The organism is Polaromonas sp. P1_H6, assembly GCF_056405195.1.
The window spans coordinates 1-57,671 of the sequence record NZ_JBFUCN010000013.1 but is presented as its reverse complement, the minus strand read 5'-3'; the positions used below and the strand labels follow the sequence as shown (position 1 = coordinate 57,671).

Here is a 57,671-nt window from a genome sequence, read left to right as displayed (position 1 = left end):
GGTATCCGGGCGGACCAATTTAGCGACTCCATCGACGGCCTCAAGTCGGGGAGAGTGGTAGTTGGGCCATATGAGAGGCAGCGGATGGCAAAGTTGCTGGAGGATGTCGGGCTGTCCATCGCACCGGGCTCTCCTGCGTGGGAAGTAGCGGCATACAAGGCCACAGAGGGCCTGTACCAAGCCCTGAAGGACATCAGCCGGCGCATTGGAGACGACTTCGTTCCAACGCCTCCACGCCCTGTTGCCCCTGTGCGCCTTACCTCTAGCATCGCAGCTGAGCCGCGTGCGGAAGCAAAAGCCGTAACCCTGGGAGAGGTCATTGAACACTACCTCAAAGGGCTAGCTGCCAATGACTTTCAGCGCAAGGTGCGAAGGTGCCTCCAACTCTTTGGAGAGGTGCTCGGGCGCGACTTAAAGGTCAGTGAGTTACGTCAAAAATCTGTTACCGAGTTCATGCGCGACATCTGTCGTTTACCTGCTGCGTGGGCGCGGAGGTTCGACGGTGGCGAGTCCATTGCTGCAATGCTCGCTGAAGAAACCGAGAAGGGGATGAGCCCCACGACATACGAGAGTAACTACAGGGGGCCGCTGGGCACTTTCCTCAGGGATGCCGCCCGGAACTTTGGCGATGACGGGTTTCGGCCACTCACAGTTGATGGCATCAGGTATATGGGTAAGAGGCTTCCCGAAGAAGACCAGCAGCGAGCATTGACAGATGTTGAGCTGAAGGTTCTGTTTGAGGGCGAAGCGTTCGTTCAGGTGGCGCAGGATCCAAAGCAGGAGCCGCTCTACTGGTTACTGGTAGCGATGCTCTTTACTGGGGCACGTCCCCGCGAGCTGTGCCAATTGAATCCGCAGTTTGACTTTGGCAAGGTGGGCGGGCATTGGTATATCGACTTAGACGAGAAGAGCGCAGCGGGCGTTGGCGTCAAGAAATCCATCAAGACAGGAGAGGCGCGGCGGGTACCGTTACATGCAGAGCTTGTCCGCCTGGGGTTCCCCTCCTATCTCCAGCGCGTAAAGGCGGCGGGCTGTGACCGCATGTTTCCGACATGGCGAGTAAAGGGCGGAAACCCCTTCACGGCACACTATGGGCTCATCGCGGGGCTCTTGAGAACCGTGGGACTTTATACCCGCACCGCCCCGCCTGGGGAGCAAGTCACTGGTGCCTATACGTTACGCAAGACTTTCGTCACCCAATGCCGTAACCAGGGGGTAGTGTCCAAGGAAATCACCGGACATAGCGACGGTACAACAACTGCGATTCAAGACCGCCACTACGTCTTCGGCCCCGAGCCCTTTACCAAGAAAATGGTGGAACTCCAGAAACTAGCAATGCCCGTTAATGTCCCCATGCCGCGTCACCTCACGTAGCAATTAGCCATGGCTCACCAGCAATCGTCAAGTGACGGCAGGATCAAACCCAACCCTGCGCCCGCACTTGTAGCGCCTGACGCAACACGGTCACGGACTATGCGCTCCGTCCGTGCAACTGGTAATGCCAGTACCGAGTTGAAGATGGTCGCATTGCTACGGAAGGCTGGTTTGAGCGGCTGGCGTCGCCATCTGGCCCTTCCAGGTAAACCCGACTTTGCATGGCCCGCATCCCGTGTGGCGCTTTTTGTTGACGGATGCTTTTGGCACGGTTGCCCGCATTGCGCCAAGACGATGCCAAAAGCGAACGCTGAGTATTGGGTCAGAAAGGTTGCCCGTAACGCGGCCCGTGACCGCCGTGTGACTCGCCAACTTCGCAAGGAAGGCTGGTCAGTGTTGCGGGTTTGGGAGCACTCCTTCCGCGAGCCGCAGCGGATTGTAAAAAGACTAGCTCTTACCCTTAGACGCCGCGAGGACGGCTGTTGAGACCTGTACAAACAACCAGTCGGAGCCCTACAATCCCTTCCATGCAAAACAAGCGCACCTTTTACGAGTTTTTTGCCGGTGGCGGAATGGCTCGTGCCGGCCTCGGGGAAGGCTGGGATTGCCTTCTAGCGAATGACATCAGCCCCATGAAAGCTGCGGCGTATGCCGAAAATTATGGTGCGGACCATCTTCGCGTTGGCGATATTTATGATTTAAATGCGGCGGGGCTTCCCGGTCAACCGGACCTGGCATGGGGCTCCTTCCCCTGCCAAGACCTCTCACTTGCCGGCGCTGGTGCGGGGCTTGTGGGGGACCGCTCGGGCTGTTTCTGGGGGTTCTGGAAACTGATCCAAGGGTTGAACAAGAGCGGACGCAAGCCGCCGCTTGTCGTTCTGGAGAATGTGTACGGAGCGCTGACGAGTCATGATGGAGCAGACTTCGAGGCCATCATCAAGGCTATCGTCGGCGAGGGCTATATGGCCGGCGTAGTAGTGGTTGACGCAGTCCATTTCGTGCCTCAATCGCGGCCTCGAGTGTTCATTTTGGGTGTGGACAAAAGCTACCGCTTGCCGGAAAGCATGGTTGGTGCGGGTCCTACGCCTGCTTGGCATCCCGAGGCGCTCATTAGGGCGCACAACAGGCTCGCCCCTAAGTTTAAAAAGGACTGGGTATGGCTTAACCCGCCGGCACCACAGCTGCGGCTAAAGACGTTAGACGACATCATCGAGAGAGAGCCGAAAGGGGTCACCTGGCACACGTCAGCCGAGACCAAGCGCTTACTTGAGATGATGGCTCCATTACACCGCGAGAAGGTACTCAAGGCTCAGGCGTTAGGTGGCCTGACGGTAGGCACAATCTATCGCCGAACACGCCTGGGTGTGCAACGTGCCGAGGTGAGATTTGACGGTATCGCAGGATGCTTGCGGACGCCCTCCGGAGGCTCTAGTCGCCAGACAATCATTGTGGTCGAAGGCCCTCGTATCCGTACACGCCTGCTGTCGCCGCGCGAGGCTGCGAGATTGATGGGACTGGACGACTCTTACAAGTTGCCGCCGCGATACAACGACGCTTATCACGTAGCGGGCGACGGCGTGGTCGTGCCTGTAGTTGCGCACATCGGTCGCACAGTGCTTGAACCTATCCTTGCTGCAAACTCTGTAGTGAACCGCCGGAAAGCGGCATGAGCGCGAAACCTCCCAAGGGAACCAAGGGAGGAGCGCTCGTGTCGAAGGACAATACCGTTGCCCTGCCATTTGAGGTTGCAGAGCAAATACAAGCCCTCACCGAGTTTCTTCGCCAGCCCTACACAGTCGGCGACTCAGACATGCCGCTTGGCAACGTTCAATGGGGCGTGTACGCTTTTTTTGACTATGACGAAGAGCCGATCTACGTAGGGCAGACTCGCGAGAGCCTGAGTAGTCGCATCGGACGGCACCTGACAGGACGGCGGAGCGATGCCGTCGCTAAAAACATCCTTGACCCCTTTGAAGTGTGCACAGTGCGGGTCTATCCGATGCCAAGTCTTCAGGGCCGCGGCGCTAAAGACGTCGAGGCTAAGGAAACTATAGACGCCCTTGAGCACAACGTGTTTCAGGAGCTGCTGACAAAGTCCAGGTTTGGGGCGGTGCTAAACGAGAAGCCACCTCCGGCACCAAAACGAGCGGTTGATATCCCGCCGTATCTTGAGCGCAGGATTGCTACCGACAAGATTATTGAGTTACGCGACCACCCAGACATCCGCATCGCCCGCAGGGCACAGACCCTCGCCGCCTTAGCGACGGGCATCAGTGAGCGGCGTGTCAGTAGCGGTATTCGGAACACTCTGCTCACCCAAGCAAAGCGGTTGCAGTGGCTAGCCGAGCGTCGTGCGCAGGTTGCACCCGATGGGCCCGACGAGGTCGAAGATGAAGACCCCAAGGACTGATACTCGGGGGTCGCGCGAATCAATGTTGTGGCTTGGAAGACCCGGCAAAATTTGCCGAAAAAATGTCAGAGGTCTTTCCAGAAACCCGCAATGACAACTTCCCCCTTAGGGGGCTTCGAGTTGCCCCCTGGAATCACGGGAGTCGAACTAGTAAGAGCGTTGCCGTTTGTTCAAGCCGTACGGGTGCCGTTCTTCTTATTGTCCCAACTCTCTAATATGAACAGCGCGGCCGTGTGAGCTGCGTGGACCGCGAGGCGGGAATGTCGGGGCTGTAGGCGGTATGACTTTGGACCGCTACCGTGGGCGCTACTGGCATGTGTCCTGAAGGCACCGAGACCGTCAACGATTTGAATTAGACCTACCAGAACAACCTTAAGGTCATCGTCTGCGACTTGGCCTGGGTCAAATCCGAGGTCCTTGCGCACTACATTCCACAGTTCCTTTAGGACCTGCTTAGATGGCAGGTCCAACCCTTCCGCCTCAATGTAGTGTTTGCACAGCGATTCCAAAATGTTCGCTGCCGCCGAGACTGCCTCACGTGGTTCGCTCTCGGCCTTTTGAGCCGCCCGCTCGAACTCTTGGGTAATAGCTGCTTCGTCCCTGTCCTTGATAAACCCCGCAAGGGTTTGAGTGGGCGCAGCAAGCCCGCCAGAAACCAAGCCGCCAGCGCGGTAGCGCAGCCCTGCCGTTGCTAGTGTTGCGTTCATCTTCTTGCGGAAAGCGGACACCGTATCGAAGTTGTAATTCCAAGGCTGGACCTCGGTGTCCATGTACGCCTCAATAACCTTCCCGAATACTGCAAGTGGGTCCTTGATTGCGGGGGATGTGTTGGTGGCTCGTAGCCACGCCAAGGCCTTCACAAGTTTGCTGCCTTCGGGTATCTCCTCTGGGCACCCCGCGTATAGGAACAGGCTTTCAAGGGACGCATGAGTCTCCTTGCTGTTCACGTAGTCAGCAGCCACCGCGAGAGCTGCTTGCGGGATTAGTTTTCTCATATCGCATGGTAACGGGTGACCGAAAACGACCGGTTCCGGACCCCCTTTGGATTGATGTACGAAACTAAGGCTTGACTTATTTCGTACACATGAGATGATTCGTACCTCCATTTCGTACACCAAGGTCCTCTCATGTCCCGCACCTTCGCATACCTTCGCGTCAGCACTTCTGACCAGACCACTGACAACCAACTCGGTGAGATAACCGCCAGTGGCTTCACCGTAGACCCCCGGCGGGTCATCAAGGAGACCATCTCGGGTTCCGTACCGGCCAAGGAGCGACCCGCCTTCGGGGCGCTGGTGGGCAAGCTGGAGGATGGCGACATCCTCGTGGTCACCAAGTTGGATCGCTTGGGCCGCAACGCGATGGACGTGCGGGCGACGGTGGAGGGACTCGCCGGGATGGGCGTTCGCGTCCATTGCCTTGCCCTGGGCGGTATGGACTTGGGGAGCCCTGCGGGGAAGATGACGATGGGGGTCATCGCAGCGGTCGCCGAGTTCGAACGGGACCTACTTATCGAGCGCACCCAAGCTGGCCTCGTGCGAGCGAAGGCCGAGGGGAAAGTTGTCGGTCGCCCCGCCACCTTCTCACCGAGAGAGCTTAGCGAGGTCCGAGCAAGGCTTGCCCAAGGTGAAGCAGTGGCGGCGCTTGCACGGGAGTACAAGACCACCCGGCAGACCATCATGCGGGCCCGCTCGCTGGAGCCCACCACCGCTTGAAAAGTTGATATACTCACATTTCGAGTAACAAATCCGAAAAATGAGTATGAATAATTTTCTACGCGAGCGCCGTCTCTTGCTCGGGGTATTGCAATCAGAGTTGGCGGAGCAAATGGGGGTCTCGCAACAGACTATCGCACGCTGGGAGACTACTGGTCAAATCCCTGCCAAATACCTAAAAGACCTCGCGGTCAGTATGGGAGCGCAGGTGGAGTATTTCCTGCCTCAAGACGGCACATCAGAGATGACTCAGCGCCTTGGCAAGGGAACCTCAATGGAGGAAAACGAGTCGCTTCCCTTCGGCGATGTCTGCATCCATTTTGTTGGGGCACCCGAAAGCGATGCCCGCTATTACCCTGTGACGCACGGCACCATGCAACGCATTGAGCAGGAGTTGGGGGATGCAGGGTGCGGCTTCGTCAAATCTGCCCCGTGGTTCCAATTCGAGGCCCTGAACAACAAGTGGGTGGCGATCAACTCTGCCCAAGTTGAGCGCGTGACCTTCATTGATGACAACGTGGAAGCCATGACCAGCTACGAACACGAGGAGGTCTACAAAGCGGCACGACAGTTGTGGGACCGCATGCCGTCTGCCAAGGAGGTCAGTGCGGAGGACTACCCTTATTCCAAGAAACTCGTTGAGAAGGTTGCCAAGTTGATGAAGCCCGGAGAGCACGAGTCGCTGCTGGAACTTGAGGGGGTTACGTGCGAGTTCACCTCCGGCGCGTGTGTACGCCACATCCTGAGCAAGGACGCAGCTGGATCACTGGTGTTCTTGTTCGACGCGGTGGAGCCGCACGACATATTGCCCGGCACCTATCTGAGCTTGAGCTTCCCCGATCAGGGCAGGTTCGAGAACCTTCGGCTTGGAAGTCTTCGGATGATCGAGGCCCCCCTGCAAGCCCTCAATGAGGCCACCCAGGCGGCAATATGACTCGCCCAAGTAGATATGCCGGTGAGTCCTTGCGCCATTCCCTGCCGCACCGTGCGAACGTGCATACGCTGTCCGTGGTTCAGCCTGGGGCGTGGCCAAGCATATTCTTCTGGGAGTAGGCGATCAGCCGTCTTGAACGCGTTAAATCGCTAATGAAATCAAAGACTTTGGCCGGTTTTTACGGTCTAAATGTGATCTAAACCCTCCCCCTAGCCCCCAGCCCCCGGCAGGGGAAGTAAGGTACCTATAGGTAACCTTGTAGTCACCTAATAGGTAGCTAGTAGGCGGTCTTATGACGCTAAAGTTTCCACTGAGGTATCGCCTGCGTAGTACTCAGTGAGAAAGACACTCTCGACTTAACTATACGACTCCCAGACATGGAGTGGTTATGTCTTGGAGCATCTGTTCATTTTCTGAATAAAACGTTTATTCCGCCTAGTATGCGAAGTCAAAACCGCAACCAGAGGACGACCGATAGCTACGAGACCATTCAGCTAGCCCAACAGCTCACAGCGCCGGTGGGCTCGGGTGGCCTCCAAAGCACTACGGGTGGCCGAGAGGGCAAAAGGGCTATCGAGCAACTATCATGCGAAATCCACTGTACTTAACTCACTCGGTAACTGACTATGGGAATTCTGAAAGGTTTTTATAACCTACTGATGTCAGGCAATGAGCAGGCTTGGACAGGTACTTCTTGGGTCATGGAATACGCGCGTATGTTCGAGTACACGCATGCGCACATCAAAAAGCAATTCGAGGCGCTAGATGATCAAGCGCTGCAGGCACTGTTGGGTTTGCCGACACTCTTTGCTTATGAGAGGTATGTGGATGCACCGGCCTATGTGGGCCGAATCACCGCCATCGACCGGCGACAAAGTGCGTTCGCTTTCACCTTCGCTTTTGATGCAAGTGTCGCGCCCATCCCGCATGCGACTTTCATGAAACTATTGCCGGAGCTTGATATCGATCAGAAGTGGGAGGTAAATCGCAGCCACTGGGCCGTGAAGAACGTTGACCTTGCGCACGTATTGCACAGTGCGGGATTGATGGCTACCGGCGCACTGGAAGCGTTGCAGCGTCCTCCTCGCGTGTTCATTTCTTATTCTTGGGATTCCCCGGAGCACAGGGCATGGGTGACTCAGCTAGCCGTTGCGCTCAGGCAAGGCGGTATCGAAGTGACTCTCGACCAGTGGCATGTGCGACTTGGCGAGGACTTGGCCAATTTTATGGCGAGGAGTGTCCGAGAAAGTGACCGTGTTTTGATGGTTTGTACCGAAACATATGTAGCGAAGGCGCAGCAGCGACAAGGCGGCGTGGGCTACGAGCAGATGTTGGTGACCGCGCAGATGATGAGGGAAGTTGGCACCGCGAAATTCATTCCCATCATTCGACAGATGAATTACCCACGCCAGCTACCAGATGAACTCGCGGCGCGAATGTATATTGATCTATCGGATGGGCCAGAGCACGGTGAAAATCTTAAGCGCCTCGTGCGGGAGCTACATGACGTCAATATCCCTCTGCCACCCCTGGGACAGCGGCCATTTTGAGGGCTGAAGGACCGATCAGGCCGAGCCATGTGTGAGCATGTCGGGAACTGCCATCTCGGGTATACGTTCTTGATGCGTCGGGCCTTCATGGTATCTGGAGAACCCAATTCAGGGATTGCCTGGTGACCATACCCGGATAAAGACCGAGCATCACCCCATGAGCAATTCGTAAAAGGTCGGATGGGCAGCAGAGATAGGGTGGTGGTCGTGAGGGGCCTCATTTTTTCTTGGAGGACTTTGCTAAGCCGTCTCCCGATTGCACCGTAAGCAGAGCGTGGCCTAAACATCATCTACGTCATATGGAGTCCGTCTTGATCCCCGCGTTATCTCACAGCGGAACCACGACCCACTTGTATGCTTCCCCGTGAATTGCTTGGTACTGGTGCCGAAAAACCCTCTCTGCTCCAAAGTCGGCAAGTCGCAGCATCGCTTGTGCGCCCCCTACGGCGGCAAAGTCGAAGGGCGAGCCGTCCAGTTGCCGAAGATCAGCGGTAACTCCAGCAACCGCGTACTGGCGGCGATGGTGATTTCGACGGATTTCCCAAACAGGCTCCGCAATGTCGTGGGCGAATGCGTTTCTCACTTGGTACACCAGCGCCACCCATTCATCGACCTCCGTTTGGATGGGATCGGGCAAGGGTAGTCCAGCCTCAATTCGGCACCGATCAAGGGTGATGGCCGCCGCTCCGAAGGTGATACGAACATTACATTCGACAAAACCTTGCAGGTCTCCATTGGGGTCAAATGCGCTTGCAGGGCGTAGGTAGTCCAAAGCCACATCATCGAGGGTGCCCTGTTCGACACGATTTAAAAGCTCTAGGGCAAACTCAAGTTGTCTTATGGCTATTGGCAGGTATTTCACAGGAACTCCCGATTCTGCGACTGTTCCACAAACTGTTCCACATCGCTGTGCCACAATCCTAATCGCAATCTTCTCGAAGCCTTATTTCATGCGGGTTTGCGCTGTGTGCCTGAATACGGGGTAGTTCCCCGCCAGCCGCACCATATCTGCTTGGCCTAGCGCAGCCAGTCTGCAAATCGGCTGTTGCCGGCCGTTCATCATCCAACCGCTGCGTTCATCCAGAACTTAAGCTGCGGATTCTTCACCCGCCCCTTCGCGTCGTAGTACTTGCCCAGCCAAAGCTCTGGCTTGCTCTGTAGTTCCAGCGCGTCCTTCTGGCCGCCCAGGCGCTTAAACCAGTAGCGCGCAGAGAAATGATCGTAAACATCCAATACGTGCGTAGCGTAGGCCATCGCCAGCTTCCTGTTGCCGCGGACAATGAGCAAGTTCTCGTCGTTGTCGAATGACGCTTTGTGCCCCAAGTTGTGGCTACCTGTGGCAACCACGCAGTCATCCTCGAAAGGATCGATCACGACGATCTTGTCGTGGATGATGGCAAAGCCGGCCTTGAGAATCTCCTTCTTCCAGCCATCGGGCACCTTGGAGTCGAAGGCCTCGGCTCCGAATACGCGCGGATCCTGCAGGGGCGGCGGATTCTTCTGGCCTTTCACCTTCGCGGGCGGCGTAATGCCCTTGAGTTCGTAGTAGAAGCCCTCGGAGGCTGACTTGTTGGTGACGCAGCCGCGTACAAACAAATTCTTGTTAGCGCGCGCAGCTTGGGCAGTCCAGTTGGCAAGGCTCGGGCTGCCGGGATAGAACGCCAGGAACAGCACCGAGTGGCTCGCCTGACTGATGAGCGTCGCCAGTTCCTCCATGTCCGCCGGTCGCTTTTCCGAAGCTTTGGCGCTCGTGCTGCGCGCCTTGGGCGTGTTCGGAGAGAACCAGCTCGACAGCGCAACGCCATCGTCCAGTGGGATATCCACGCCCTCAGCGTTCCAAGTGCGAAGCGTGATGCCCTGCAGGCTCTTGGGCTCGCCCTGGGCCTGGTCCGTGTCTTTCGCCAACTGCTTCCAATACGCCAGGTAGCGCTTTGCCACGTCCTCGTTATCGATGACGATGGTGTTGTTGGTTTGGGTGCAGAGCCCGGTGCTGGTCCAGTTCGTTGAACCCGTCAGGACCGCCTTCGGCTTACCTTTGGAATCTACGTACACCAGGAACTTGTTGTGGGCGATGCGGCCACTGGGCATGATTCGATCGTGGATTTCTTTTGCCGAATTGGTGAGGGTCTCGCGCGCATACTCATTGCCGTCCACCTTGACGGTTTTGGCTTTGGTCTTGCCAGTCTTGGCGTTTGTCACCATGACGCGCTTGCCCTTACTGTCTAGAACTTCTTCATCCTCCTTGGAGTCGCCCAAGATGATGTGCAGACGCAGGCCCAGCCCAGAAAGCCACTCGATGAGCTGCGGGTCCTTAAGTTCATAGAGCGCAGCGTAGATCTTTCCACTCTTGTCGGCGCGCGCAAGAAATTCCTCGATCGCCTCTACCATGTCGCCAGACAGGCTCTCCCGTAGTTTGCTCTCGGGATTGGACACCTGCTCGATCAGCGAATCCTTCATATTCTTCGCGCCGAGCGCGCGTGCGACACGCTGGGTGGAAATTAGTCCGCGGTTGAAGTAAACGCGCAGCCCATCTTCCAGAACCGGCGTGATCTCCACCTCGTTGGTAGTGAGCACCGCCAGATGAGGCATGGGCGCCAGCTTACCCGGCTTGCCTTCCATCGGCACGATCCTGTAGCGGAAGGTGCGCTGGCCAGTGCGTTCAGCCTCCAGGCGAGCGTACGGATCCTTCCAGTAGAACTTCTGGACCGGCAACTCTTCTGTCGTCCATTTCTTGGGCGTCACCCCTTTGAACCTGGCCTGTCCGGGCAGTGGAGTTACCTTACCGTCATTACCGATGCGGTAGACCGCAAAACCCATACAACCTTCGGGCGCCCGCCCATAGCTCCATGCGACCATGATGATGTCGTTGTTGGCGAAAGCGACTGCGTTCTGCATATGATTTCTCCTCGGGCGGTCGATCAAACATCGGGGGCGAGGCATTGCTTCCTTCGCCAAAAGCTCGGGCCAAAGCCCGTAGAAGCGCTGCGCGTGAACCGCAACCATGGAACTTCATAGCCCACGCTGCGCGACATGCTGGTTGTTGTCGGCTGCATGGAGGACACGCGACGTCAATTCTTGCCACTAGCCTCGATGCGGATGTCCTCTGGCAGAAGCCTACCTATTCAGCGTGTTTGACGCCATCCCCCATTTAGGGGAGAGCAGCATCAGCGACTCGAAGTGGTAGCCGGATGCGGATGGTTTTTTGGTCCAACGGCACAGTTATGCTTCCAAAAGCGGCACGGTTATGCTTCTAGGGATAGTTTGAGTTGTCCCATAACTGGAGCTGACTCCACCAGTCCTTGCGGACATGGGGCACTGGGTCAGACGGCATCCTGTCAGCCCGGGATCTGGAGCTGCGGCACTTTGGAGACAGTGACAGAAAGCTTGTATTCGCAAAGCTCGACATCCCTAATGCTGGCGCAAGCCAAGCGTAGGTCGTCAGAGATAGCGCGGCAGACAATGATGCCGCGTACGCGCTGGCCAGGTTCAGTCAGCTCCTTGCGGACCCAGTTCATGTATCGCAGCAGCTGGCCGACGACGCGGTCATAGCCGCGCGAAACCTTTAGCTCCAGGACAACGAAAGCGCCGGACTTGTCCAGCGCCAGGATGTCGATGCGCCGACCACCGCCGGCCTCGAATTCAATGCCGCTGATGTCTTCATCCTCATAGAGCCGCAGCCCGGGCTCGATGCACTCTAGGTTTTCAGCAAGATAGCGCTGCAGGTCCTTCTCAAGCAGAAACTCCGAAGAGCCAGGCGCAGCCTCTTCACCCTCTTCCTCGTCGGCCAGGACAGACGCTTCCTGGCGCGCTACGTCGCCCTCAACCATTTCGTGTATGGGCGCTGGATCCTTCCCGGGCTCGTAGAGGCGGAATTGGCCCGAGTCCACCTTGAACAAAATGTCATCGGTCTCGTTCGTGGCCGGGTGGTGAAGCCGGCTGCGATCATTTGTCGCGGCCTGGACCAAGTGCGCACGGATACTGCCCGCCTTCAGTTTGGGGTAATTTTTTGCAAACCACTCGATGGCGCGCGCCGTCGTGAATACCTGGCCTGGTTTAAGTCCCCAGTCCTTAAGCATGTCTTTGAGCAGCACCCGGGTGGGTTTGTCATAGATGGTTCGCGCCATGTCGGCTCCAAAAAGAATTTCCCGGCCGCATGGCAGAAAAATTAAAGGGTACCTCATCAATTCCGGCAACGCTGGTGCAAAAGTTAATCACTAGCCGTGGGTACATAGCAACAGTAAGAAAATATTCTCCATGAGCCCAGATGGATAGCTACGACCTAGCGTGACTTCAGATGAGCCGACGTGATGTGTCCGGGCTATTAAGCACAAATCGCCTGGGCCAAAAATCCCTGTCGTGACGCAATGATTCGTCTTGGCGCGCTGTTGCTGTTGAATTCCATCGAAATCTGACCCACTTAGCGCAGTAATTTCCATCCAAAACTGACCCACGTAGGCACTACCCTGCTTGTTTTAAAAGCAGGGGGAAATTAGGAGTGATAGACGTGGCGACATTGAATGTCATCAGACGTTGGGCATTGCGAGATCAGATGTCCATCCGCGAGATTTCAAGGCGTACAGGCCTGGCTCGCAACACAGTGAAGAAGCACCTGCGATCGGAAGAGAGCGAGCCCAGCTACCAAAGGCGGGCAACCCCTAGCAAGCTCGATCCCTACGCCGAGAAGCTGGCCACCTGGCTAGTGATCGAGGCAACAAAATCGCGGAAACAGCGGCGCACTTTGAGGCAGATCCACACAGTCATATCCTTGAGACTGGAAACGACAGCTATCGATTCAAAAACAGCTCTGCAAAGACTCAGCCCAAAAAGGAGAAAACCAAGAACTTATCCACATCGTGAGCACCTTCTGCTCACAAAGAGTGTGGGTCAAAATTCGATGGAAAACTCGGGTCAGACTTCAGTGGAATTCAACAGGCAATCTTCGATCTTATTGGCGGAGAGAGGAAACATGCTTCAGATTTACACCTACTCTGTCGCTATGTGGATTCTTGGACAGAGTTGCTGTCGGCCCTCGATCCGATTATCTGCACCCGTAATGAAACACTGCCTCTGGTGTGATCATGCCTCGCGGAGGAAAATGATCGCCTCCTCTAATTGGAGGAGATTCATCATGAATGTCGGGCAGAGCGTAACGGTAGCTCGGAGAGTTAATACTCCTCCATAAAACTAGTGCCTTCCGCGACCAAGTCGAAGGTCTCTTTCGGGAGCAGCATTCGCTCACGAAGGGTGGGCCAAGATCCGATGAAAGAAAAGCAGGCTTCGCCGCAATTCAGCACCAGATGCTTCGGGTGCAGGCTAATACCATTGCTAGCTGACGCATTTTTTGCCACGTTGCCTTGCTAGGCGCGCCGTTCTCGACCTGGCGATAGCCCCCTTATTTGCCGTGCAGCAAATAAGGGTTGCCATCGGCGACGGCTTTGGCAGAGTCTTAGGCGAGCAGGGGCGATTACGCGGTTCGGCCACTAGCGGCACGGTTATGCTTCCAAAAGCGGCACGATTGTGGTTCCAGGGACAGCCCCAGCGCCTCACGCAGCAATTCAACCCTCGGGTTCGCCACCGCACCGCGATAAATCAGCTCCACAGGCGACGGCGGGATCGCCGGCGACACCTTCAGTGATTTGACCTGCCCCAGGCTTTGCGCCTGGCGTGAGCTTGTGGTCGGTGCGATGCTCAGGCCGGCCTGCATAAAGCTTCTTCAATCACGCGACATGCCATCGAGGTTTTGGCGGGCATCACTCAGGGCTCGCGCGCGAGCTGCTGCCAGTCGACTTTGCGCGCGCACGTGAGAGGGTGCCCATGCGGCGCGATGACGCTGAACTCCACCTCGAACAATCTTTCAAAAAAGCGCAGGGCCGCTGGCGGGCACCGGCAGTTTTGGGCGGGCACATCACCATGACTCAGGGTATTTTTCTTGCCGACTATGAATGCCATCCTGAGGCGCTGATGGCGAGATTCGGTGACATCGCCGACCGCTAGGCGGAGACCGTGTCGGCGGCCGGTTTCGACCAACTGAGGCACGAGGTGGCCAAGGCTAAAGCTGTGCAGGTCTAGGGCCGGAGCGCTCCGCCAAAAGCCTGGGACGGCGAGCCGGTTGTCCGGAGTTGGGGCGTTCCGCGACATGGCCTTCAAGCCCTTGCGGCAGATGGCTGGATGGCGGAGGGCATCCAGATGAATACTTTAAAAGTATCAAATAACGCGAATCAAGATATTTTACATGCTGCAAATGCGTTCCTAGAATCGCGAAAAACGGCGCCGGGATTAGCAGGTTGTTACAAACCGCCTCTCCCGTAGCCAAACAGAAGGTCGCGAAGGAACGCTGGACTTGTAATCCATTTGTGTTGCATCTACCCGGAAACCGGGCATTCGTACACGACGCGTCAAGCCTTTCTGATTCGAATTTCGACAAGATGGGATCAGCTATGACGTGCATCAGTAATAGATGGTTACAAGTAATCGTGGCAATAGGCCTGGCGCTTTTTTGTGCGCGTCTTTTTGCCGCAGCGGAAAAAGCCGCCGGCGAGCAGCCCCGGGAGCAGGTGATTGATCTGGAAACGGCGGGCGCCGCGTATCCCTTCGCCGTCTACGCCAACATCGACATGCACCGGCCGGACGCCGGCATCCGCCGCGCGGTCATTTTTGTGCATGGTGTGCAGCGCGATGCCGACCGCTACTTTGGCGTGGGCCAGGGCCTGCTCAAGGCCGCGCAACTCGACGCATCCAGCACCTTACTGCTGGTGCCCCATTTCCTGACGGCGTCGGACCCGTCGCCGGACGGCAAGATCCCGCTCTGGCGCGGCGGCAACTGGATGCAGTGCCAGGACTCCCGCGGCAAGGAAGCCATCAATTCCTGCGGCGTGCTGGACGACATCGCCCGCTACCTGAGCACGGGCAAGCGTTTCCCCCTGCTCAAGGAAATCGTCTTCATAGGCCACTCGGCCGGCGGGCAGCTGATGCAGCGTTATGCCGTGCTGAACAACAGCGAGGAGGCGCTGCGCAAGGCGGGCATCCGCGTGCGCTATGTGGTCTCCAGCCCGTCTTCCTACCTGTACCTGGACCCCAGCCGTCCCGAGGGCGGGGATTTCAAGCCGGTGACCAGCGTCCTGTGCCCCGGCTACAACAACTTCCGCTATGGCCTGGCCAACATGGTTCCCTACGGCCAGGGCCTGGACGGCGAACAGCTGTTCAAGCGTTATGCGGCGCGCAACGTCCTCTACCTGGTGGGCGCGGAGGACAACGACCCCGCCTACGAGTCGCTCGACAAATCCTGCGGCGCCGCCATGCAGGGCACGGACCGGCTGGACCGGCACAGGAATTACCTGCGCTACGAACAGTTTCTGGCCCGGAAGTGGCAGACACCCGTGACGCGCGAGGTCATGGTCGTGCCGAAAGCGGGCCACGAGGCTGCCGACATTTTTGAATCGCGCGACGTCGCCGGAAAAATTTTCCCGGCCGCCGGCAATTAGGCGCAAACAGAACAACAAGACAGAAGACGAACACCATGATGGAATTCTCACGCCTTGCCGCGCCCCGGCGAAAAATCCTCGCATCGCAAATTTGCGCGATGCTGGCCGCCGCGCCTTTCACCGCCCATGCGCAAACGCCGCCCAGCGCCGGCACGCTGTTTGACGCCAACCGCCAGCAGCTCTCGCCCACGGAAAGCACCGGCGCGCCGGCGGCGGTGCAGCGCCCCGCGCGCATCGAGAAAGAGACGGAGGGCAGCGATGAAGGCCAGGGCTTGCCCGCCGGCGGGCCGGGCATCCAGGTCACGGGCTTTGTGCTCAGCGGCAACCGCTCCCTGCCGGCCTCCATGCTGCAGGAGCAACTGCAGGAGTTTGTCGGCCGTGAGCTGGACTTCGCCGGGCTGGGCAAAGCCGCCGCCAAAATCACGGCCTACTACCGCGCCCAGGGCTACCTGGTGGCGCGCGCCTACCTGCCCGCGCAGGAAATACAGGGCGGCGTGGTCGCCCTCGGCATCCGTGAAGGCGTCATCGGCCGGGTGACGGCCGAACCCGACGCCAGCGTGCGCCTGAACCGGGACCTGGTGGATCGCCACCTCGCGGGGCTGCGGCCGGGCGAGGTGATCCAGGAGCTCGACCTGGAAAACACGCTGCTGCGGCTGTCCGACATCACCGGCGTGTCGGTCAAGGCGGTGCTGCGCCCATCGGCGCAGCCGGGCGCCACCGACATCATCGTGAAGCTCAGCGAGATGGGCGCGATCACCTCGCGCGTGAGCATAGACAACGGCGGCAGCTATTACACCGGCGCGAACCGGCTGTCCGTCAGCCTGAACCTCAACGACACGCTGGGCATGGGCGAAAGCTTCAGCCTGAACACGCAGCAGACCTTTGAAGGCCTGCGCATCGCCGGCGTCGGCTACCAGCAGCCCCTGGGCACGACCGGCTTGACGGTCGGCGCGAACTTCGCGGGTCTGCAATACAACATCGGCAAAAACCTCAAGGAAGTGCAGGCCAGCGGCGAAGCCCGCATCAGCACCCTGTTCCTGAGCGCCGCACTGCTGCGCAGCCGGCGCGCCAACGTCAACCTGTCGGTGGCGGCGGAATACCGGCATTTCCAGGACACCACCAGCGGCACCACCGTCGACAAGTCCGCCCAGGTGCTGAGTGCCGGCCTGTCCGGCGACTGGCGCGACGAATGGACGGGCGCGGCGGCCGGCAACAGCTGGAGTGCGCGCCTGGGCATGGGCCACCTGAAAAAGGAAACCCCCAACGATGCCGCGCTGGACCGTTTCACGGCGAACGCGGCCGGCGACTACAAAAAACTCAACCTGTCCTTCAGCCGCCAACAGCCGCTGGGCGGCGGTTTCTCCCTGCTGGGCTCGGTCAGCGCGCAGTACGCCGACAAGAACCTGGACGCGTCGGAAAAAATGAGCCTGGGCGGCTCCAATGGCGTGCGCGCCTACCCGGCCGGCGAAGCCGCGGGCGACCAGGGCATGCTGGCGCGCCTGGAGCTGCGCAAGACCCTGGGCGTTGTCGGCAACTCCATCGTGGAAGGCGCGCTGTTCGCCGATGCGGGACATGTCACGATCAACAAGAAGCCTTGGGACAACAGCGAAAACCGCGCGAGCCGCTACGGCTACGGCATCGGCCTGAATGTCTACAACAAGGACCTGGTGTTCAACGCGAGCCTCGCGTTCTCGCCCGGCGTCAACCCCACGAGCGAACCGAAAAGCGCGCGCCGCCTGTGGCTGTCGGTCTCGGGTTCGCCGCAGGCCTTCACCGGCCTGGCCTCCAGCAGCGGCAGCCGGGGCGAGGATTTCGAGGAAGCCGAAGACGGCATGCTGCTGTACGGCTCGCTGGGCATCATCCCCGAATACGTGAGCCGCTCGGGCGCGACGCCCGCGGCGCCCGCCGACCAGAGCAAACTCGCCACGCCCAACGGGCGCAACATGTCGGGCTTCTGGCGCGCGCGCGACAACGTGTCGTATATAGGCGCACGCGGCGGCATCCCCATTTACGAGCAGTGGAAAGCGCTGTGGCAGCTGGAGCTGGGCCTGTCGCTGAGCGCGGGCGCCGCCGGCGTCGACGCCACGCCGGACTGGACACATCGGCAGGAACTGCGCAACACCGGCGTGGCCCTCGCCCATCCCGACGCCGGCACCGCGATGTACGGCAACTGGGACATGCCGCTCAAGGAAAGCACCACGTCCTTCGATCCTTTCGGCGGCACCACCAGCGCGGCCCACTACAACATCATCGGCTCGCCGGGTTTTGCCACCAGCATTGCCCGAAACTCGGGGCCGGTGGGCACGGCGGCGGTGAACAACAACGACGACACCGCCTTCAACCGCCGCCAGGCCGGCATGTACGGCTACTGGACGCCGAAGATGGGCGGCTTCCAGCTCAAGCTGGCGTATTCGAACAACGGCATGAAGGCCGCGCCCGACGTCGACACCGGCTACCTCTACGGCGGCAGCCTGTCCTATGAGAACGGCGGCTTCTCCGCCGTGGTCGCGGCCGAGCAGCACGTGAACTATTTCGGCATCGCCAGCCTGGGCCGCAACGCACGCGGCGTCGGCACCAACACCCACGTAACCCAGGGCACGTCGTCCAACGATTACAGCGTGCGCGTCGGCGTGGCCTACGATTTCGGCGCCACCAAGGTGTCGCTGATTGCCGACGAGCTGAACTACGCCGAGTCCGGCGTGGTCAACACCAGCGTCACCTCGAGCGACATGTCCAGCTACCGCCGCCGCGCCTACATGCTCGGTATCTCGCACAAGATAGGCGCCTGGCAGCTGCGCGCCAGCCATGCAAAGGCCTTCGCGGGCGACTGCAGCATGATTTCCGGCAACGGCGTGAACTGCTCGACCGAGGGCATGGGCGCAACCTCCCAGGCCGTTGGTTTTTCTTATGCCTGGAGCAAGCAGGTCAGGATCTTCGGGCAGTTCGTGTTGCTGCGCAACCAGCCCCTGGCCAACTACAACTACGCCGTCGCCGGCGTCTTCGGCACCGCAGGCGTCGGCACCACGATCCGCGCGATCGGTGTCGGCATCAACTACACATTCTGAGGAGCTCGCATGGCACACCAATCTTCACCGGTCTCTTCCTTGCCCTTCACCCGGAAAAACCGCCCGGCGCTGACGCCGCTGTGCGCCGCCATCCTGTCGGCGCTGTGCAGCGTTTATCCGCTGCGCGCGCATGCGCTGGACGCCGGTGCTTTGCCGACCAACGGCCAGGTCACGGCCGGCAGCGGCAGCATCAGCCAGAGCGGCAACGTCATGAATGTGGCGCAGGGCAGCGACCGCATGGCCGCCACCTGGAACACCTTCAACATCGGCAGCGCGGCGAAAGTGAATTTCGTGCAGCCCTCGGCCTCGTCGGTGGCGCTCAACCGCGTCACCTCCAGCGACGCCTCGCAGATCATGGGCCAGCTCAATGCCAACGGCCAGGTCTTCCTGATCAACCCCTCGGGCATCCTGTTCGGCCAGGGCTCGGCCGTCAACGTCGGCGGCCTGGTGGCCAGCTCGCTGAATATCTCCGACGCCAACTTCATGGCCGGCAGCAATCGCTTTGACGCCGGCGGCGCGGGCGGCGCCGTGATCAACCAGGGCAGCATCGTCGCGGCCGACGGCGGCTACGTGGCCTTGCTGGGCGCGCAGGTGCGCAACGAAGGCAGCATCACGGCCCGCCTGGGCAGCGTGATGCTGGGCGCCGGCGAGAAAATCACGCTGGACTTCAACGGCGACGGCCTGATCAACATGCAGGTCAGCGACCCTTCGCTGGGCGCCAGCGTGGTGAACCAGGGCTTGCTCAGGGCCAACGGCGGCGTGGTCCTCATGTCGGCGCGGTCCGGCGATGCGCTGCTGTCCAACGTGGTCAACAACGAAGGCGTGATCGAGGCGACCAGCCTGCAGCGCCGCAACGGCGCGGTGTTGCTCGACGGCGGCGATGCCGGCATCGTCGCGGTGAGCGGCCGTATCGATGTCTCCGGCCGAAACGCCGGCGAAACCGGCGGCAGCGTCAAGGTCCTGGGCCAGTACGTCGGCGTGTTCGACGCTGCTCGCATCGATGCTTCGGGCGACGCCGGCGGCGGCAGCGTGCTGGTCGGCGGCAACTACCAGGGCAGCGGCAGCGAGCGCCAGGCCGTCGGGACATACATGGGTGAAGACGCCCGTATCAACGCCGACGCGCTCAGCAGCGGCGACGGCGGCAAGGTCATTCTCTGGTCCACCGACAGCACGCGTTTTCACGGCGGCATCACGGTGCTGGGCGGCGGGCAGACCGGCAGCGGCGGCCTGGTCGAGACCTCGGGCCACAGCCTGGATGCGACGGGTTCGGTGGATATCAGCGCGGCCTCCGGCAAGGGCGGCACCTGGCTGATCGATCCCTTCAACATCAACATCACGAGCACGGCAAGCGTAGGTGCGACCGGGAGTTCCCCCTTCACCTCCAGCGGCGCGGCCAGTTCCAACCTGAGTTCGGCGGTGCTCAATGCCTCGCTGTCCACAGGCGCCAACGTGATCGTCCAGACCACCAACAGCTTCGGCGGCACCTCGGGTGACATCAACGTGCTGGACAACGTCAAGGGCGTGGGCAACGCCTCCCTGACCCTGCAGGCGCATCGCAACATCATCATCGGCAGCGGCCGCACCATTTCCAACGGCACCGGCAAAACCCTCAACGTCTCGCTGTTCTCCAACTACAACAACAGCGGCAACGGCTCGGTTTCCCTGACGGGCAGCAGCATCACCACCAACGGCGGCTCCATCACCATAGGCGGCGTCGACCCCTTGGTGGGCTCGGCCAGCACCATCCTGAACAGCACCGCCGGCGTGAACATCAGCGGCTCCACGCTGAGCACGGGCGGCGGCAACATCACGATACGCGGCGCGGTCGCCGCCAGCGCAGGGAACTCCAACAGCAGCGCGGTGCAGATCGCCGGCGCCTCCACGCTCAATGCGGGTGGCGGCAACATCTCCATCACGGCCAATGTCGCCAGCACTACCGCGACCGGCGACGCCTTTGTGCTCACCGGCGGCAGCAACGTGCTCACCAGCGGCGCCGGCTCCATCACCGTGGACAGCACCAACCTGGGCAGCGGCAACGGCACGCGCATCTTCAGCACCAACAACACCCTGGCCGCCAGCGGCTCCGGCAACCTGACGATCAGGGGCAACGCCAGTTCGGGCTTCGGCGTGCTGATCTGCTCGACAGCCAGCGGCTCCTCGCAAACACTTACCGTGGGCAGCGGCAACCTGACCGTGCAGGCCAATGCCGACGGCTTTGCCGGCGCCGGCCGCGGCGTCTACCTGGCGGCTTCGGGCACCAACGGCGCCGTGGTGCTCAATGCCACGGCGGGCGGCGCCATCACGCTGGGCGGTAGCAGCACCGGCAGCTACGGCACGGTACTCAACTCGACGGGGACCGGCTCATCCATCAGCATCTTCTCCGACGGCAACATCACGGTGGCCGGCAATACCTCAGGAGGCACGACGCCCGCGCTGGGGCTGCTGAGTTCGGGTAGCGGCGCCAGCGCGGCCACCGCCTCGAAAATCAACATCAACACCACGGCGGGTGCGCTCAAGCTGCTGGCCAACAACAGCGTGGTCAATCCCACCACCGGTTCGTTCAAGGCCGTGTCGCTGGACGCCAGCGGCGCCTACGCGAGCATCAACCTGGGCACGCAGTCGGGCGCGCTGACGCTGGACGGCACCAGCTACTCGGGGCGCGGCGTGGACATCGCGCCCTCCGGCGCCAATGCGGCGATCAACATTACGACCGGCAGCGGCGCCATTGCCGTCAACGGCAACAGCACCAGCAGCTTCGGCGGCTACGGCATCTACCTGAACTCCACCGGAAATTCGAGCGGCGTGAACGTCAGCACCGTGACCGGTGACATCACTTTGCGCGGCGACTCCATCGGCACCTCGGACGCCATTTCCCTGGGCGGCAGCGCCACCAGCACCAACTCGGTCAACAACATCGCCTCGCAGGGCGGCAACATCACGCTGGCCGGCAACTTCCACTCGCCGAACATCGCGGAGCTGGACCACGGCATTGCCATCCAGAACGTCGCCAACCGCATCCAGACTACGGGCGCGGGCAACGTCACGCTGACCGGCAACGCCGCCGACCAGGGCAACGGCGTCAGCATCTACGGTGGCGGCAAGGCTTTGCTCAGCGTCGAGAACGGCGCGCTTGCGATCACCGGCAGCAGCGTTTACGGCGACGGCGTGGGCGTGCTGACCGGTAACAACGTGATTCGCGCCACCGGCAGTGGATCGGTGAGCGTCGCCGGCAGTTCCACCTACGGCAGCGGCGTCACCATCTATCCCTCGACGGCGACGAGTTCCGCCGCCATCTCGACGGTGTCGGGCAAGCTCTCGGTCACCGGCAGTAGCGGCGCGGCGTCGGCCGCGCCGGCGGTCCTGCTGCGCAGCGCGGCTTCGGGTGCCGCCAACGGCGTCAGCATCACTTCGGGCAGCGGAGACATCGACATCCAGGCGGCGACCGCCGGCTCCGGCGAGGGCCTTTCCATCGTCGGCAGCAGCACCGGCGCCTTCAACACCATCAGCACGGGCGGCAGCGGCAGCCTGCGCGTTTCGGGTTCCGGCGGCAGCTATGGCGTGCGCATAGACGGCGGCACCAACAAGCTGCAGGTGGAAAACGGCCTCTTGCTCATCAACGCCAGCGCGCCCAACGGGCAGCCCTTCAGTCAGTCCTCGGATGTGACAACGATTGCCGCCACCGGCTCCGGCACCGTATTGCGCAATCTCGGCGGCACGATAAATAACAGCCTGACCAGCGCGGCGTCGGCCGCCGCCACCGCCGCGCTGCAGTCGGACATGGCCGGCGGCGACTGGATGGCGCCTTTGGCCGACAGCGCGTTCTCCCCTCCGGGCACTGGCCCGGACAAGCTCACCATTTCCGTGCTTTCATCCAGTCTGCCCAGCACAGGCGAAGAATGAAGCTTCCCGGACCTCCATCCACCACGGTTGCCGGTTTCTCCAGGCTGTCACGGCATGCCGGGCGGCTGGCGCTGGTCCTGCTGTTGCTGCTGTCGCTGTCCGCCGCCGCCATCGCCGCGGACAAGCAGGCAGGCCAGCCCGAGCACGACAATTTTCATTTCCTCGGCGAGATGAACAAGGCCTCAACTGTCATGGTGGTCGAGACCAAAATCGTCCCGCCCGAGCTTGGCAAAAAAATCGCGCGGGCGGTCGAGCAGGTGATCAAGGACGGCAACCAGCCCGGCGCCAAACGCCCCGGGGACTATCTTCAGTATGAGCCGCTGATCCTGGCGCTGGCCGGCCCCGACGGCTCGCGCATGCATTCAGGCCGCAGCCGCCAGGACATCCTGTCCACCACGCGGCGCCTGATGCAGCGGGAGCGCACGCTGGCGCTGATGGCGGCGATGATCGAATCGAAGGCGCGGCTGCTGGCCGTGGCTGGGAACAACCTGGACACCATCGTGCCGGCCTACACCAACGGCGTGCAGGCCCAGCCCACCACCTACGCGCACTACCTGCTGGCCTTTGCCTCGGTTTTCGGGCGCGACAGCGCGCGCCTGAAGGAGGCCTATGCGCGACTCAATATGAGCCCGCTGGGCGCGGGCGCGCTCGGCACCTCGAGCTTTCCGGTCAATCGCCAGCGCCTGGCGGAACTGCTGGGTTTTGACGGCGTGGTGGAAAACTCCTATGACGCGGCCCAGCTCGGGGCGCTCGACCAGGGCGTGGAACTCGTGGGCCTGTGCAGCAACGCGGCGTTGACGATAGGCCTGCTGGTGCAGGACATGCACACCCAGTACCACCAGGTGTCTCCATGGATCACCATCCAGGAAGGGCGGCTCACCGGCACGAGCAGCATCATGCCGCAAAAGCGCAATCCCTATGCCCTCAATGTGCTGAGGCTGCAGGCCAGCGAAGTGGTGGGCGGGGCCTTCACTTTCCAGCTGGAGGCGCACAACGTCACGCCCGGCATGCCCGACTACAAACGCGACCAGGTCGGAAAAACCCTGGACCTCACGGCCGGTGCCTTCGCGAAGCTGGCCGACCTGATGGACCACCTCGTCATCGACCGCGAGCGCGCGTTGCAGGAAGTCGACGCCGAGTACTCCACCACCACCGAGCTGGCCGACATCCTGCAGCGCGACGCGGACGTCCCTTTCCGGGTCGGCCACCATTTCGCCTCGGACCTGGTCAACTACGGGCGCGCCAACAAGCTCAAACCGGCCGAGATCCCCTTCGACGTCGTCAAGCAGCTGTATGCCGAAGCGGTGAAGGCCTTTGATTTTCCGCGGGCGGAATTTCCGCTGGCGCAGGAGCGCTTCCGCACCTCGCTGACCGCGCAGAACATGCTGGCCTCCAGCAAAGGCCTGGGCGGCCCGCAGCGCGCGGAGACCGTGAGGATGCTGGCGGCCGAGAAGAAGCGGCTGGACCAGGACACGGCCTGGCTCAAGGCGCAGCAGGACAAACTCGCGCGCGCCCAGGACACCCTGGACCGCACTTTTTCCAGGCTGGGCCAGTGAGCGGGAAGGGCGCGGTAGTCGGGATGGGCGGCAGCGGCGATACTGGCGCTGCCGGGCAGCCCGCCGGATTTCCGCGACAGGGGCGCACCATGACCGACGACATCTTTTCGCTCGAGAATTTTGAATACCTGTGCTACTCGCGGCAGCAGGAGCCGGCCGCACGCGAACTGGTCAAGCTGCTGCTGCTCATCGACAGGAATTACGGCAACCTCGACGGAAATTTCGCGCTCAGCCTGTCGGCGGCCATAGGCGCGCAGGAGCGCGACGCGCACGGCCTGACCCGCCTCACCAGCGCCATCTCGGCCCTGTTTTCCGACCCGAGCTTTCACGTCTCCCCCGGTGGCTTCGGCCAGCTCATCAACTTCCAGCGCTGGCTGTCGGCGCTGTTCGCCGCCAGTGCCTTTGTGCATTGCGACCACATCCTGAGGTCGCTCAACTTCCTGGGCTCCGCTTCGCCGGAGTTTCACGTGAGCGAGCGGGACCTCGTGAAGTTCTGCATCCTGTATTCGCCCGAATCGGAAATCCCGCTGGACGTGGAATTGCTGTGGCGGCAGAACAAAAATCTGGCCGCCGCGCTGTTCACGGCCCTGCTGTCGCCGCGCTTCCTCGGTTCGCCCGCCGCGCATTCCAAGCGCGAGGCGCTGCTGGCCTGGCTGCCCGCCCACCTCGAGGAAATCGAAAGCCTGGACATCCTGCCGGTGGGCATCCTGCACGACGTTTACATGCACTGCAGCTACGCCGACCTGCCGGCGCGCCACGAGATCAAGCGGCCCATCAACCGCCTGGTCCGCAAGAAGCTCGAAGCGCTGGGCCTGGAGCGCGTTGCGCCCGCGCTCGCCATGCAGAGTGTGGACAAGCCCATCATGCTGGTGCTGCTCGAGTGGTTCTCGGGCGGGCATTCGATTTACCGCACGCACTCGAGGAGCCTGGCGGCCGCGCGCCGGCATTTCCGCCTGGTGGCCATTGCCTACCCCGGCAACATCGACGAACTGGGCCGGGCGGTGTTTGACGAGGTGATTGATTTCGCCGCGCCCAACGACATGATCGCCTGCCTGCGCCAGCTGCACGCGCTGGCCGGCGCCCTCAGGCCCGCCGTGTTTTACATGCCCAGCGTCGGCATGTTTCCCATCACCATGTTCGCGGCCAACCAGCGCCTGGCGCCCCTGCAGGTGGCCGCGCTGGGCCATCCCGCCACTACGCATTCCGACCGCATCGACTACATCAGCGTGGAAGACGATTTTGTCGGTGATCCCGCCTGCTTCAGCGAAACCCTGCTGCGCCTGCCGAAAGACGGGCAGCCCTACCGCCCGTCCGCCATCGAAGTCTCGCTGGGGCGGCCGCAGCGGCAGGATTTGCCGGTGGTCAACATCGCCGTGGCTGCGACCACCATGAAGCTCAACCCGAAGTTCTTGCTGGCCTGCCAGAAGATACGCGCGGGCGCGCGCAAGCAGGTCCGCTTTCATTTCCTGATCGGGCAGGCGACCGGGCTGATCTATCCGCAGGTCCGCAGGTTGATACGCCGCTACCTGCCGGACGCCGAGATTTACGCGCACCAGCCTTATCCGGATTACCTGGCTATCTTCAGCCGCTGCGACATGTTCCTGAGCCCTTTTCCTTTCGGCAACACCAACGGCATCACCGACGCGGTGACGGTCGGCCTGCCCGGTGTGTGCAAGACCGGGCCCGAGGTGTTCGAACACATCGACGAAGCCCTGTTCCGGCGCCTGGGCTTGCCGGACTGGAGCATTGCCGCCAGCGTGGAGGATTACATCGCGGCCGCCATCCGCATGGCCGACGGCTACGCGGAACGGGCTGAGCTCTACCGGCGGCTTGAGCGGCCTGAATGCCTGAACACCTTGTTCGAAGGCCGCGCCGACTGCCTCGGCGATCGCCTGTATCAGATCTGGTCGGCGATGGGCGAGGAGGCAGCCTTGCCCGTCAGGGCCTGATGCATGGCCTGGCGGTCCAGCGCTTTTTCCCAGGCGCACACGGCGATGCAGCCCACGCAATTGCCGATCACATTGGTGAGCGAGCGGCACTTCATCAGCCGCTCTATGCCTAGCAGCAGGACAATGCCGGCCACCGGAATGAAGTTCAGGCTGGCCAGCGTCGCGGTCAGGGCCACGAAAGCGGAACCGGCGATGCTGGTGGCGCTCTTGGACGTCAGCATCGCGATGCCCAGCAAGGACAGCAGCGGCCAGAATCCCAGCTCGACGTGCGATATCTGCGCGAGGAAGACCGCCGCCATGGCGATGTAGATGTTGCTGCCGTTCAGGTTGAAGCTGTAGCCGGTCGGCAGCATCAGGCGCACCACCGGTTTTGCGCAGCCCATTTTTTCCAGTTTCCCGACCAAGCCCGGCAAGGCGGCAATCGATGAACTGGTGAAGAAGACCAGCAGCAGCTCGTCCTTCACATAGGCGATCAGGCGGAAGATGTTGCAGCCGGCGGCGCGCGCGACCGTGCCCAGCACGAGGCAGACGAACAGGATGCTGACGAGGTAGATCGCCGCGACAAAATGCAGCAGCGGCAGCATGGAGGAGATGCCGTAGCGGCCTATCATGAAGGCCATGGCGCCGAAGGCCGCCAGCGGCGCCAGCTTCAGGACCATGCCGACCATGCCTTGCAGCACCTGCTGCACCGACTCTATGAGTTCCAGCAGCCCGCGGCCGCGTTCGCCCACGCGCCCCAGCGCGATGCCCGAGAGCAGTGCCAGCAGCAGGATCTGCAGGCTGTTGCCGCTGGTGAAGGCGCCGGTAAATGTCGAAGGAATGATGTCGAGCAAAAATCCGGTCTTGCTGTCCGCGGCGGCCGTCGCGGCAGCGGCCGTCGCGGGATCGGAAAAAATCGGTGCGAAACCCTTGCCGGGCGCCAGCAGCGTGGCGCCCAGGATGCCTGTCGCCAGCGAGATCACGGTCATGGTCTCGTAGTAGACGATGGCCTTGACACCCACCTGCGTGGCCTGCAGCCGGTTTCGCATGCCGGCGATGCCGGACACCACCAGGCAAAAAATCAGCAAGCCGATCAGCATGCCGACCAGGCGCAGAAAGCCGTCGCTAAAGGGCTTCATCTGCGTGCCGGCTGACGGGAAAAAGTGCCCCAGCAGCATGCCGGCGGCAAAAGCGAGGGCCATCTGCGCAATGGGATGGCGAAGCGTTCTTCTGGTTCTGGTCATCGATGGCCCAGTCTACGGGCGATCCTGCCGCCGCGGCCCAGGCGCCGCGCCATACGGTGGGTTTTCGAGGATGGACGGCGCGTGCAAAGACGCCAAGGTGTCACCCGGCGCCGTGGGTATATGCATAAACTCTGGAGACACGACTTTCGATACCTGGGACAGGTTCTTTAAAGATAGGCCGACCTCATGGAACTGAGACACCTGCGCTACTTCCTGATGGTTGCCGAGGAACAGCATTTCACGCGCGCCGCCGAGCGGCTGAACATGCAACAGCCGCCCCTGAGCCACCAGATCCGGCTGCTGGAAGAGGAACTGGGCTTCGAGTTGTTCCGCCGCCACCCCAAAGGCGCGGCGCTGACGGCCGGTGGCGCGGTGTTTGTGCAGGAAGCCCAGGCCATCCTGCGCGGCGTCGAGCAGGGCGCGGCMCGCGCCGCGCGCGCCGCGCAGGGCTTTGAAGGCACGCTGGCCATAGGCTTTACCAGCTCGGCCGCGGCCCATCCCTTGATTCCCGGCATCATCCGGGCTTACCGCAGCGCCTATCCCGATGTGCACCTGGACCTCAGGGAAGCCAATGCGGCCGAGCTGACCGAGGGCATAGACAGGGGCAAGGTCAATGTCGCGATGCTGCGCACGCCCGTCAGCCATCCGCGCGGCGTGAGCTTTGTGTCCCTGCTCGAAGAAGAGATGCTGCTGGTCCTGCCGGTGGGGCATGCGCTGGCGGCGGGCGCCGCCAAGGGCAAGATGCCGGCCATCGACTTGAAGTCCCTGGCCGATGAGCAGTTCATCCTGGTGCGCAGGCATGGCGCGCCGGGCATGTACTCGAACCTGATCGAGGCTTGCGAGAACGCGGGCTTCACGCTCAGGATTGCCTCGGAGGTGGAGCGCATGCTGACCAACATCAGCCTGGTCGCGGCGGGCGCGGGTGTCTCGGTCGTTCCCGCATCCATGAAGGATTTCCACCGTGAGAGCGTGGTGTACTGCCGCATCCGCAATGCCAGGCCCGCACTGGTGGCGCCTATCACGCTGGTGAGCCGGGACGACGGCAACTCGCCGGCCGAAAAGAATTTCATGGACCTGGCCAAGAGCCTGGCGCGGCAACACAAAGCCTGAGGGCGCGCGAGAGCGTGCGGGGTGTCAAATACCTCGGCCCCTAGCGGATTTCAATGCAAAATGCCTTGACGGGCTTGCCCGGCTTCAGGCCTTTGCCTTCCAACGTGGACGCCGCCAACCACAACGCTTGTTTCTATGAGAACCCGCCACATTGAAGTCCTGCAGGCCATCCTGCGCACCGGCACCATCAGCGGCGCGGCGCGCCTGTTGCATGTGTCGCAACCCGCCGTGACCAAGGCCTTGCAGCACGCCGAGGCGACCGTCGGTTTCGCGCTTTTCAACCGCGAAGGCAAGCGGCTGGTGGCGACCAAGGAGACGCACGCCCTGGCCCCTGTCGTGGAGCAGGCTACGGGCGGCCTGGACGCGGTGCGCGAACTGGCGCGCAACCTCAAGCTGGGCGCCGACAAGGCGGTGCGCGTGGCGGCCGTGGCCTCGCTGGCCAACAGCGTGTTGCCGTCCGCGGTGCTGGCCGCCCGAAAACTGTTTCCGAAAATGCGCAGCGAGCTCAACACCGGCCACACCGAGGACATGATGCAAAAACTGCTCATGCACGAGGTGGACCTGGCCATCGCCTTCGACCCGCCGCTGCACCCTTCGCTGGACTGCGTGGAGATAGGCCACCTGCAACTGGTGGCGGCCAGTCTGCCCGCGCGGCTCGGCAAATACGCGCGCAACAAATCGATTTCGGCCGAGGCGCTGGCCACCATGGAACTGATAGAGCTCTCGGGCAAGGACCCGCTGGGCCGCATCTATTCGCGTTATGCCAACCGCTTCAGCTGGCAGCAGGGCAAAACCGCGGTGCGCACCTACCAGATGGCGGTGCGGCTGGCCGAGCTGGACCAGGGCGTGGCCATCGTGGATTCGGCCAGCGCCAACTTCTTTTCCGACAAGCTCAAGGTCCTGCCGCTGGAGCCGCGCGCCGAGTTTCCGGTCTGCGCGATGTACCTCAAGGCGGCGGCCGTCACCGACATCATGCGTGCGCTCACGCAGTGCGTGAGCGATGAATTGAAGAAGGTCCAGGACGCAACCTGGCAACCTAGAGCGTAAGAGACCGGCTGGCGAGCCTCAGTACTGGCTGGCGGTCACGGTGTCTTTCGAGGCGATTTTCCCGCGCAAACTTTCAACGACACGCCGCGCGGCGACCAGGTCGCTCAGGCCCACGCCGACCGCTTTGAACAAAATGATTTCCTCCGGTGAACGGCGCCAGGGCGCTTCGCTGCCCAGCAGCTCCGGCAGGTCACTGATCTGCGAGGTATCCAGGCTTTTGTCGGCCAAACCCATCACGATCTCGCCGGCCTCCACCATGCTTTGCGGCTTCCACTCGACGATGACGCGGTCGCTGCGCGCCCGGCTGACCTGGTCGATCTCGGTGCCGTTGGGCAGGCTGGTGCCCACCGCGCAGATCGCCGCGCCGCGTTGCAGCCAGGCGCCGTCGAACAGCGGCTGCTTGGAGCGCGTGACGGTGACGACGAGGTCCGCGCCGGCCACTGCCTCCTGCGGCGATACCTGGCGCACCGCAATGCCGTAGCGCGCGGCAAGCGCTTCGCAGGCGCGTGAGACGTCGACCGTGTCGACGACGGCGATCTCGGAAAAGCCGATGGTTTCCTGCAGGGCCTCCAGGTGTGTGCGGCCCTGGATGCCCAGGCCGAAGAGTGCCATTTTTCTCGCGCCCAGGCGGGTGGTCTTCCGCGCCACCCAGGCCGTCATGGCGGCCGTCCGGGCGCGCGTGATCTCGGCCGCCGGCATCACGTGGTGGTCCTGCCGGGCCAGGTCGAAGAGGTTGACCAGGAAGTCAAACTGGCCGTTGAGGCTGGTGTAGGTCTTGTACGCGGCGACGCCGCGGCTTTCCCACAGCGCGCCCATGCCGCTGAGCTTCCAGCTGCCGCAGTCGATGCGCTGGCGCGCCTGGATGGCCGCGTCGCCGCTGCGCAGGGATTCGAAGGCGGCGGGCAGGTCCTGCAGGACTTCGCGCCAGCTGATGGCGCGGGCGACGTCTTCATCGCTATAGGTGTGGATCATGAAAAGTGCTTTCGGAAAAGAGGGCCCGGCCGGATAAGGCCGAGGATGAGTTCATCCTAAGTTGGCCTGCGGACCCGCCCTCATCACATTTCTGCGAGCCCGATAACCTGAAGTTATGGCTCTCTCTGGTGAGCCGTCGCGCACGGCGGCCGGCGCGCGGCCGCAAGCCTTGACGCCGCGGGGCTTCGTTTGCCATGATGGCCGCGCACTCCGCCTTTGCGTTGCCGCTTGCCTGAAAGAGCCTTCATGAACATGCCCGCCCTCCGGTTTATTTCCCGTGCCGGTTTCAAACTTTGCGCTTTGGTATTCGCCTTGCTGGCGACAGGCCAGGCAGCGTGGGCGCAACAAGCGAAAACCGTGAACTTCCCCAGTGAGGACGGCAAGACGACGCTGGTGGCCTACCAGTACGCACCCGATACGCCGGGCCCGCACCCAGCGGTGGTGATGCTGCACGGGCGCGGCGGTTTGTACTCGACGCTCAAGCAGACCTTTGACGCCGACTCGCTGTCCTCGCGCCATGTGATGTGGGTGAAGTTCTGGGTCGAGCGCGGCTATGTCGCGCTGCTGGTGGACTCCTTCGGACCCCGTGGCTATGCGCGCGGTTTTGAAGCCGGCACCAACGACGGTAGCCGGCCGGCCAGCGTCAACGAGATCACGGTGCGGCCGCTGGACGCCTACGCGGCACTGAAATTTTTGCGCGGCCAGCCCGGCGTGATCAAGGACAAGGTGTTCCTGCAGGGCTGGTCCAACGGCGGCAGCACGGCGCTGTCCGCGGCCTCCACTACGGCGCCCGGCATCGAGGCGCCGACCGAGGCCACCGGCTTTCGGGCCTTTTTGAGCATGTACCCGGCTTGCGCCCAGGTCATGCGCAGGTTCACCAGCAGCTACCGCAGCTATGCGCCCATGCTGCTGCTGATCGGCACGGACGACGAGGAGGTCAACCCGGAACGCTGCGCGCAGCTTTCCGGAATCGCCGAGCGCAACGGCAGCGACTGGCAGTTTGTGCTGTATCCAGGTGTCGAGCACTCCTACGACACGCCCACACGCAAGCGCGAATCCGTGCAGGCCAACAAGCTGGCGGCCGAGGACAGCAAGCAGCGCGCGCAAGACTTCTTCGGAAAATTCCTCGCGCGTTAACGGGCTTCAGAGCGCCGCTCACAAAGTCCTCCCATCTTGTTCCCTCTCCCTCTGGGAGAGGGTTAGGGTGAGGGCCGGCAGCCCGCACACATACACGGCGCAACATCAGACGCCGCGGACCCCCATCCCAGCCTTCCCCCAGCGGGGGAAGGAGCCATACCGTGACGCCACGCTTCCCCCGCTTTGCGCACGTGGATACATATTTTCCGCGTAGATAAATAACCTCAGGTTATGGATATGGGCGGGTATTTCGAACTGGCCCTTACAGATAAATACAAGTCAAATATCCGGCGGGGGAAACCAGCTTTCATGCGCGGCACGGGACCGGTGGAGAGCCTTTCAAAAACTACAGATGCAAGCAACCAACGTGAACAGATCCAGAAGCCGGCCTTTCAAACCCAGTGTCATCGGCGGCTTGCTGGCGCTTTCCGGTTATGGCGCCTTCGCGCAGGCGCCCGATGCCGGCCGCATGCTGGAGTCCATCCGAGAACGCGCGCCGGGTGTCAGCAGCCCGGCGCCGGCGGATGCGCCGGCTGTGATTGAAAAGCCCGCGGAAGAAAGTCGCGCGGTGTCCACCGACACCGGCGCGCGTGTTGTGGTGACACGCTTCGAGTTCAGCGGCAACGACTCCATCGACGCGCAGGCCCTGGCCGCGGAGCTGCAGGGTTTCACCGGCCGCGAGATCGGTTTCGAGGCGCTGGCCGAGGCCGCCGCTCGCATCACCCGCTTTTACCGCTCGCGCGGCTTCCTAGTGGCACGCGCCAACCTGCCCGCGCAGGACATTGCGGGCGGCACGGTCAGGCTGGACATTCAGGAGGGCCGGCTGGGCACGGTGAGCGTGGAGCCCGCCAAAAACGTGCGCCTGGACAAAGAGGTCGCGCGCCGCTTCATAGGCGGCCTGGTTCCCGGCGCGGTGATCCGTGAGGACGAGATCGAGCGCGCGCTGCTGCTGCTGTCGGACCTCCCCGGCATCACCGTGCGTTCGGTGCTGCGCGCGGGCGCCCAGCCCGGCACGGCCGACCTGGTGGTGCGCGTCAGTGAAAGCCCACTGGCGCAGGCGCGCTTCGGTTTCGACAACCAGGGCAACAGCTACACCGGCCGCAACCGGCTCACGGTGGAGCTGTCGGCCAACGACTGGCTGGGGCTGGGCGAGGCCTGGAGCGCAAAAGGCATCACGAGCTTCGAGGGCCTGACGGCTCAGACGCTGGGGGTGTCCGCGCCCCTGGGCGGCTCCGGCCTGCGCGCGGGCCTGGCTTACACCAACCTGCTCTATAAAATTGGTCGTGACTTCGCGCCGCTGGATGCCAGCGGCGAGGGCGAAAGCCTCAGCGCTTTTGTGGCCTACCCTTTCATGCGCGGCAGGCAGGCCAACTTCACGGGGCAGCTGGCGCTGGAGCAGAAGAACTACATAGACCGCGTCAACCAGGCCGGCCTGGACGTCAAGAAGTCGTCGACCCTGGCCAGGCTGGACCTCTACGGCGACTGGCGCGACGGCGTGACCGGCAACCCCGCGCTGACGAGTCATTCCCTGGGCCTGACGCGCGGCCGCCTGAGCCGCGACACCATGTCGGACGCGGCCTTCGACGCGCGCGCGGCCCAGACGGCCGGCAAGTTCAACAAGCTCAACTGGGCGCTTTCGCGCCTGCAGGCACTGCCGGGCGGCTTCACGCTGCATGCGTCGCTGTCGGGCCAGCAGGCTTCGAAGAACCTTGACTCGTCGGAAGAGTTTTTCCTGGGCGGCCCCAACGGCGTGCGCGCCTATCCGCAAGGCGAGGGCGCGGGCGATGAGGGCTGGCTGTCCCGGCTGGAGCTGCGCCACGGCCTGGGCCGCATGGGTGGTTTCGGCGTGGAAGGTTTTCTCTTTTACGACGCGGGCCGCGTGCGCATCGACAAAAATCCCTGGGACCCTGCGCAGGTGAGCAACCACAGGAGCTTGCAGGGCGCGGGCCTCGGCCTGGTCTTCACGCGGCCCAGGGCGCTGTCCGTCAGCGTCGGTGTGGCCTTCAAGCCTTCCAGCGCACCGAGCACCGTCGAAGCCTCGCACAGCCCGACCTTGTGGCTGCAGGTCAGCGGCGCGCCGCAAGCCTTCGCCGGGCTGGGTTCCTCTCTGTCGGACGATCCGGAACTGAGTGCGGACAAGTTTGAAATCTTCGGCGGCTTCGGCCTCGAGTTCGAGCAGGTCGCCCGCGACGGCGCGACGCAAGCCGGCCCGCGCGGCGCCACGCAGTCGGCCACGCCCACGGGCAGGCAGCTGCCTTCCTACCTGCGCATCAGCGACCCTTCGTCTTCGATCGGGGTGCGCGGCGCGCTGGGCCTGGGCGGCGGGCTGGAGGCCTTCTGGCAGGTGGAGGCCGGCGTGGCCTACAAATACGTGCCCAAGTCCGGCCCCAGCTCCGAGCGCCCCGAATCCAACGCGGCGACCACGCTGCAGGATGCGGGCGTGGGCCTGCGCAGCGCCGACTGGGGCGCCGTGCGCTACGGCCAGTGGACCATGCCCTTTCGCGACATGACTGCGAAGTTTGATCCCTTCAATGATTACGGCATAGGCGGCGCGGGCGGCATCATCGGCTCGCCGGGCCTGGGCGTGGGCTCGTCCAGCGTGGCCGGGCCGGTCACCGAGGTGGGCGACGCGAACAACGACGACGCGGCCTTCATACGCCGGCAGCCGGGCGTGTGGCAATACGCCACGCCGGAATGGAAGGGCCTGTCGGCGCGCATCGCCTATTCGAACAACGGGCGCCGCCCTGCGCCCGACCTGGGCGCGGGCTCGGCCTGGGGTTTCAGCGGCTCTTATGTGAACGGCCCGTTCAAACTGGGCATCGCCTACGAGCAGCACAACCAGTACTTCGGTATCGCCAGCCTGGGCCGCAACAACCGCGGCGTCGGCTCGTCGGCCACGGCGGTGACGCAGGGCAGCTCGTCACGCGACTGGGCCGCCAGTTTCGGCGCCAGCTACACCATGGGCTCGACGACCTTCTCCCTGCTGCTCGACAAGCTCTCGTATTCCGAGTCGGACGTCATCCCCGGCAACACGGTGCTGGACCTGCAAGGCTATCGCCGCCGCGCCGGGCTGGTCGGTGTGACGCACACCATAGGCCCGTGGGAATTGCGCGCCAGCGCCGGCCGCGCGTCGCCCGGCACCTGCAGCGTGGTGTCCAACGACCCCGCGCTACGTGCCTGTTCGACCACGGGCCTGGGGGCAACCCTGGTGGCGCTGGGCTTCAACCGCACCGTCAGCAAAAACCTCAGCGTTTACGGCACCTACTCGCGCATCCGCAACGATGGCTCCGCGAGCTACAACTTCCGCACCGGCGCCGTGTTCGCCTCGGCCGGCAACACGCCCGGCGTAGGCGCCGACGTGACCGGCTACGGCCTCGGTTTCAAGTACAGGTTCTGAGAAAGAGAGTCACGCATGCATCCCCTTCACCGCCGTTCCTCCCGCTCATTCCGTCCCCTGCTGAACGCCGTCATGCTGGCCGTGCTGGCGCTGCAGGCGGGGCGGGTTTTCGCCGACGCGCTGCCGGGCAATGCCTTGCCCACCAACGGCCAGGTGGTCGGCGGTGCGGGCAGCATCGCCGCCTCGGGCAACGTGTTGACGGTCAACCAGCTCAGCGACAAGTTGACGGCGCAGTGGGACAGCTTCAACATCGGCTCGGCGGCCAAGGTGAATTTCGTGCAGCCTTCGCGCTCCTCCATCGCGCTGAACCGCGTGATGTCGAATGATCCTTCGCGCATCTACGGCCAGCTCAATGCCAACGGCCAGGTGTTCCTGGTCAACGCCGCGGGCGTGCTGTTCGCGCCGGGCTCCAGCATCAACGTCGGCGGGCTGGTGGCCAGCACGCTGGACATTTCGAACGCCGACTTCGCCGCGGGCAACATGCGCTTCACCCAGGGCGCCGGCGCCGCCGGCCAGGTGCTCAACCAGGGCACGCTCACGGCGAGCGAGGGCGGCTACATCGCCTTGATAGGCCCCCAGGTCGCCAATGAGGGGACGATCAGCGCGCAGCGCGGCACCGTGGCCATGGGCGCTGGCCATGCCGTCACGCTGGACATGCACGGTGACGGCCTGCTGAACCTGCAGGTGGACGGCGCCGCGCTGGCGGCGCTGGCGTCCAACAGCGGCACCATCCAGGCCGACGGCGGGCTGGTGGTGCTGGCTGCCCGCTCGGGCGGCGACCCGCTGGCCACCGTGCTCAACAACAGCGGCACGGTGCAGGCCAGAAGCCTCAGCAACCGCAACGGCGTGATACGCCTCGAAGGCGGCGACAACGGCGTGGTGGCCGTCAGCGGCACACTTGACGCCTCGGGCTACGGCGCCGGCCAGACCGGCGGCACCGTCAAGGTGCTGGGCGACAAGGTCGGCCTGTTTGCCGGCGCGCGGGTCGATGCCTCGGGCGACGCCGGCGGCGGCACCGCGCTGCTGGGCGGCAACTGGCAGGGCTCCGGCAGCGAGCAGCGCGCCCGCGCGACCTTTATCGATGCCGACGCGCAGATCAAGGCCGACGCCGTGAACACCGGCAACGGTGGCAAGGTTGTGGCCTGGTCCGACGAAAGCACACGCTACTACGGCAGCATCAGCGCCAAAGGCGGCGCGGCGAGCGGCCAGGGCGGCAATGCCGAAGTGTCGGGCGTCAATTTCCTGGACTACGCGGGCACGGCCGACCTCACGGCGGCCCATGGCGGCGCGGGCTCCTTGCTGCTGGACCCGACCAACATCACGATCTCGACAGGCGGCAACACTGCCACCTGGAACGGCAGCAACACCTTTACCGGTTCGGGCGCCTCGTCCATCCTCAACACCACCACGCTGGTCAACCAGCTGGGAACGGCCAACGTGACCGTGAGCACGGCCAGCGCCGGCACGTCGCTGGGCGACATCACGGTGAGCAACGCCATCGCCTACAACGGTGCCACCGACCGCACCCTGACCCTGTTGGCCAACCGCGACGTCAACGTCAATGCCAACATCACCTCCGGCACGGCCAAACTCAACGTGGTGCTGAACTCGGCCTCCGCGGGCGGCTCTGCCGTCGGATCGGTGTCCATGGGCTCGGGCGCGCAGATCGTGAGCAACGGCGGCAACATCACCGTAGGCGGCGGCCCGGATCCCACCACGGGCTACGCCACGGGCGGCGGCGTGACCACCCTAGGCTTTCGCATGGTGGGCGGCGGCAGCCTGCTGAGCAGCGGCGCCGGCAACATCCTGATCAACGCCAAGGGTGCGACGGGCCAGGCTTTCTCCATGGGCACCAGCGCCAACACCATCCAGAGCACCAGCGGCAACATCACCATCAATGCCCGCAATGCCGACGCCACGGCCTTCGGCATGAACAGCGGCACCAACATCATCCAGTCGACGGGCGCCGGCAACATCACGATCAGCGCCGAGTCCACCGGCAACGCGCTGGGCATGACCATGGGCTCCAGTGGCACCAACACGATTCGCGTCGCGAGCGGCGTGTTGAGCATCAACGCCAAATCGACAGGCTCCAGCAGCGCGCTGGCCATAGGCTCGGGCACCAACACCCTGCAGGCCACGGGCAGCGGCAGCCTGTCGCTGACCGGCAGCTCCAGCGGGTCGGGCAATGCCGTGTCCATGATCACCGGCACCAACCTGATGCGCACGGCGGGCGGCAGCATCGCCATCAACGGCACGGCCACGGGCACAGGCAGCGCCATCGTGCTGGGCGACGGTGCGGCCCAGGCCAAGGTTGAGGCCACGGGCGCGGGCAACATCACGCTCACGGCGAATCGCCCGGTCGCGATGAACCTCGCGACGCTGAGTTCCGGCGGCGGCAACATCTCGGTGTCGGGCACAGGCGCGGGCGCCACGCAAGGCATCGCGCTGACCGGCGGCAGCAAAATCCTTACCTCGGGCGCGGGCGGCATCACCCTCACGGCCGGCAATACCGGCGGCAGCGCCTTGCTGATGGGCTCGGGCAACAACCTGGTCGAGGCGGCCGGCAGCGGCAACGTCACGCTCAACGTGCAGTCCAGCAACGCCGGCTCCGGCTCGGGCCTGACCATGGGCAGCGGCGGCACCAACACCGTCCGCACAGTTGACGGCCTGCTGGCGGTCAACGCCTCGTCGGCCGGTAGCAGCAGCGCGCTGGCGCTGGGCTCGGGCAGCAACACGCTCGAAGCGACCGGGACCGGGCAGGTGGCGCTGGCCGGTACGGCCACGGGCTCGGGCAATGGCATCTCGCTGGCCGGTGGCACCAACCAGGTCAAGACCGCCGGAGGCAACCTGGCGATGTCGGGCACCAGCGGCAACGGCGGTGACGGCATCACCTTCGGCTCGCTGAACAATTCGGTGCTGTCGCAGGGCGGGAACATCAGCCTGAGCGGCAACAGCGCGCGCGGTGTCGGCGTGTCCATGGCCACCGGCAACAACCTGGTGCAGGCCGGCGGCCAGGGCAGCCTCAGCGTCAACGCGCAATCGGCCGCGACCGGCGCCGGTTCGGGGCTGGGCATGGGCACCAGCGGCAACAACACCCTGCGCACGGTGGACGGCGCGCTGACCGTTAATGCGCAATCGGCCGGCACCAGCAGCGCGCTGGCGCTGGGTTCGGGCACCAACCTGATTGAATCCACCGGTAGCGGGCAGCTCGTGCTGGCCGGCAAGGCCGTGGGCTCGGGCAACGGCATCTCGCTGGCAGCGGGCGGCACCAACACGGTCCGTACCGCGGGCGGCGATCTGTCGGCCACCGGCACGGCGACGGGCGGCGGCGACGGCATCAACATGGCCAGCGGCAAAAACAGCTGGCTCACGCAGGCCGGCAACATCACGTTGTCCGGTATCGCGGCGGGTTCGGGCACCGGCATCGCCATCCGGCCCAGCACCGACGTGGCGACGATTGAAGCGCGCGGCGCCGGCAACATTACTTTCAAGACCGACAGCTACGACAGCTCGCCGACTTCCACCGGCACCGGTTCCGTGCGCGTTGCGAGTGCCGGCGGTGTGCTCACCCTCGAGCAGCTGACGCCGGGCACCACTATCGGCATGGGCGACGGCGCGACCGGGCAGCTCAACTGGGACGGCACGGAAATCGGCCAGGTCGCCGGCTTTTCTTCGGTGCGCGTGGGCAATGCACTCTCGGGCGCGATTGACCTGCGGCCGCCGTCCTTCCCCGCGCCGGTGGTGCTGCCGGCGCGCTCCAGCGATGCGGTGCGCCAGCAGGCCGCCATCGTCGCCTCCACCCATGACGAAGCTCCCGGGTCGGCCGCCGACCATGAGCCCAATGAGAGCACGCAGGCTCTGCGCGCTGAAGAACCCAATTTGCTGAAGGTGGAGGGCTTTGATGCGCGCTAAGGCATGGTGGCTTGCCGGGTTGGCCGCGCTGGCCTGGCCTTGCCTGGCGCAGGAAAAAGTGCAGTTCCCCAGCCTGGACCGCTGGCAGGGCACGGAACGGCTGGTGCTGGACGGCTATTTCTACAAGCCGGCGGACCAGGGCCGCTTTGTCGCGCTGGTCATGTTCCACGGCTGCGCCGGCGCCCTGGGCAAGAACGGGCTCATCACCCAGCGTTTTCGCGACACCGCCAAACTGCTCAACGGCATGGGCTACGGCGTCTTGCTGGTGGACAGTTTTAACCCGCGTGGTGAAAGGCAGATCTGCACGGTCACGCCCAAGGCCCGTTCCATCCAGGAAGAGCAGCGCTGGCTGGACGCCTACGGCGCGATCGAGTACCTCAACACGCGTGCTGACGTGGTGACGGGCAGGATAGGCGCCATCGGCTTCTCGCATGGCGGCACCGCCGCCGTGCAGGTGATGAATGCCGAGCTGCCGGTCAGGCAGCAGGGCGCGCCCGGCTTTGCCGCGGCTGTCGCGATGTACCCCGGCTGTGCCTCGACGCTGGCGGCCAGGCCGGACTATGTGGCGTATGCGCCGCTGCTCATCCTGGCGGGTGAACTCGACGACTGGACGCCGGCCCGCTATTGCCAGAAGCTGGCTGAACGCAGCAAGGAGCGCGGGCAGCCCGTCGACATCGAAATCTACCCCGAGGCCTACCACGGCTTTGACGAGCTGAGCCCCGTCAAGCTGCGCGAAGACGTGGTGCGCGGCGGCAAGCCCGTGCATGTGGGCGGCAACCCCGCCGCGCGCGTCGCCGCCCACGCGAGGATCCGCGATTTTTTTGCCAGACATCTGCCGGCTCACTGAGCGGGCGCCTTCATCCCAGAAAACTCATAAGGAAAAAAAGATGCGTTTACACACAAGAACCCGCGCTTTGGCGCAGCTGGGTTTTGTTTTTTTCATGTCGCAGGCGGCGGTGCACGCGCAGCTGCTGCCGGTGCCGGCCCAGGACGTCGCGCCCGAGCCTTCCTCGGGTTACACCGAAAAGAAGGCCGTCACCGCCAAAAAATTCATGATCGCCACGGCCAACCCGCATGCGACACGCGCGGGGCAGGAAATGCTCAAGGCCGGCGGCAGCGCGGTGGATGCGGCCATCGCCGCCGCCGTCATGCTGAACCTGACCGAACCGCAATCCTCGGGCATAGGCGGCGGCGCCTTCATCGTGAGTTACGACGCGGGCCAGAAGGCGCTCAACGCCTATGACGGCCGCGAAAAAGCGCCGGCCTCGGCCAAGGGCGACCGCTTCCTCGACGCCAAGGGCAAGCCCCTGCCGCTCAGGGAGGCCATCAATTCCGGCAAGTCCGTCGGCGTGCCCGGCCTGCTGCGCGTGATGGAAATCGCGCACCAGAAGCACGGCAAGCTGCCCTGGGCAAAACTGTTCGAGCCCACCATACGCCTGGCCGAAAGCGGCTTTGCGGTGTCGGAGCGCCTGCACACCGTGATCAAGCTCGACAAGACCTTGCGCGCCAACGCGAATGCGCGCGCCTATTTTTACGACACGGCCGGCGAGCCGCTGGCCGTGGGCGCCACGCTGAAGAACCCGGACTTCGCGGCGGTGCTCAGGCGCGTCGCCCAGGAAGGCCCGGATGCTTTTTACAAAGGCGAGATCGCGCGTGACATCTCGGCCGCCGTGAACGGCCAGGCCCAGCCCGGCGGCATGACGCTGCAGGACATCGCCGGCTACCAGGCGCGGGAACGCACAGTGCTGTGCGGCGCCTACCGCGCCTACAAGGTCTGCGGCATGCCGCCGCCGTCGTCGGGCGGCATCGCGGTGCTGGCCATGCTGGGCGCGCTGGAGCGCTTCCCGATGTCCGGCGTGCGGCCGAATTCCACCGAGGCCGTGCATCTGTTTTCGGAAGCCGGCCGCCTGGCCTATGCCGACCGCGACTACTACGTGGGCGACCCTGATTTTGTGAACGTGCCGGCGACGGCGCTGGTTTCGCCCGAATACCTCAAGAGCCGCAGCGCGCTGATACGCCCCGACGTGAGCATGAAGCGCGCCGCGCCGGGCGTGCCGGCCGGCGTCAAGATGGCCTGGGCGCCCGATGAGGAATCGGAAATCCCGGCGACCAGCCACATCTCGGTGATCGATCCGGCCGGCAACGCGGTGTCTATGACGACGACGATTGAAGCGGTGTTCGGCAGCCACATCATGGTGCGCGGCTTTTTGCTGAACAACCAGATGACGGACTTCGCGCTCGCGCCCGAGGAAAACGGCCTGCCGGTGGCCAACCGCATCGAAGGCGGCAAACGCCCACGCAGCACCATGTCGCCCACGCTGGTGTTCGACGCCGACGGCAAGCTCAAGATGACGGTGGGCTCGCCCGGCGGCAGCGCCATCATCAACTACGTGGCCAAGACGCTGGTGGGCGTGCTGGACTGGGGCCTGGACGTGCAGCAGGCGATTTCACTGCCCAATATGGGCAGCCGCAACCGTGCCACCGAGGTCGAACTGGGCAGCGAGCTCGAGAAGCTGTCCGGCCCTTTGAAGGCGCTGGGCCATGAGGTGCAGGCCATCGAGTTCACCAGCGGCCTGCAGGGCATTGTGGTGACACCCCAGGGCCTGGTCGGCGGCGCCGATCCGCGGCGCGAAGGATTTGTGCTGGGGGAATGAGTCGCTTCTGCCTGGGTTGGCTATCTGCGAAGATAGCGTGCTTTATTTCAAGCAAACCCAGGAGCAAGCATGCAAGACGGTATCCACCCTGAGAGGCTTCACGCCTCTGTGCGCGCATGACGACGAGCGGCCAGCTGGGTTTCGGTTTTGACGAGGGCATGCTGGCGATGGCCGCCGAGGCCGCCGCCGCCAAGCTGCGCAAGCCCAAGGCACCCAAGCCCGTGGCGCCGGTTCCCGCTGCGCCATCCGCCACGACCAACAGCAACCCCGAGGCCATGGCCCTGGCGCTGGAACAGCACGCCGACTACCGCGTGCTCAGGCGCCTGGTGCCAGCCATGGAATTTCCCGGCACGCCGCTGGGGCCCGTGGCCCATGTCGTGATCCTCGACACCGAAACCACCGGGCTGGACGCCTCGCGCGACCAGATCATGGAACTGGCGCTGCTGCGCATCCAGGTCGACACCCAGACCGGCCTCGCGAGCGGGCCGGTGCAGGTCTACGACGGGCTGCGCGATCCGGGCATGCCGGTGCCGAAAATCGCGCGCGAGATCACCGGCATCACCGACGAGATGCTGGCGGGCCAGCAACTGGACATGGCGCGCGTCGCCAGCCTGCTGGAGGGCGTGGACCTGGTCATCGCGCACAACGCCGGTTTTGACCGCCCCTTTGTGGAAGGCCTGGTGCCCCAGGCCCAGGCCTTGAACTGGGCCTGCTCATTCGCCGACATTGACTGGACGGCGGCGGGCCACAGCTCGGCCAAGCTCAGCTACCTGGCCTCCGAACTGGGCTGGTTTTACGATGCGCACCGCGCGGAGATGGACTGCCACGCCCTGCTCAAGGTCCTGATGGCCGGGCTGCCGGGCCTGGGCGTCAACGGGCTGGCGCACCTTCTGGTCGCGTCCCGCCTGCCGAGCTACCGCCTGCAAGCCACCGGCGCGTCTTTCGCGGCCAAAGACGCTCTCAAAAACCGCGGCTACCGCTGGGACAGCACCGCCAAGGTCTGGCACACGCGGCTGGGCGGTGACGCCGCGCTGCAGGCCGAATGCGAATGGCTGCAGCAGGAGGTCTACGGCGGGCGCGCCGCGCGCCTGGCGTGGGAACGCTACGACGCCGCGAGCCGTTACTCAGGCCGCCCGGGTACGCCCGGCTGGGCGCAGCTGAACGGCTAAGCCTCCGGCCTGCGTGCCGGGAACAATCCCGCATAGGCGGTGTCTGACTTTGACGGCCTTATGGATGAATCCAGGAGTTTCCCCATGAATATCGTTAAAACTGTTTCCGGCGCGGTGCTTGCCGCGCTGCTGGCCGCGGGCTGTGCCACCAGTGTGCAGCCCGGCATGTCGCGCGAGCAGGTCCTCGCGAGCTACGGCACGCCGACGCGCACGGTGCCGCTGGCCTCGGGCACACGCCTGCAATACTCCGCCCAGCCTGCGGGCCAGTGGGCCATCATGGTCGACCTCGATGCCGCGAGCAAAGTGGTCAGCAGCAGGCAGGTCCTGAACATCCAGGACTTCTCCAGGATAGAAGTCGGCAAATGGACGCGCGCGGATGTGGAGCGCGAGTTCGGGCGTCCCGCGAAGGTGGACGGTGTGATTTCCTGGTCGGGCGACATCATGACCTACCGCTGGCGCGATGGCGTCCAGGACATGTTCTTCTTTGTCTACCTGGATGCCGGCAACGTGGTCCAGCGTGTCGGCCAGGGCATGGAGTTCCCGGTCCGGGTGAACGACCGCTGACCCGGCGTCCCTTGGCGCGGTGCTTAGTCGCGCGATACAGCGCGGCCGATCTCCGGCCAGCGGTGGTGCAGATACATCCAGGCGACGAGGCCTATGCACATCATGGCCAGCGACACCGCGGCCAGCGCGGGCGTGGAATGCATCACCAGCGGCGCCACGATACCGGCCACGATGCCGTTGGCGGTCGAGCCGATGAAGGCCTGCAGCGACGACGCCATGCCGCGCCGCTCGGGGTAAAGGTCCAGCACCAGCAGGGTGACCACCGGCACCATCAGCGCCCAGCCGAAGGCGAACACCGCGATCGGGAACAGCGCCCACGAGGCATGCGGCGTGAAGACCAGATTGGCCGCGAGGTTGAGCACCGAGGTCACCAGCATGATGACAAAACCGTGGCGTATCTGCTGTTTGGGCGCGATCTTGCCGGCCAGACGGCCGCTGAGCCAGGCGCCGGACATGATGCCGGAGATGGTCAGGATGAAGAACCAGAAGAACTCCGTGGGCTGCAGCGACAGGTGCTCGCCGAGGAAGGCTGGCGCCGACAGCACGTACAAAAACATGCCGTTGAAGGGCACACCGCTGGCCAGCGCCAGCAACAGAAAGCGCGGGCTGGAGCCCAGCTGCCAGTAACCGCGCATCAAATGCCGGACTTCGAAAGGCTGGCGATCCAGCGGCGGCAGCGTTTCAGGCAGGAAGCGGAAGTTGGTCGTCCAGAGCACTACGCCCACGCCCGTGAGGAACCAGAAGATGCTGTGCCAGCCCAGGTGCACAAACAACCAGCCGCCCACGATGGGCGCCAGCGCCGGCGCCACGCCGAAATAAATCGTGACCTGGCTCATGACCTGCTGGGCCTGGGCCGGCGGGTACATGTCGCGGATCACGGCGCGTGAAACCACGATGCCGGCGCCCGTCGACAAACCCTGCACGGCGCGGAAGAAGACCAGCTGGCCTATGCTTTGCGACAGCGCGCAACCGGCCGAGGCCAGCGTGAACAGCGCGATGCCCCAGAGCACCACCGGCCGGCGGCCGAAGCTGTCGGCCAGCGCGCCGTGGAACAGGTTCATGAAGGCAAAACCGAACAGGTAGGCCGACAGCGTTTGCTGCATTTCCACCGGCGAGGCGCCCAGCGACTGCGCGATGCCGGAAAACGCCGGGATGTAGGTGTCGATGGAAAACGGCCCCAGCATGCCGAGGATGGCCAGCAGGGCGGCGAGTGTCCAGCGCGGTGCGCGCCAAAGCTGGTCGGCGTTGGGGTTCATGCGTTTTTGAGTTTGAGGGCGGTTTCGTAGAGTTCGTTGCGGCCCACGCCGGTGATGTCGGCGGCCAGCTTTACGGCGGTCTTCAGCGGCAATTCGGCCAGCAGCAGTTGCAGCACCCGCGTGCCGTCCTCGGCGCTTTCGGGCGTGGAAGAGGGGTGCAGCACTAGGGCGAATTCGCCGCGCGTGCGCTGCGGCCCGGCGGCCAGCCAGGCCGCGAAATCCTGTGCCGGCACCGTCGCGATTTCCTCGAACTGCTTGGTCAGCTCGCGCCCCACGGTGACGAGGCGCTCTCCCAGCACGGCCATGGCCCGCGCCAGCGCCTCGATGCGGTGCGGCGCCTCGAGGATCACGATGGCCCGCGCGTCGGTTTGCAGCGCGGCAATCGCCTGGTCGCGCTCGCCGGCCTTGCTCGGCAGGAAGCCGGCAAAAACAAATCCGGTTTCACCGCCCGGGCTGCCGAGGCCGGCGACGCTGAGCACCGTGGTGACGCTGCTGGCGCCGGGCAGGGGCATGACGGCCAGGCCGGCCGCGCGCACCGCGGCGACCAGTCGCGCGCCGGGATCGCTCACGGCTGGCGTGCCGGCATCGCTGACGTAGGCCACTCGCTCGCCGCGCTGCAGGCGCTCAATCACCAGGCCGGCGGCCTGCGCCTCGTTGTGCTCGTGCACCGCGAGCAGCGGCTTGTCGATGCCGTACTGGCGTAGCAGGGGCTGGGAATGGCGTTTGTCTTCACAGGCAATCGCGTCGACCAGCTGCAGCACCTGCAGCGCGCGCAGGCTGATGTCGGCCAGGTTGCCGATGGGCGTGGCCACGACATACAGCGCACTTTCCGGATAATGCTGCATGCCCGCCGCGGCGCGCGCCGCATCCAGTGCCAGTTCGAAAGAAGCGTTCAATGTGGTTTTCCAGAAAACAGGTTTCCAAGGTGCCGCCGGCGGTCGCGGTCGCCGACGCGCGTCCCTTGCCCGGGCAGGTTACCACCAAGTCGCGCGGTGACGCGGCGGAGTCCGCCGCGCGCGCCTGCCTGGTGCGGGCCGGCCTGCGCTTCGTGGAGGCCAACTACCGCACGCCCGGCCGCGGCGGCGGCGAGATCGACCTGGTGATGCGCGCGCCCGACGGCACGCTGGTGTTCGTGGAAGTGCGCCAGCGCGCGGACGCCTTGCACGGCGGCGCTGCGGCCAGCATCAGCGTCGCCAAGCAGCAGCGCATCGTGCTGGCGGCGCGCCACTACCTGATGCGTTTCGCGAGCCCGCCGCCCTGCCGTTTTGACGTGGTGCTGGTCAACGGTGCGCTGGGCGACAAAACGGCCGCCGCCATCGAGTGGCTGCCGGCCGCGTTTGATGCTTCGTGAGTGAGGGTTTGCCGGCGCGCGGCCGGCTATTTCGTCAGGGCCTGGAATTCGCTGGGGTGCACGGTCTCAAACATCTTGTTGTCGCGCAGGAAGGCGACGATCCAGTGGCCGAAGGTCTGCGTGAAATGCATGGGAACGGCTTCATTGAGCGCGAGCGCGATGGACTGCCGGACCGACACGTCGATGTCGAGGCTGTCCGAGGGCGGCACGTCCACGCGTATCAGCATGAAGGTGTCGCGGTCCTGCAGCTCCACGCTCGGGGACGGCCATCTCGCGGCCGTCGCGCGCATAAAGGCGGCGGCTGCGTTCCTGGCGACCTCGGGATCAAAGACGGGACTGTTCATGGGGGTGCGTGGACTTCGCTCTTTTAGTAACTGTGTGTATCGATGATGGCCCAATCCTCCCCGGCGCGGCCGTCGCTTGCGGAGTTTTCAGAGGGAAGCGGGCATAGTTCCGGTAACTAGTTCCGGTTTTAGCCCCGTCATTCAAGCCATGTCATTTGCGGGTTGGCCGGGGGTGCCGGCCGTTCGCAAAGCCTCTGATTCTATAAAGATTGCAAAGGTGGCCGGCCGCGGTTTGTCGCGGAAGGCCGGGCAGGCGGGCCTGGGTGCGAAGGGTAACCCCGACCCGCTATCATTGGCCCATGCTTGAACAACGCATAGAACAACAATTTATCGACAGCGCCGACCTCAAGTACCAGGCGGCCCAGGTCCTGTCCAAGCCGATCGCGGCGGCGGTCCATGCCATTCTGGCCAGCGTCACCAGCGGCGGCAAGGTGCTGGCCTGCGGCAATGGCGGATCGGCCGCCGACGCCCAGCATTTCGCGGCCGAGTTCGTCGGCCGCTACGAACGCGAAAGGCCCGAGCTGGGCGCGATCGCCCTGACGACGGACAGCTCCATCCTCACGGCCATCGCCAACGACTACGATTTTTCGGTGATCTTTTCCAAGCAGGTCCGCGCGCTCGGCGGCGCCGGCGACGTCCTGCTGGCCATCAGCACCAGCGGCAACTCGGCCAATGTGCTGGCCGCCATCGAGGCCGCCCACGAGCGCGAGATGACCGTGGTGGCCCTGACGGGCCGCGGCGGCGGCAAGATCACCCACGCGCTGCGTGAAACCGATGTGCATGTCTGCGTTCCGCATGAGCGGACCGCGCGTATCCAGGAAGTGCACCTTCTCGTCCTCCATTGCATCTGCGATGGCGTGGACACCCAGTTACTAGGCGACCAGGAGACCTCTGTATGAAATTTGTCCGGTTTAAACGGCTGACTTTGGCCATCATGACGGCGACCCTGCTGGGCGGCGCGCTGACGGCTTGCTTCCCGCTGGTCGTGGGCGGCGTCGCGGGCGGCGCGCTGGTGGCGACCGATCGCCGCACCTCCGGCGCGCAGCTTGAGGACGAGGGCATCGAATTGCGCGCCACCAGCCGCATCCGCAGCAACGTCGGCGAGCGCGTGCACGTCAACCTGACCAGCTATAACCGGCAGGTGCTGCTCACGGGCGAAGTGCCGAATGCCCAGGACAAGCAGCTGGTCGAGCAGATCGTCGCGCGCGTGGAAAACGTGAGCTCGGTGGTCAACGAACTGGCCATCATGGGCAACGCGACCCTGACGCAGCGCTCTTCCGACGTCCTGGTCACCGGCCGCGTCAAGGCCATGCTGGTCGATGCGCGCGACCTGTCCTCCAACGCCTTCAAGGTGATCACGGAGCGCGGCACGACCTACCTGATGGGCCGCGTCACGCAGCGTGAAGCCGATCGCGCCACCGAGGTGGTGCGTTCGACGCCCGGCGTGCAGAAGGTCGTCCGGATTTTCGAAGTCATCAGCGAGGAAGAACTGGCGCGCATGCTGCCGTCCAAACCTGCTGCGCAACCGGCTGGAAACACCAAGCCCGCAGGCGGCTGAAACACAAAACAAAGCGGCCGCACCGGACAAACCGGTGCGGCCGCTTTTTTGTGTCCGCGCTATTCGCGCTTATTTAAGGCGCTTGATGAGGCTGGAGGTATCCCAGCGCTGGCCACCCATGGCCTGCACGTCGGCGTAGAACTGGTCGACGAGGGCCGTGACGGGGAGCCGGGCGCCGTTGCGCTTGGCCTCGTCCAGCACCAGGCCCAGGTCCTTGCGCATCCAGTCGACGGCGAAGCCGAAATCAAACTTGTCGGCGACCATGGTCTTGCCGCGGTTGTCGAGCTGCCAGCTTTGCGCCGCGCCCTTGCCGATCACGTCCAGCACCTGGTTCACGTCCAGCCCGGCCTTCTGGCCGAAGGCGACCGCCTCGCTCAGGCCCTGCACCAGGCCGGCGATGCAGATCTGGTTGACCATCTTGGTGAGCTGGCCCGCGCCGCTGGCGCCCATCAGCGTGAAGGCCTTGGAAAACGCCATGCCGGCGGGTTTCACGGTATCGAAGGCCGCGGCGTCGCCGCCGCACATCACGGTCAGCGCGCCGTTCTGCGCGCCGGCCTGGCCGCCCGACACCGGGGCGTCGATGAACTGCAGGCCGAGCTTGGCGGCAGCCGCGTAGAGTTCGCGCGCCACATCGGCCGATGCCGTGGTGTGGTCGACAAAAATCGCGCCCGGCTTCATGCCGGCGAAGGCGCCGTCCGCGCCCAGCGTGACGGCGCGCAGGTCGTCGTCATTGCCGACGCAACAGAACACGATGTCGGCGCCGGCCACCGCCAGGCGCGGCAGGGCGGCGTGCGCCGGCTTGGTCGTGGCGGCGTATTCGGCGACCCAGGCGGCGGCCTTGGCGGGGCTGCGGTTGTAGACCGTGACGCTGTGGCCGGCCAGCGCCAGGTGGCCGGCCATGGGGTAGCCCATGACGCCCAGGCCCAGGAAGGCGACCTGGCGGGGAGTGGAGGATTCGTAGGTTTTGGCGGTGGTGCTGGACATGGGGAGCTGCCTGAAAGAAGAATGGGAAGGACGAACGGGAGCCGCCGGCGCGAAGCCGGCAGGCTGCCCGGACTTAAACGATGGCGAAGTTTTCGGTGCCGGCTGCCAGGTCGGTCGACTTGGCACGCGTCGAGTTGAGTTTGATCTGCAGGCGCAGGTCGTTCACCGAGTCGGCATTGCGCAGGGCGTCTTCGTAGGTGATGAAGTGGCTTTCGAAGGCATCGTACAGGGCCTGGTCGAAGGTCTGCATGCCCAAGTTGCGGCTTTTCTTCATGATCTCCTTGATCTCGGAGACTTCGCCCTTGAAGATCAGGTCGGAGATCAGCGGCGAGTTGAGCATGACCTCGACCGCGGCGAAACGGCCCTTGCCGTCCTGCTTGGGCACCAGGCGCTGCGAGATCATGGCCTTGAGGTTGAGCGACAAGTCCATCAGCAGCTGGGTGCGGCGCTCTTCGGGGAAGAAGTTGATCACGCGGTCCAGCGCCTGGTTGGCGCTGTTGGCGTGCAGCGTGGCCAGGCACAGGTGGCCGGTTTCGGCGAAGGCGATGGCGTGCTCCATGGTTTCGCGGTCGCGGATCTCGCCCATCAGGATCACATCGGGCGCCTGGCGCAGCGTGTTTTTCAGCGCCGCTTCCCAGCTGTCAGTGTCCAGGCCCACTTCGCGCTGCGTGATCACGCAGTTCTTGTGCGCGTGGACGAACTCCACCGGGTCTTCAATCGTGATGATGTGGCCGTAGGACTGCTCGTTGCGCCAGTCGACCATGGCGGCCAGGGTGGTGGATTTGCCGGAGCCGGTGGCACCGACCAGGATGGTCAGGCCGCGCTTGCTCATCACCACTTCCTTGAGCACCTGGGGCACGCCCAGCCCGTCAATGGTGGGCAGCACGGCCGGGATGGTCCGCATCACCATGCCGACTTTGCCCTGCTGGATGAAGGCGTTCACGCGAAAACGCCCCACGCCGGGCGGCGAGATCGCGAAATTGCATTCCTTGGTGCGTTCAAATTCCGCCGCCTGCTTGTCGTTCATGATGGAACGCGCCAGCGCCAGCGTGTGGTTGGCGTTGAGCGGCTGCGGCGATACCTTGGTCACCTTGCCGTCCACTTTCATGGCCGGCGGGAAGTCGCCCGTGATGAACAGGTCGCTGCCGTTGCGGCTGACCATGAGTTTCAGCAGGTCGTTGATGAATTTACTGGCCTGGTCGCGTTCCATGAACGGCTCCTAAAAAATGATGCCCCCACGCTTGCCGCTTCGCGTACTGCGCTGCCCCCCGAGGGGGCCGCTGCGCCTGCGGCCCGGCAAAGCCGGTTCCGCGGCCCCTGCTTGCCTGGGACGGGCTTGTACTGCGAGTGTCGCGCATGGTTCTAGCCTGGGAAGTTTTCTGGGATCTTTGCTTTGCCACGGGCTTCGGCCGCAGAGATTACGTTGCGCTTGACCAGGTCCGTCAGGTTCTGGTCCAGCGTCTGCATGCCCACGCTGTTGCCGGTCTGGATGGACGAATACATCTGCGCGACCTTGGCTTCGCGGATCAAATTGCGGATGGCGCTGGTGCCCAGCATGATCTCGTGGGCCGCCACCCGGCCCGCGCCGTCCTTGGTCTTGCACAGCGTCTGCGAGATCACCGCCTGCAGCGACTCCGACAGCATGGAGCGGATCATTTCCTTTTCCTCGGCCGGGAACACGTCGATGATCCGGTCAATCGTCTTGGCGGCGCTGGAGGTGTGCAGCGTGCCGAAGACCAGGTGGCCGGTTTCAGCGGCCGACATGGCCAGGCGAATGGTTTCCAGGTCGCGCATTTCACCCACGAGGATGGCGTCCGGGTCTTCGCGCAGCGCGGATTTCAGCGCGGCGTTGAAGCTCAGGGTGTGCGGCCCGACCTCACGCTGGTTGATCAGGCATTTTTTGGATTCGTGCACGAACTCGATCGGGTCTTCGACCGTGAGGATGTGGCCGTATTCGTTTTCGTTCAGGAAGTTGACCATGGCCGCCAGCGTGGTGGACTTGCCCGAGCCGGTGGGGCCGGTGACCAGCACCATGCCGCGCGGCTTCATGGCCAGGTCGCCGAAAATCTTGGGTGCGTTGAGCTGCTCCAGCGTCAGGATTTTGGAGGGAATGGTCCGCAGCACGGCGCCGGCACCGCGGTTCTGGTTGAAAGCATTGACCCGGAAGCGGGCCAGCCCGTCGATTTCAAAGGAAAAGTCGACCTCGAGGAATTCTTCGTAGGTTTTGCGCTGGGTGTCGTTCATGATGTCGTACACCATGGCATGCACCTGCTTGTGGTCCAGCGGGTCGATGTTGATGCGCCGCACGTCGCCGTGAACCCGGATCATGGGCGGCAGGCCAGCCGATAAGTGCAAGTCAGACGCCTTGTTCTTGACGCTAAAAGCCAGCAGCTGCGTGATATCCATCCCGGGACCCTTTGAAAATGGTTTTCAAACTAAGTTTACAGTTCGATTATGACCACGATTGTGCGCAATCTCCAGCTAGTCCGTGACCGTATCACCACGGCCTGCGTCGCCGCCGGGCGGAACCCGGCCACCGTACGTCTGCTGGCCGTGTCCAAGACCTTTGGCGTTGACGCTGTGGCCGACGCCGCTTCGGACGGGCAACGTGCCTTCGGCGAGAACTACATCACCGAGGGCGTGGAGAAGATACTCGCCTTGCGGAGCCAGCCAGGCGGCGAGGCCCTGGAGTGGCACTGCATAGGCCCGGTGCAAAGCAATAAAACCCGCCTGGTTGCCGAACACTTTGACTGGGTGCAGTCGGTCGACCGGCTCAAGATCGCCCAGCGCCTGAGCGAGCAGCGGCCCGATAACCTGCCGCCGCTGCAGATCTGCCTGCAGGTCAATATCGACGGCGGCGCCAACAAGTCGGGCCTGGCGCCGGACGAAGTCCTGGCCCTGGCGCGGGAAGTCGCGCAACTGCCGCGCCTGGTCCTGCGCGGCCTGATGGCCATTCCCGAACCGGCGGCGGATTTTGATGCTGCCTGCGCTCTGCATGCCAGGACCAAGGCCGTTTTTGACGCCGTCAACGCCTCCGGTGCCCTGACGACACCTATGGATACCTTGTCCTTAGGCATGACCGCCGACCTGGAGGCCGCCATCCATGCCGGGAGCACCATGGTGCGTGTAGGTACCGCGATCTTCGGGGGCCGGTAAGCCGCGACGCGGCGGGCCAACTTGCAACCGCCGTCAGCCCTCACCCCTCACCCCGCCCTCTCCCAGAGGGAGAGGGCGTAAGACAAGCCTGGGGCTTTATTTCTTGGGCACAGCGATCGGTTTGATATTGCCGCAATCAGCCGCCAGCCATTTGCCCGAGGCGTCCATGGTCATCTTTTCGGGTTTGCCCTTGACGGTGGTCGTGGTGTTCATCTTCATGGTGTAGGCGGTGTCGCCAGAGAAGGTCATCACACCTTCGCCGCTGGAAGGCGGCTGCGTGCAGACATAGGAAAACTTCATGGTGTTGCCGCTGCGCGGCGACTGGGTGGTCTTGCAGTCGCCTTGCTGCTGTTGCGGCAACTCATTGCGCTCGGCCATCTCCTTGGTGATGCACATCTTCATGCTCATGCCGCCGCCGCTGCCCGGCGCCATGGACATGCCCTGCTTGGCCATCATGTCCTGCATCTGCTTGCGTTGCTCGGGCGACATGCCGGCCAGCTGCTTTTCCATGTTGGCCATGGCTTTTTCCATCTCGCCGGAGCTCGACTGCATTTTGTTGGTGATTTCCCACAAGCCCGGCTTGGTGGTTTGCGCGGCGGCGCCGGCGGCGAAGGCCAGCGCGGCGGCTGCCAGGAGAGGTGTGGTGAATTTCATGGACGTTCCTGTTGTTGAAGTGCAAAACGGAAGCAGCTCGCATTATTGCCAGCGGCCGGGGCTTGGCAAGCCCGGGCATGCCCAGGCCTTCCGGGTCAGCGCATGAACTTTCCGCCGCGCCCGATGATGGTCAGGTCGGTATAGCGCGAGCCTTCGTGGCTTTTGGGCCCGTAGCTCACGGTGAAACCGCCCATGTTGTGGTCGCGCATGGATTCGAGCGCCGTCATCAGGCTCTCGCGGGTCAGGTTCTTGCCGGCGCGGCGCAGGCCCTCGGTGAACACCCTGGCCGCGAGGAAGCCCTCCATGCTGGAGAAATCAAAATCCTTGTGGCCGGCTTCCACCATGCGTTGCTGGTATTCGCGCACGATGGCCGACGACGGCGTGTACGGGAAGGGCACGACTTGGGAAATCGTCACGCCGGCCCCGGCATCGCCCAGTTCCTCGCCCAGCGCCTTGGAGCCGACAAAACTCACGTTGAAGAACTGGCCGCCGTAGGCCTTGGCCCTGGCCTGCTTGATCAGGGCCGCGCAGGATTTGTAGGCGCTGATCTGGATCACGGCTTCCGGTGCGGCCTTGAGGATCTCCGCCAGCGGCGCGGAAACGTCCACGCTGTTGCGCTCGACGGTGACGCTGGCGGCCGGCTTGAGGTTGCGCTTGGTCAGGGCCCGCATCACGCCTTCGAGCCCGGCCTTGCCGTAGGAATCGTTCTGGTAGAAGACGGCGATCTTGGTGATGCCGACGGTGCTCAGGTGCTGCACGATGCGCTCGGTCTCGTCAAAGTAGCTGGCGCGCACGTGGAAGAGGTTGCGGTTGAAGGGCTCGCGCAGGGCCTGCGCGCCGGTGAAGGGGCCTATCAGGGGGATGCCCGCGGCGTTGATCGCCGGCACCGCCGCCAGCGTGGTCGGCGTTCCGACCGAGCCGATCAGCGCGAACACCTTGTCTTCCTCGATCAGCGCCTTGACGGCCGCGGCGGCTTTCTCGGGTTCGTAGCCGTCATCACGCGAAACCAGTTTGAGCGTCCGGCCGCTGATGCCGCCCGCAGCATTGACCGAATTGAAATGGGCCAGTATGCCCAGCTGCATGCGTTTGCCCAGTTCGGCCGCGGGGCCGGTCTGGGCGGCGAATTGCCCGACCTGTATTTCCGCGTCCGTGACGCCGGTTTCCGCGGCGTGGGCGGGAAAGACGGAAATGACGGAAAGGGCCAGCAACACTGTGCCGCACGAGAACCATGGCTTGACGTTCATCTGGAGAACCCTCCCGGCGCAATGCCGATGTGTCCGGCTACGGCTTGGCTTATGCAATCCGCTTCTTAGGTACCCGCAAGGTATGCCAAGGTGGGCAGCTTGGCAACACGGTTAGCCCTCACAAAGGGGGTTTGGGGCTGGAAAATGTGGAAAAGAGCCCGAAAAAGGCCATAAAAGCACCAAACTGCGTGCTTCCAGGCGCTTGCTTCGTCCAGGAGCTCACACGCCCAGCGCCAGGCGGGTAGTGTTCTTGACTTCTTCCATCACCGCGTAAGTCCGGGTTTCGCGCACGCCCGGCAGCTGCCACAGCACGGTGCCGGCAAAAGAGCGGTAGGCCGCCATGTCGGCCATGCGCGTCTTGAGCAGGTAGTCAAAACCGCCGGCCACCATGTGGCATTCGGTGATTTCATGGTGCACCTGCACCGCCGCCTTGAAGGCCTCGAACACATTGGGTGTGGTGCGGTCCAGTAGCACCTCGACGAACACCATCATCCCGGCGCCCAGCTTGAGGGGGTTGAGCAGGGCCTCATAACCCAGGATGTAGCCATCCCGGGTCAGCCGCTGCACGCGGGCCAGCACGGCGGTCGGCGACAGGGCCACGCTTTCGGCCAGCTTGAGGTTGGAGATCCGGCCGTCCTGCTGCAGAACATTCAGGATTTTGAGGTCAATGCGGTCAATCTCTGGTGAGGCTTCAAACATGACTAGTGAATTATTCGGTTAATTGCTCAAATTTAGCGGGAAATTCAGCATTATTCAATGGAACATCGCTGCATCCACTGAATAAGTAGCCCAAACCGTCGAATCCTCTATGGAGCCCCTAATGTCCGCCTCCCCCCGCCTGCCTTTCCCTTACCGTCCTGAAGCCGACATCGTGGCCGGCCAATTGCGGGGCCTGGCCGGCGCGCTGGACTGGGCGGCGGCGGCGCATTCGGCCCAGCCCTGGGTGCAGGCCGTGCGCGACAACCCGCCGCCTTTCTGGGCCATGGAAAGCCTGCTCAAGGAATACCCGATTTCCAGCGCCGAGGGCCTTGCCCTGATGCGCCTGGCCGAGGCCCTGCTGCGCGTGCCGGACGCCGAAACGGCGATCGCGCTCACGGCCGACCAGCTGGGGCGCGCGGATTTTGACGGCGCCGGCGACGGCGTGATGGCGCGCCTGTCGGCTTCCGCCATCGCGATGTCCAAGATGTTTTTGCCCGAAGGCGGCCAGCCCAACCTGATGAGCAAGCTGGGCGCGCGCACCGTCGTGGCCGCCACCCTGCGCGCCGTGCAGCTGTTGGGCCGGCAGTTCGTGCTGGGCCAGACCATCGGCGACGCCATGGCCGAGGCCGACGACAGCCGCAAGAAAATCCCGAATTTGCGCTTCAGCTACGACATGCTGGGCGAGGGCGCGCGCACCGACGCCGATGCGCTGCGCTACCTGGCAAGCTACACCAACGCCATCCAGGCCATCGCCGCCGGCGCGAATGCCGCAGGCGCCACGGAAAAAAACGACGGCATCTCCATCAAGCTCAGCGCGCTGCACCCGCGCTACGAAGACGCCCAGCGCGAACGCGTGATGGCCGAGCTCGTGCCGCGCGTCTGGGGGCTGTGCGAGCTGTCGGCCCGGGCCAACATCAACCTCACCATTGATGCCGAGGAAGTCGACCGGCTGGAGCTGTCGCTGGACGTTTTCGAGGCGCTGGCCGCGCAGGTCGCAAAACACCATCCGCAGTGGCAGGGCTTCGGCCTGGCCATGCAGGCCTACCAGACGCGCGCGCTCGATCTGATCGCCCACATCGCCGCCATTGCCCGCAAGTACAAGCTGCGCCTGATGTGCCGTCTGGTCAAAGGCGCCTACTGGGATTCGGAAATCAAGCGCGCGCAGGAGATGGGCCTGCCGCACTACCCGGTGTTCACGCACAAGCACCATACCGACGTGTCTTACCTGGCCTGCGCGCAGGCCCTGCTGGCCGCGCCCGATGCGATCTACCCGCAGTTCGCCGGCCACAACGCCGCGACTATCGCCGCGATTTTGCAGATGGCCTCGCGCAATGCCGTGCCGTTTGAGCTGCAGCGCCTGCACGGCATGGGCGAGGGCGTGTTCCGCGAGGTGCTGAAGAACCCGCTGATCAGCTGCCGCGTCTACGCTCCCGTGGGCGCGCACCGCGACCTGCTGGCCTACCTGGTGCGCCGCCTGCTTGAGAACGGCGCCAACTCCTCCTTTGTGCACCAGCTCGCCGACGAGTCGGTCGGCATGGGCGAGCTGCTGACCTCGCCGCTGCGGCTGGAGCCCGACGCCTCGCTGCCGCTGCCGCCCGCGCTCTACGGCCCCGGCCGCCCCAACAGCCTGGGGCTGGACCTCACGGTCGAAAGCATGCGCGCGCCGCTGCTGGCCGCGCTGGCTTCCACGCCGGTGCCGGTGGTGCCGGAATTTGATCCCCGGCAGGCCGCCGCCTTGCTGGAGAAGGGTGTCAGCGCCTATCGGCAGTGGAGCAAGGTGGACGTGGCCGAACGCGCGGCCGTCCTGCGTCGCGCCGCCGACGCGATGGAGCGGCAGATGCCGAAGTTCTGCGCGCTGCTGGTCAAGGAAGCCTTCAAGACCTGGGGCGACGCCGTGTCGGAAGTGCGCGAGGCGGTGGACTTCCTGCGCTACTACGCCAATGAGGCCGAGCGCATCATGCGGCCGGTGACCTTGCCCGGCCCGACCGGCGAGACCAACGAGCTGCGCCTCACCGCGCGCGGCGCCTGGGTGTGCATCAGCCCCTGGAATTTCCCGCTGGCCATCTTCACCGGCCAGGTCGCGGCCGCGCTGGCCACCGGCAATGCCGTGCTGGCCAAGCCCGCCGAGCAGACCCCGGGCGTGGCCTGGGAGGCCGTCAGGCTGCTGCATGAAGCCGGCGTGCCCGAAGGCGCGCTACAGCTCGCGCACGGCCCCGGTGATACCGTGGGCGCGGCGCTGGTGGCGGCACCCCAGGTGGCCGGCGTGGTCTTCACCGGCTCCACCCAGGTCGCCAAAATCATCAACCGCGCGCTGGCCGCCAAGGACGGCCCCATCGTCCCGCTGATCGCCGAGACCGGCGGCATCAACGCCATGCTGGTCGACAGCACGGCCCTGCCCGAGCAGGTCGCCGATGCAGTGGTGCAAAGCGCGTTCCGTTCCGCCGGCCAGCGCTGCTCGGCGCTGCGCCTGCTGTGCGTGCACGAGGGCATTGCCGACCACGTGATCGCCATGATCAAAGGCGCGGCTCAGGAATTGGTGGCCGGCGAAACCGCCGACCTTGCCACCGACGTCGGCCCGGTCATAGACCGCGAAGCGTTTGACAACATCCAGAAGCACTTGCAGCGCTTGAACTCCAGCGCCAAGGCACTGGTGACCCCGGCACAGCACGCACAGGCCGCGTCCGGCCCGCTGGCCAACCTGATCCCGCCGGCGGCCTTTGAAGTGCCCAACCTGGCCGACGTGAAAGACGAAATCTTCGGCCCGGTGCTGCAGGTGGTGCGCTGGGGCAGCGGCGACCTCAAGGACCCGCAAGCCGTGATCGCGCAGATCAACGCGTTGGGTTACGGTCTCACCCTGGGCATACAGACCCGCATCGACTCCCGCGCGCAGGCCCTGGCGGCGGCAGCGCACGTCGGCAACATTTATGTGAACCGCAACATGATTGGCGCGGTGGTGGGGGTGCAGCCGTTTGGTGGAGAGGGGCTCTCCGGGACTGGCCCCAAGGCCGGTGGGCCGCATTACCTCTATCGCTTCTGCGCGGAGCAGACGGTCACTGTGAATACGACTGCGGCTGGGGGAAATGCGGCTCTCCTGGCTGGAGGGGCTTGATAGTCGGTTCTTGTTCCGACGGGCGCTTTCTCTGCTGAGGGTGGTTGGCCGGGGGTTGCCCGGCAGCAAGTAACTTTCTTTTGCTTCGCCAAAAGAAAGTCACCAAAGAAAAGGCGACCCGCAGTCTGGGTCCCTACGCTTCGCTTCGGGCAACCTGCGGTGCTCGACTACGGCGGGGTCTCGCGCAAACTCGC

43 protein-coding genes and 2 pseudogenes (1 of these 45 running past the window's edge) are annotated in these 57,671 nt (G+C 63.9%); 29 read left to right on the top strand and 16 right to left on the bottom strand.

Annotated features, from left to right (window positions below):
- The 4 genes in view from AC1D1F_RS13690 to AC1D1F_RS13675 are tightly spaced (at most 41 nt apart) and all read left to right on the top strand, a layout consistent with a single transcriptional unit that may run on beyond the window.
- Window positions 1-1,374: the 3' portion of a DUF6538 domain-containing protein gene (locus AC1D1F_RS13690; protein ID WP_477700753.1), read on the top strand. Its footprint begins 351 nt before the window's first position; the window shows 1,374 of its 1,725 coding nt (coding positions 352-1,725); its start codon lies beyond the left edge, outside the window; the stop codon is at window positions 1,372-1,374.
- 9 nt (window positions 1,375-1,383) lie between these two features.
- Window positions 1,384-1,860 (top strand): very short patch repair endonuclease, encoded by a 477-nt coding sequence (locus AC1D1F_RS13685; RefSeq protein ID WP_477678604.1) that lies wholly within the window; start codon window positions 1,384-1,386, stop codon window positions 1,858-1,860.
- Window positions 1,861-1,901: 41 nt separating this feature from the next.
- Window positions 1,902-3,044, top strand: a complete 1,143-nt coding sequence (locus AC1D1F_RS13680; RefSeq protein WP_477678603.1) for a DNA cytosine methyltransferase — start codon at window positions 1,902-1,904, stop codon at window positions 3,042-3,044.
- Window positions 3,041-3,784 carry a GIY-YIG nuclease family protein gene (locus AC1D1F_RS13675; RefSeq protein ID WP_477678602.1) on the top strand — a complete coding sequence of 248 codons (744 nt, stop codon included), beginning with the start codon at window positions 3,041-3,043 and terminating at the stop codon, window positions 3,782-3,784. Before AC1D1F_RS13680 ends, AC1D1F_RS13675 begins: the two co-directional genes overlap by 4 nt.
- Window positions 3,785-3,954: 170 nt before the next feature.
- Here the strand turns inward: AC1D1F_RS13675 and AC1D1F_RS13670 are convergent, their stop codons facing one another.
- Window positions 3,955-4,779 carry an abortive infection family protein gene (locus AC1D1F_RS13670; RefSeq protein WP_477697457.1) on the bottom strand — a complete coding sequence of 275 codons (825 nt, stop codon included), beginning with the start codon at window positions 4,777-4,779 and terminating at the stop codon, window positions 3,955-3,957.
- 132 nt (window positions 4,780-4,911) lie between these two features.
- Here AC1D1F_RS13670 and AC1D1F_RS13665 point away from each other — a divergent pair, with 132 nt between their 5' ends.
- From AC1D1F_RS13665 to AC1D1F_RS13655, 3 genes are all read left to right on the top strand, one after another.
- On the top strand, window positions 4,912-5,499 hold the full coding sequence (locus AC1D1F_RS13665; protein ID WP_477677046.1) for a recombinase family protein: 588 nt from the start codon (window positions 4,912-4,914) through the stop codon (window positions 5,497-5,499).
- A gap of 46 nt (window positions 5,500-5,545) precedes the next feature.
- Window positions 5,546-6,433 (top strand): helix-turn-helix transcriptional regulator, encoded by an 888-nt coding sequence (locus AC1D1F_RS13660; RefSeq protein WP_477677047.1) that lies wholly within the window; start codon window positions 5,546-5,548, stop codon window positions 6,431-6,433.
- 626 nt (window positions 6,434-7,059) lie between these two features.
- A complete protein-coding gene (locus AC1D1F_RS13655) occupies window positions 7,060-7,983 on the top strand; it encodes a toll/interleukin-1 receptor domain-containing protein (RefSeq protein ID WP_477697456.1) in 924 nt (307 codons plus the stop codon).
- A gap of 328 nt (window positions 7,984-8,311) precedes the next feature.
- Here AC1D1F_RS13655 and AC1D1F_RS13650 read toward each other — a convergent pair whose 3' ends face one another.
- The 3 genes from AC1D1F_RS13650 to AC1D1F_RS13640 form a co-directional block, all read right to left on the bottom strand.
- Window positions 8,312-8,845, bottom strand: coding sequence for a hypothetical protein (locus AC1D1F_RS13650; protein ID WP_477677049.1), 534 nt, complete (start codon window positions 8,843-8,845; stop codon window positions 8,312-8,314).
- Window positions 8,846-9,042: 197 nt separating this feature from the next.
- Window positions 9,043-10,878, bottom strand: a complete 1,836-nt coding sequence (locus AC1D1F_RS13645; RefSeq protein ID WP_477677050.1) for a phospholipase D-like domain-containing protein — start codon at window positions 10,876-10,878, stop codon at window positions 9,043-9,045.
- A 440-nt stretch (window positions 10,879-11,318) separates the two neighbouring features.
- Window positions 11,319-12,107 (bottom strand): endonuclease NucS domain-containing protein, encoded by a 789-nt coding sequence (locus tag AC1D1F_RS13640; RefSeq protein WP_477700752.1) that lies wholly within the window; start codon window positions 12,105-12,107, stop codon window positions 11,319-11,321.
- 371 nt (window positions 12,108-12,478) lie between these two features.
- Between AC1D1F_RS13640 and AC1D1F_RS13635 the strand changes: the two are divergent.
- Together AC1D1F_RS13635 and AC1D1F_RS13630 are read left to right on the top strand one after the other, a co-directional pair.
- Window positions 12,479-12,736, top strand: a pseudogene (locus AC1D1F_RS13635) (IS21 family transposase); the annotation flags it as partial.
- Window positions 12,736-12,840 (top strand): annotated as a pseudogene (locus AC1D1F_RS13630) (ATP-binding protein); the annotation flags it as partial. The pseudogenes AC1D1F_RS13635 and AC1D1F_RS13630, both read left to right, overlap by 1 nt.
- 607 nt (window positions 12,841-13,447) lie before the next feature.
- On the opposite strand, the gene AC1D1F_RS13625 reads toward AC1D1F_RS13630, so the two are convergent.
- Entirely contained in the window at window positions 13,448-13,687 is a 240-nt protein-coding gene (locus tag AC1D1F_RS13625; RefSeq protein WP_477677052.1) for a hypothetical protein, read from the bottom strand.
- Window positions 13,688-13,797: 110 nt separating this feature from the next.
- Between AC1D1F_RS13625 and AC1D1F_RS13620 the strand changes: the two genes are divergently transcribed.
- The 6 genes from AC1D1F_RS13620 (at window position 13,798) to AC1D1F_RS13595 (ending at window position 25,934) form a co-directional block, all read left to right on the top strand.
- Window positions 13,798-13,977, top strand: a complete 180-nt coding sequence (locus AC1D1F_RS13620) for a hypothetical protein (RefSeq protein ID WP_477677053.1) — start codon at window positions 13,798-13,800, stop codon at window positions 13,975-13,977.
- Between the two features lie 560 nt (window positions 13,978-14,537).
- Window positions 14,538-15,464 carry an alpha/beta fold hydrolase gene (locus AC1D1F_RS13615; protein ID WP_477677054.1) on the top strand — a complete coding sequence of 309 codons (927 nt, stop codon included), beginning with the start codon at window positions 14,538-14,540 and terminating at the stop codon, window positions 15,462-15,464.
- Window positions 15,465-15,499: 35 nt separating this feature from the next.
- Window positions 15,500-18,529 carry a porin gene (locus tag AC1D1F_RS13610; RefSeq protein WP_477700751.1) on the top strand — a complete coding sequence of 1,010 codons (3,030 nt, stop codon included), beginning with the start codon at window positions 15,500-15,502 and terminating at the stop codon, window positions 18,527-18,529.
- Window positions 18,530-18,538: 9 nt separating this feature from the next.
- Entirely contained in the window at window positions 18,539-22,429 is a 3,891-nt protein-coding gene (locus AC1D1F_RS13605) for a beta strand repeat-containing protein (protein WP_477697050.1), read from the top strand.
- Window positions 22,426-23,985, top strand: a complete 1,560-nt coding sequence (locus AC1D1F_RS13600) for an argininosuccinate lyase (protein WP_477697049.1) — start codon at window positions 22,426-22,428, stop codon at window positions 23,983-23,985. Before AC1D1F_RS13605 ends, AC1D1F_RS13600 begins: the two co-directional genes overlap by 4 nt.
- An 89-nt stretch (window positions 23,986-24,074) precedes the next feature.
- Window positions 24,075-25,934 carry a peptide transporter gene (locus AC1D1F_RS13595; RefSeq protein WP_477697048.1) on the top strand — a complete coding sequence of 620 codons (1,860 nt, stop codon included), beginning with the start codon at window positions 24,075-24,077 and terminating at the stop codon, window positions 25,932-25,934.
- On the opposite strand, the gene AC1D1F_RS13590 is transcribed toward AC1D1F_RS13595, so the two are convergent.
- Complete coding sequence (locus AC1D1F_RS13590; protein WP_477700750.1) at window positions 25,883-27,115, bottom strand: cation:dicarboxylate symporter family transporter; 1,233 nt, start codon at window positions 27,113-27,115, stop codon at window positions 25,883-25,885. The two genes, AC1D1F_RS13595 and AC1D1F_RS13590, sit on opposite strands and share 52 nt — an antisense overlap.
- Window positions 27,116-27,343: 228 nt before the next feature.
- Here AC1D1F_RS13590 and AC1D1F_RS13585 point away from each other — a divergent pair, with 228 nt between their 5' ends.
- Window positions 27,344-28,267, top strand: a complete 924-nt coding sequence (locus AC1D1F_RS13585) for a LysR family transcriptional regulator (protein WP_477697046.1) — start codon at window positions 27,344-27,346, stop codon at window positions 28,265-28,267.
- Between the two features lie 135 nt (window positions 28,268-28,402).
- Window positions 28,403-29,314 carry a LysR family transcriptional regulator gene (locus AC1D1F_RS13580; RefSeq protein WP_477655737.1) on the top strand — a complete coding sequence of 304 codons (912 nt, stop codon included), beginning with the start codon at window positions 28,403-28,405 and terminating at the stop codon, window positions 29,312-29,314.
- Between the two features lie 18 nt (window positions 29,315-29,332).
- On the opposite strand, the gene AC1D1F_RS13575 is transcribed toward AC1D1F_RS13580, so the two are convergent.
- Window positions 29,333-30,286, bottom strand: coding sequence for an ornithine cyclodeaminase family protein (locus tag AC1D1F_RS13575; protein WP_477675985.1), 954 nt, complete (start codon window positions 30,284-30,286; stop codon window positions 29,333-29,335).
- Between the two features lie 357 nt (window positions 30,287-30,643).
- On the opposite strand from AC1D1F_RS13575, the gene AC1D1F_RS13570 reads away from it, so the two are divergent.
- From AC1D1F_RS13570 to AC1D1F_RS13540, 7 genes are all read left to right on the top strand, one after another.
- A complete protein-coding gene (locus tag AC1D1F_RS13570) occupies window positions 30,644-31,423 on the top strand; it encodes a dienelactone hydrolase family protein (RefSeq protein ID WP_477675984.1) in 780 nt (259 codons plus the stop codon).
- Between the two features lie 367 nt (window positions 31,424-31,790).
- Window positions 31,791-34,820 (top strand): porin, encoded by a 3,030-nt coding sequence (locus AC1D1F_RS13565; RefSeq protein ID WP_477675983.1) that lies wholly within the window; start codon window positions 31,791-31,793, stop codon window positions 34,818-34,820.
- A gap of 15 nt (window positions 34,821-34,835) precedes the next feature.
- Complete coding sequence (locus tag AC1D1F_RS13560; protein WP_477696975.1) at window positions 34,836-38,735, top strand: beta strand repeat-containing protein; 3,900 nt, start codon at window positions 34,836-34,838, stop codon at window positions 38,733-38,735.
- Window positions 38,725-39,582, top strand: coding sequence for a dienelactone hydrolase family protein (locus tag AC1D1F_RS13555; RefSeq protein WP_477696976.1), 858 nt, complete (start codon window positions 38,725-38,727; stop codon window positions 39,580-39,582). The genes AC1D1F_RS13560 and AC1D1F_RS13555 overlap by 11 nt, the downstream gene beginning before the upstream one ends.
- Window positions 39,583-39,622: 40 nt before the next feature.
- Window positions 39,623-41,389 carry a gamma-glutamyltransferase gene (ggt, locus tag AC1D1F_RS13550; RefSeq protein WP_477696977.1) on the top strand — a complete coding sequence of 589 codons (1,767 nt, stop codon included), beginning with the start codon at window positions 39,623-39,625 and terminating at the stop codon, window positions 41,387-41,389.
- 116 nt (window positions 41,390-41,505) lie between these two features.
- Window positions 41,506-42,558 (top strand): 3'-5' exonuclease, encoded by a 1,053-nt coding sequence (locus tag AC1D1F_RS13545; RefSeq protein WP_477675979.1) that lies wholly within the window; start codon window positions 41,506-41,508, stop codon window positions 42,556-42,558.
- A gap of 84 nt (window positions 42,559-42,642) precedes the next feature.
- On the top strand, window positions 42,643-43,122 hold the full coding sequence (locus AC1D1F_RS13540; RefSeq protein ID WP_477696978.1) for a hypothetical protein: 480 nt from the start codon (window positions 42,643-42,645) through the stop codon (window positions 43,120-43,122).
- 23 nt (window positions 43,123-43,145) lie between these two features.
- Here AC1D1F_RS13540 and AC1D1F_RS13535 read toward each other — a convergent pair whose 3' ends face one another.
- The gene (locus AC1D1F_RS13535; protein WP_477675977.1) at window positions 43,146-44,378 is read right to left on the bottom strand and encodes a multidrug effflux MFS transporter; all 1,233 of its coding nucleotides are present in this window, start codon (window positions 44,376-44,378) and stop codon (window positions 43,146-43,148) included.
- Complete coding sequence (gene rsmI, locus AC1D1F_RS13530) at window positions 44,375-45,223, bottom strand: 16S rRNA (cytidine(1402)-2'-O)-methyltransferase (protein WP_477675988.1); 849 nt, start codon at window positions 45,221-45,223, stop codon at window positions 44,375-44,377. Before rsmI ends, AC1D1F_RS13535 begins: the two co-directional genes overlap by 4 nt.
- A 50-nt stretch (window positions 45,224-45,273) precedes the next feature.
- Here rsmI and AC1D1F_RS13525 point away from each other — a divergent pair, with 50 nt between their 5' ends.
- Window positions 45,274-45,729, top strand: coding sequence for a YraN family protein (locus AC1D1F_RS13525; protein ID WP_477675976.1), 456 nt, complete (start codon window positions 45,274-45,276; stop codon window positions 45,727-45,729).
- Window positions 45,730-45,755: 26 nt separating this feature from the next.
- Here the strand turns inward: AC1D1F_RS13525 and AC1D1F_RS13520 are convergent, their stop codons facing one another.
- Window positions 45,756-46,073: a hypothetical protein gene (locus AC1D1F_RS13520; protein WP_477675975.1), complete on the bottom strand. Its 318-nt coding sequence runs from the start codon at window positions 46,071-46,073 to the stop codon at window positions 45,756-45,758.
- A gap of 299 nt (window positions 46,074-46,372) precedes the next feature.
- Between AC1D1F_RS13520 and AC1D1F_RS13515 the strand changes: the two genes are divergently transcribed.
- Both AC1D1F_RS13515 and AC1D1F_RS13510 read left to right on the top strand, forming a co-directional pair.
- Window positions 46,373-46,972 carry a phosphoheptose isomerase gene (locus tag AC1D1F_RS13515; RefSeq protein ID WP_477655725.1) on the top strand — a complete coding sequence of 200 codons (600 nt, stop codon included), beginning with the start codon at window positions 46,373-46,375 and terminating at the stop codon, window positions 46,970-46,972.
- Window positions 46,969-47,631, top strand: coding sequence for a BON domain-containing protein (locus tag AC1D1F_RS13510; RefSeq protein ID WP_477696980.1), 663 nt, complete (start codon window positions 46,969-46,971; stop codon window positions 47,629-47,631). The genes AC1D1F_RS13515 and AC1D1F_RS13510 overlap by 4 nt, the downstream gene beginning before the upstream one ends.
- Before the next feature lie 69 nt (window positions 47,632-47,700).
- Here AC1D1F_RS13510 and AC1D1F_RS13505 read toward each other — a convergent pair whose 3' ends face one another.
- From AC1D1F_RS13505 to AC1D1F_RS13495, 3 genes are all read right to left on the bottom strand, one after another.
- Window positions 47,701-48,615, bottom strand: a complete 915-nt coding sequence (locus AC1D1F_RS13505; protein WP_477696981.1) for an NAD(P)-dependent oxidoreductase — start codon at window positions 48,613-48,615, stop codon at window positions 47,701-47,703.
- A 73-nt stretch (window positions 48,616-48,688) separates the two neighbouring features.
- Window positions 48,689-49,825, bottom strand: coding sequence for a PilT/PilU family type 4a pilus ATPase (locus AC1D1F_RS13500; RefSeq protein WP_477655722.1), 1,137 nt, complete (start codon window positions 49,823-49,825; stop codon window positions 48,689-48,691).
- Between the two features lie 152 nt (window positions 49,826-49,977).
- Window positions 49,978-51,021, bottom strand: a complete 1,044-nt coding sequence (locus AC1D1F_RS13495; RefSeq protein WP_436155900.1) for a type IV pilus twitching motility protein PilT — start codon at window positions 51,019-51,021, stop codon at window positions 49,978-49,980.
- 48 nt (window positions 51,022-51,069) lie between these two features.
- Between AC1D1F_RS13495 and AC1D1F_RS13490 the strand changes: the two genes are divergently transcribed.
- A complete protein-coding gene (locus tag AC1D1F_RS13490; RefSeq protein WP_477677837.1) occupies window positions 51,070-51,771 on the top strand; it encodes a YggS family pyridoxal phosphate-dependent enzyme in 702 nt (233 codons plus the stop codon).
- A 96-nt stretch (window positions 51,772-51,867) separates the two neighbouring features.
- Here AC1D1F_RS13490 and AC1D1F_RS13485 read toward each other — a convergent pair whose 3' ends face one another.
- The 3 genes from AC1D1F_RS13485 to AC1D1F_RS13475 form a co-directional block, all read right to left on the bottom strand.
- Entirely contained in the window at window positions 51,868-52,425 is a 558-nt protein-coding gene (locus AC1D1F_RS13485; protein WP_477677836.1) for a DUF3617 domain-containing protein, read from the bottom strand.
- A gap of 95 nt (window positions 52,426-52,520) precedes the next feature.
- On the bottom strand, window positions 52,521-53,669 hold the full coding sequence (locus tag AC1D1F_RS13480; protein WP_477677835.1) for an ABC transporter substrate-binding protein: 1,149 nt from the start codon (window positions 53,667-53,669) through the stop codon (window positions 52,521-52,523).
- Between the two features lie 219 nt (window positions 53,670-53,888).
- Window positions 53,889-54,368 carry an Lrp/AsnC ligand binding domain-containing protein gene (locus AC1D1F_RS13475; RefSeq protein WP_092130297.1) on the bottom strand — a complete coding sequence of 160 codons (480 nt, stop codon included), beginning with the start codon at window positions 54,366-54,368 and terminating at the stop codon, window positions 53,889-53,891.
- Window positions 54,369-54,489: 121 nt separating this feature from the next.
- Here AC1D1F_RS13475 and putA point away from each other — a divergent pair, with 121 nt between their 5' ends.
- Window positions 54,490-57,477: a bifunctional proline dehydrogenase/L-glutamate gamma-semialdehyde dehydrogenase PutA gene (gene putA, locus AC1D1F_RS13470; RefSeq protein ID WP_477677834.1), complete on the top strand. Its 2,988-nt coding sequence runs from the start codon at window positions 54,490-54,492 to the stop codon at window positions 57,475-57,477.
- Window positions 57,478-57,671: the final 194 nt, after the last annotated feature.

Excerpts from the sequence above, each read along its gene's own strand:
- AC1D1F_RS13685 (WP_477678604.1), top strand. The coding sequence starts at position 1,384 with ATGGCTCACCAGCAATCGTCAAGTGACGGCAGGATCAAACCCAACCCT.
- AC1D1F_RS13680 (WP_477678603.1), top strand. The coding sequence starts at position 1,902 with ATGCAAAACAAGCGCACCTTTTACGAGTTTTTTGCCGGTGGCGGAATG.
- AC1D1F_RS13675 (WP_477678602.1), top strand. The coding sequence starts at position 3,041 with ATGAGCGCGAAACCTCCCAAGGGAACCAAGGGAGGAGCGCTCGTGTCG.
- AC1D1F_RS13670 (WP_477697457.1), bottom strand. The coding sequence starts at position 4,779 with ATGAGAAAACTAATCCCGCAAGCAGCTCTCGCGGTGGCTGCTGACTAC.
- AC1D1F_RS13665 (WP_477677046.1), top strand. The coding sequence starts at position 4,912 with ATGTCCCGCACCTTCGCATACCTTCGCGTCAGCACTTCTGACCAGACC.
- AC1D1F_RS13660 (WP_477677047.1), top strand. The coding sequence starts at position 5,546 with ATGAATAATTTTCTACGCGAGCGCCGTCTCTTGCTCGGGGTATTGCAA.
- AC1D1F_RS13655 (WP_477697456.1), top strand. The coding sequence starts at position 7,060 with ATGGGAATTCTGAAAGGTTTTTATAACCTACTGATGTCAGGCAATGAG.
- AC1D1F_RS13645 (WP_477677050.1), bottom strand. The coding sequence starts at position 10,878 with ATGCAGAACGCAGTCGCTTTCGCCAACAACGACATCATCATGGTCGCA.
- AC1D1F_RS13640 (WP_477700752.1), bottom strand. The coding sequence starts at position 12,107 with ATGGCGCGAACCATCTATGACAAACCCACCCGGGTGCTGCTCAAAGAC.
- AC1D1F_RS13625 (WP_477677052.1), bottom strand. The coding sequence starts at position 13,687 with ATGCAGGCCGGCCTGAGCATCGCACCGACCACAAGCTCACGCCAGGCG.
- AC1D1F_RS13620 (WP_477677053.1), top strand. The coding sequence starts at position 13,798 with ATGCGGCGCGATGACGCTGAACTCCACCTCGAACAATCTTTCAAAAAA.
- AC1D1F_RS13610 (WP_477700751.1), top strand. The coding sequence starts at position 15,500 with ATGATGGAATTCTCACGCCTTGCCGCGCCCCGGCGAAAAATCCTCGCA.
- AC1D1F_RS13605 (WP_477697050.1), top strand. The coding sequence starts at position 18,539 with ATGGCACACCAATCTTCACCGGTCTCTTCCTTGCCCTTCACCCGGAAA.
- AC1D1F_RS13600 (WP_477697049.1), top strand. The coding sequence starts at position 22,426 with ATGAAGCTTCCCGGACCTCCATCCACCACGGTTGCCGGTTTCTCCAGG.
- AC1D1F_RS13595 (WP_477697048.1), top strand. The coding sequence starts at position 24,075 with ATGACCGACGACATCTTTTCGCTCGAGAATTTTGAATACCTGTGCTAC.
- AC1D1F_RS13590 (WP_477700750.1), bottom strand. The coding sequence starts at position 27,115 with ATGGCCCTCGCTTTTGCCGCCGGCATGCTGCTGGGGCACTTTTTCCCG.
- AC1D1F_RS13580 (WP_477655737.1), top strand. The coding sequence starts at position 28,403 with ATGAGAACCCGCCACATTGAAGTCCTGCAGGCCATCCTGCGCACCGGC.
- AC1D1F_RS13575 (WP_477675985.1), bottom strand. The coding sequence starts at position 30,286 with ATGATCCACACCTATAGCGATGAAGACGTCGCCCGCGCCATCAGCTGG.
- AC1D1F_RS13560 (WP_477696975.1), top strand. The coding sequence starts at position 34,836 with ATGCATCCCCTTCACCGCCGTTCCTCCCGCTCATTCCGTCCCCTGCTG.
- AC1D1F_RS13555 (WP_477696976.1), top strand. The coding sequence starts at position 38,725 with ATGCGCGCTAAGGCATGGTGGCTTGCCGGGTTGGCCGCGCTGGCCTGG.
- ggt (WP_477696977.1), top strand. The coding sequence starts at position 39,623 with ATGCGTTTACACACAAGAACCCGCGCTTTGGCGCAGCTGGGTTTTGTT.
- AC1D1F_RS13545 (WP_477675979.1), top strand. The coding sequence starts at position 41,506 with ATGACGACGAGCGGCCAGCTGGGTTTCGGTTTTGACGAGGGCATGCTG.
- AC1D1F_RS13540 (WP_477696978.1), top strand. The coding sequence starts at position 42,643 with ATGAATATCGTTAAAACTGTTTCCGGCGCGGTGCTTGCCGCGCTGCTG.
- AC1D1F_RS13535 (WP_477675977.1), bottom strand. The coding sequence starts at position 44,378 with ATGAACCCCAACGCCGACCAGCTTTGGCGCGCACCGCGCTGGACACTC.
- rsmI (WP_477675988.1), bottom strand. The coding sequence starts at position 45,223 with ATGCAGCATTATCCGGAAAGTGCGCTGTATGTCGTGGCCACGCCCATC.
- AC1D1F_RS13525 (WP_477675976.1), top strand. The coding sequence starts at position 45,274 with ATGTGGTTTTCCAGAAAACAGGTTTCCAAGGTGCCGCCGGCGGTCGCG.
- AC1D1F_RS13520 (WP_477675975.1), bottom strand. The coding sequence starts at position 46,073 with ATGAACAGTCCCGTCTTTGATCCCGAGGTCGCCAGGAACGCAGCCGCC.
- AC1D1F_RS13515 (WP_477655725.1), top strand. The coding sequence starts at position 46,373 with ATGCTTGAACAACGCATAGAACAACAATTTATCGACAGCGCCGACCTC.
- AC1D1F_RS13510 (WP_477696980.1), top strand. The coding sequence starts at position 46,969 with ATGAAATTTGTCCGGTTTAAACGGCTGACTTTGGCCATCATGACGGCG.
- AC1D1F_RS13505 (WP_477696981.1), bottom strand. The coding sequence starts at position 48,615 with ATGTCCAGCACCACCGCCAAAACCTACGAATCCTCCACTCCCCGCCAG.
- AC1D1F_RS13500 (WP_477655722.1), bottom strand. The coding sequence starts at position 49,825 with ATGGAACGCGACCAGGCCAGTAAATTCATCAACGACCTGCTGAAACTC.
- AC1D1F_RS13495 (WP_436155900.1), bottom strand. The coding sequence starts at position 51,021 with ATGGATATCACGCAGCTGCTGGCTTTTAGCGTCAAGAACAAGGCGTCT.
- AC1D1F_RS13490 (WP_477677837.1), top strand. The coding sequence starts at position 51,070 with ATGACCACGATTGTGCGCAATCTCCAGCTAGTCCGTGACCGTATCACC.
- AC1D1F_RS13485 (WP_477677836.1), bottom strand. The coding sequence starts at position 52,425 with ATGAAATTCACCACACCTCTCCTGGCAGCCGCCGCGCTGGCCTTCGCC.
- AC1D1F_RS13480 (WP_477677835.1), bottom strand. The coding sequence starts at position 53,669 with ATGAACGTCAAGCCATGGTTCTCGTGCGGCACAGTGTTGCTGGCCCTT.
- AC1D1F_RS13475 (WP_092130297.1), bottom strand. The coding sequence starts at position 54,368 with ATGTTTGAAGCCTCACCAGAGATTGACCGCATTGACCTCAAAATCCTG.
- putA (WP_477677834.1), top strand. The coding sequence starts at position 54,490 with ATGTCCGCCTCCCCCCGCCTGCCTTTCCCTTACCGTCCTGAAGCCGAC.